Below are 57,671 nucleotides of genomic sequence, written 5' to 3'. Positions count from 1 at the left end.
CGCGCAAAGCGAGGCCGGTCGAGGGAAGCATGATAGTATTCAAGGTCGCCGGTCATGCCAAAATGCATGTGCACCGTTACGTTGGGATCATCGGTTTGTACAAAAAGATTCTTGCCTACCCGCCGGGTTTGAGTAAACGACCGCCCCGTTAGCCTGGTCACCAGTGTTGGATAATCGGTGGTCAGCAGTTTCTTATCTTCAACCTCAATATGAGTGATCGGCTGATACAGCGACGACGTCTCCAGATACTGTCGCCGAATTTCAACTTCAGGTAATTCAGGCATTATTTATCTAATTTTTTATTGACAAAATACCGTACATCAATCTTTCATCTGAAACCGTCCAAAACCGTATTTACGGCCTTTAATTGCGTAATTACCGTCTTCGCTTTTATCTATTAAGTGGTACCTAAACCGATTGTGCAGTCGCTATCTTGCAGCAGTTCAGACCATTGGCGGAAAACTTTTTTTGAAGGCAATCAGTTGTTGACAACAATACCCTGGTATAAGTCAACGTTTCGTCTTTATGTTTCATCCGTAAACGAACCATTCTGTAGCAAAACTTTACTTTTCTAAGCCATTACTACACGGAAAATGCAGCAACCTCTACACAACCGCAAGTGCGGCCTTTTTATGAATGTGCATGTTCAACTGTTAAACTGAAGATTGCTATGGAGAACAATCCCCAAAAACCCAGAACGAATGGTGCCCTATTAGCAGCCCTGATTATTATGACAGGTCTGGCTGGGGTGTCAAGCTATTTGTATTTCGACCAGAAGAAAGTATCGGAGAACCAGGAAGTAACGATTTCGGAACGCGTTGAAGAATTATCGACAACCCGCGTCAAACTGGATTCGATTTCATCGGCTCTTGATGCGAAGATTGCTGAAGTACAAAAACTGGGTGGTGATATTACCGAACTTGAAAAAGTACGGGCTCAACTGGAACAGGATAAAGCGGCATTACGTCGTGGAAACCGCATTTCGGCTGTTTCGCTCGCCAAATACGAAGGCAAAATCAAGCAGTATGAAGCGTTCCTGGTCGAAAAAGATTCGCTGATTTCTAACCTACAGCGCGAAAATGTTACGTTGGCAACGAACGTTAAAGTCCTCGATGAAGAAAACACGGGGCTGAAGACCGAGCGTCAGAAGCTTACCGATTCGGTCACAACCGTTATCGCTCAAAACCAGGAGTTGAGTACCAAAGTGACCCGAGCGGCCGCCCTGAAGGCACAAAACGTGAAGGTATTTGCGGTTAACGCGAAAGGTAAAGTAAAAGAGGACGACGCCTACAAAGCGAAACGGTTAGACAAGATTAAACTGGTTTATACGCTGCTCGACAATCCGCTGACCAAGGAGGAGCCGAAAGACGTGTATGTTCGGGTGCTTGATCCAACCGGTGCAGTCGTGTCAGACATGGCCAATGGCTCTGGAACGTTTACGGTTGATGGTAACGAGACGATCTATACCACCAAACAGACCATTAATTACACCAACAACGGTCAGAACGTAGAACTGCTCTATACACGGGGCATTCCGTATAAGCCCGGCAAATACACCGTAGAACTGTACGCCGAAGGTTTCCGGATCGGAGCTGGCGAGTTTGCAGTCCGGTAGTTGACTGCCATTCCAGATACCAAAAGCGCGGCACCCAACGGTGTCGCGCTTTTTTATGTAGTTTATGTCTGATCAGTTACTGTTTCACTCCGGCAAAGTTGAACAAGGTATCAGGTTCTTTAACGATTGATAACCGAAGCAATTGGCCCTGTTTTTCCATACCGCTGTTTGTGAAAATCCGCTCGGTCTGTAACGTACCGATGCTTGCGTCCGCCGTCTTTAGCAGGATAGCGTCGGCCTGACGGCTTAAGCCAATCTGCGGGATCTTCGTACGATCATTTGCGGAGGCCGACCGGGTATAAACCAGTGTTACGGTACTGTCTGATTCAGGGGTCAACTCAACGCATGGCAACTGCCCAGCAGGCATAGCCACCCGCGATGGATCCAGAAATACATTCGTCTTGTAAGTACCCGCCACATGGCCAACCAACGACGCGTTTGGCTGTATATCGTGATCCTGCTGACAGGACATTAGGCAAGCGGCTAAGGCGCAGACAAGTAACTGTGTTTTCATGGGCGGATGTGTTTACTGAAGAGACCCATCTGAGCCAGCAAGCGTTGCCGTCTCAGGTGTTTTTTTTCCAAAATGGTTAGCTGATACGTCTTCGGTAGATCCGTCTTCGGCTTCTGTTTCGGCTTTACGTACCCAGACCCGCATGTCGTTGAGCGTCATCGACCCAAATTGTGTGGTGAACGCTACGTCAGCGGCATCACGGCCGTAGGCGACCGTAATTCGATTACCCCGTGGTTCTTTCTGAGTAGCATCGAAGGTATACCACCGATCGTCTACGAAAGCTTCAAACCAGGCATGAAGGTCCATCGGATCGAGTTCGTATAAGTAGCCGACAACCATACGGGCTGGAATGTTCAAAGCCCGGCAGAGCGCCATGCCCAGGTGCGTAAAGTCACGGCAGACCCCCACACGGTTGGCAGCGGTATCTACCGCCGAGGTGCTGGCATCGCTGGTCCCGTACTGATACGTTACGTGTTCGTGAATCCATTTCCGGATCGCTTCAACCTGATCATAGCCCGGTTCGGCACCCTCGGTAATCTGAGTGGCCAGATCGCCCAGTTGATCAGATTGACAGTATCGGCTCGGTAGTGTATAGTGCAATACGCTATCGGGCAATTCTTCGACCGGGGTATAAGGCGCTCCGGGCGTTACGTCGATGACATCGGCGGTTTGGACAGTAGCCGCGAAATGAATGGAAAACGGCCCCTCAGGAGCAACCAGACGCTGGCATAGATTACCGTAGATATCGGTGAACTCCGTTACGTTAACGGAAGGTGTAATCTGGTATTCTTCGCGAACAATCCATTGCCCCGCGCCCGATCGGGGACGTAACATGAGCACTAAAGGAGTTGGGCCGTGCGCTTCAAACTGAAGTTCGCAACCAGCGTTGAGTAACATGCCGTATCTGATGAATGGTTTGTTAAGTAATGCGTAGCTGTTCGGTTTTGTTCAAAGTAAAGCGGCTTTGATTAACTTCCAATCTAAACCGTCTAAGGGCACCGACACAGAGTTTGTCAGTATGACTACTCCTGTCTTGTTGGTGGGATTAAACCCTACAAAGCTTCGAAAGCCGCCGGTTCCTCCGTTGTGCCACAGCCAGCCGGTTCGATTAACAATATGCCAGCCTAAGCCTATTGTCTGAACGGGGTTCTCATCACTAAATGTTTGCTGGTGGGTTAGCTCAAAATCCTGAACGAGTGCAGACGAGGCTTTGCCCATATTAGCCTGCAGGTAACGTAACAGATCAGCCGTCGTTGACCGAATGGCACCTGCACCAGTCAGCGCCTGAAATGTCCACTTCGGTGTTATCAGTCCACTTTCATCATAGCCAGCCGCCATATTCGTGCTATCGCCCGTATTCATCGTAATTTTTGTCTGCTGCAATCCGAGCGGTTCACTAACTACCTGCTTTAGTAGCTGCTCATACGACTGACCAGCCTGACGTGCCAAAATAGTACCTAATAGACCAGTTGCCAGGTTCGAGTATTCATAGGTTGTGCCGGGACTATGCTGGAATTTAGGCTTCTTTAAGTAAGAGAACAAAAGCGGCTCGTCATAAACAGCATACGGGTTCTGGATTGTAAATCCTATCCCAGTATTCCAGTTACTGGCCATTCTCGGCAGACCTGACGTATGATTAGCCAGCATTTTTAACGTCACCACAACGCCTTTATAGGTCAAGACCGGAATCGAGTCGGGTAAGTACTTACTAACCGGGTCGTCGAGGTTCACCAGGCCGCGTCGAACAGCATCAGCTAATAAGGTAGCGGTAAAGGTCTTACTGATCGATCCAATTTCAAATACAGTTGCTTTGTCTGGAACACGTCCTGTTCCTTTTACCGTTTCCCCATACCCATAGGTAAACAAGCTGTCGTTACGTAGAATGCCTACGCTGATACCCACAGTCTGCGCATTGGTGGTGTAATCACGTAAGGCGGCATCAACTTGTCGGTCAAGGGGTGTACGGAGCGGATTGTTCGTTATTACCTTCGCCGACCGGGTTACGGCGGTTTCGCGCAAGGGTTGAAGTGCAAACAGGGCTATTTTCTTCTGAGGGTCCAGATTCAGCAGAAAGTCCATAGTTGCCTTCTCAAAAAAGGCTTTGAAGTGAAACGTGCTGCCGATTAGCAAGGGCTTCTCCGACGATTTCCACTTGCCTAAACCGGCAGCCGCCCCCGTAATGAATGCGTGAAACTGGCTTTCTGAAACTTGCTGCTGAAACAAGCCATTGGTCATTGCATACAGTTTTTCGGGCTGGTCAGCGTTATATGCGTTTCGCACCAGCACCTCAGTCGAATCCAGTGACTGATCCAGGGAAGACTGCTGCGCTGTGGCAGCAGATGAGCTTAAACAGCTAAGGACGATAAGCAAACGTAACATCGGCAGGTAGAACTATTCCAGCGGCTTAAACAGAAACGTTTCAATCTTGCCGTCCTTATTCTGACTGACGTAGAAATCGAGAGCTGCCAGCGCGAACGTAGCTTTATAACGGGCAATTCCATCTTTCACTCCTCTGGATTCGAGCGATACCCATTTACCGAGCTGGTTCGTTAGCTGCGCCATAACCGCCTTCGTCTTCTCCAACGAAATTTGCTGTTTGAAGCCCGGCCCCATGAGGGCATACAGCGAATCGGGTTGATTAGCATTCATGAACAGCTGCGAGAGCTTAGCAAGTGAATCGAGCTTAACGGCTTCGGCAGACTGAGTTTGAGCCGAAGCAGAAATAAACAGCAGAGTGAGAACTACCCCGAATGCAATACGTATCATCAGTAAAGGGCTTTAGTTTTAGTCAAAGGTATGCGGTTTACTACGGTTTATAGCGGCCGCTCATAAGAGGAATTTGAGTTTTACCTCAATGGCAATGTTGCTGGATAAACGGTTTAGAACATAATTTAAGTAAGAAGAGAATCTACCTATGTATATGAAAGTTTACTAAATCAGATTGTTATATAATATTCTGTCATGTTGTATATTTACAATATAAAGTAACTACCGCTTGTACGAACTAATGAATACTAATCCTGAATTGATTGCTGGCATTTACAACTACTGCGACACCTGGTGTGAGCGTTGCCTGTTCACCAGCCGTTGCCGCAGTTTTCAAATCCAATCGGAGACGGGCCTGGCGAAGCCGTTGGAGAGCGGACCCGATCTGGTACAGCAACTAACCGAAGCCCTGGCCTTAACCAAGCAGTATATCGACAACTTAACGCAGAAGTCAGCCCAGGAAAGTCCAGCATCTCCAGCCGAACATCAGGTGCAGGCTTTGGAGGAAAAAGCCATCGAACGTACTGACTCCGTAGGGCAGTCAATCCGTCACCATACCGCTGTTTTGTTAGCTAATGAGTACATGCGGTTGAGTGGTTTATGGGCTAAAGAAGAAAAGAACTTACTGGAGCAGGCTGGTCAGCGGCAGCTTCACGACGTTGAGCTTGGTTTGCGGACACAGGAAGAAGCGATGCCAACGCTGCATGCCCTCAAGGATGCCTGGGATATGCTACGCTGGTATCGAACCTTAATTCCGGTTAAAACGCAATCTGCCCTACGTGCCCTGGCCGAACCAAGCAATAACGCCCTCTTACAGAATTATCATTTAGGCAAAGCGAAACTGGTGCTGGTCAGCATTGATCGGTCGCTGATGGCCTGGGAAACCATGATTCTGCATTATCCTGAAAAAACGGACGACGTGCTCGATATGCTGTCGCTGCTGAGCCGGTTACGCCGGGAGTTGGAAGGAATCTTTCCGGACGCCCGGACCTTCAAACGCCCAGGGCTGGATTAAACCACCTTGCGCTCATAACAAAGCCTGAAATTACGTCGATCGCTGGCGTAATTTCAGGCTTTGTTGATAGTATGTGCCCTATTTTTTCACAATAACGAACTCCACGCGCCGGTTCTGCTGACGGCCTTCATCCGTGTCGTTGGTAGAGATGGGCTTTGTTTCGCCGAAACCTTTACTGGCAACGCGATCAGGCTCAATACCCTTGCTAATAAAGTATTCCCGAACAGCGTCGGCCCGATCCTGCGACAATTTTGCGTTAATCTCATTCGAGCCAGTATTATCGGTATGACCACGTACCTCGATAACCATCTTGGGCGCTTCGTTCAACGTGGTTACCAGCCGATCAAGCTCGGGTCCTGACTCGGGCCGAAGCTCCGACTTTCCAGTATCGAAGAAGATGTTGTTCAAGCGCACGGTGACGCCTTCTTTGATCGGTACCAGCTTTAACTCTTTGCCTTTTATTTCCTGGAATCCCTTCGTCTGCGTCAGATCGACGTTATCCCCTTCGGCAATAAAATCTTTAGCGATGGCGCGCATGGTGTATTTCTGGCCATACGGCAGTACGATCTTATACTCGCCCGTTACCGGATCAGACGTAGCCTCACCCGCTTCGGCTCCATCGGGCAGGGTTTGGTAAATAATCCGGGCTTCTATGGGTTTGCCCGTTGTTTGGTCGATTACCTTACCACTCACGAGCGCCACCGGATCAGGACGAGTACTGGGAGCCGCTGCTACGTCGCTGCCACCACCAACTTTGCCCGGCTGATTCGTAGGCCGATCGTCGGTGAGCTTTACCCGCACAATATCGCCTTTACCCAGCGTATTCTTGAACGTAGTCAAATACGCGTAATCACTCGATGCAGCCAGGGTATAATACGCGTCGTAGCCATCAGTATTTACCGATGGGCCGAGGTTAACGGGCTTCGACCAATGTTTCCAGGTCTTGTCAACACGTTTGCTAACGTAGATGTCGTTGCTACCTAAGCCACCCTCGCGGTCACTTGAAAAGTAGAGCGTGGCACCATCGGGTGCTAAAAACGGCGTTGTTTCCGTGAATTTGGTGTTTACTTCAGGACCCAGCTCCATCGGCTTCGACCAAGATCCGTCTTTTTGACGGAAACTGACGTAAATGTCGTCCTCCTTACTGTTTTTCTTCTCGCTGAACGCCATGAGCAGCACCTTACCGTCAGCCGACAGGAAGCCGCAGTCAAACTGCCCTTTGCTCATGTTCACATAACCGGGAATGTTTAACTTCTGCGGGGGTGCCCACCCGTTTGCGGTACGTTTACTCATCGAAAACCCGCGCGTTTCGTAATTTCCGTTCGTATACTGACCTTTAATGAGCATCGTGTTGCCATCCGGCGTAATGCTGTAGGCGCAGTTGTACTCGTCTTTGTTCAGCGGAAAACCCATCCGACGCGCCGGTCCCCACTTACCGCTGGCCGCATCGAGTTCAGAAAACCAAATGTCCTGACTGCCCTTAGCCCCGTGCGTGTTATTAGGATGGCTGATCCGAGCAAAGTATAACGTTCGGCCATCGGGTGCGATCATCGGATTGATTTCGTTATACTCCGAATTGACCTGATTGCCCAGGTTTTCGACCTTGGGACCAGCCGCTACGGTTGAGTCTTTTGGGGCCTGGCCAAACGTATACAGCGATACAAGTGTAAAAAATAAGCTGGCGGTAAGGGTACCGTTAGCAGTCATAGTATTGCGGAAAAAGTAATAGTGGGGATACTATGTGAATTAGAACGACCAATGAAACAAGTTTTGTATACTACCAGAGTACCCGAACTTGAATCTCGGTCTTATAGAATTACCCGCAATTTGGCAAAACTTAGTAACAACACTTTCTCCCCAGCTTTTTCGAACAGAATCGTCGCTTTACGTTCGGTACCATTCACATCCACGCTTTTAACTGTACCAAACCCGAATTTAGCGTGCTCAACGCGCTGCCCGGCTGCCAGATCGGCTGTACTGGTTGGCGCAAAATCAGCAGACGGCGTATGCGTTACGGTTGGTTGAGGAGCCTGGCGCTGCGCCGTTTTCTGCGCTAACGATCGTACAAAGGCCATTGAACCGGTCGACGTACTTTCACTACGATCCCGCTCGGGTCTGTCGAAATCGAGTCGGCTCGGGGCCGAACGTAGCTTCGACATTTTCATATAGCGCTGATCGATCTCCATCAGGAATCGGCTTGGCTCACACATTTTCAGGCGGCCGTAATGATAGCGCGTTTCGGCGTAGGATACCGTCAGCCGTTTTTCGGCGCGGGTAATGGCAACGTAGAACAGCCGACGTTCCTCTTCCAGATCGTTCCGGCTTTCCAGCATCATCTGGCTTGGGAACAGGTCTTCCTCTAATCCAACGATATGAACGTTCTTAAATTCCAACCCTTTTGCAGCGTGGATGGTCATCAACGTCACTTTGTCGTTATCGCCATCGTCTTCTTTTTCGTCAGCGGTGGTTAGCAGCGAAACAGATTGCAGGAACGCGCTTAAGCTTTTATCGTCGTTATCTGGATTGTCGACAAACTCTTTGATGGCGTTCAGTAATTCCTGTACGTTCTCATAGCGGGCCAGCCCTTCAACCGTTTTATCGTCGTACAGTTCTTTTAGCAGACCCGACGCTTTAGCGATATGAGAGGCTACTTCAAAGGCATCTTTCTGGTCGAGCAGCAGCTTGAAGCTCTTGATCAGATCGGCAAACCCTTCAATAGCGATAGCCGATCGTCCGGCTACGTGCTTGGTAATCTCCGAGACAATCTCCCAGATTGAATCTTCTTTCTCGGCGGCAATAACGCTGATTTTAGCAACGGTTGTGTCACCTATCCCGCGTTTAGGCAGGTTAATGATCCGTTTGAACGCTTCTTCGTCCTGTTGGTTTACCGTAAAACGCAGGTAAGCAATCAAATCCTTGATCTCTTTTCGCTGATAGAAGGACAGCCCACCGATGATGCGGTATTTGATGCTCATCTTACGTAGCGCTTCCTCAAAAGCCCGCGACTGAGCATTGGTACGGTACAAAATGGCGAAGTCGTTGTTGGTCAGCGACTCGTTCATTTTGGTCTCGAAAATAGCCGATGCAACCAGGCGCCCTTCTTCGTTATCCGAAGATGCTTTGATAACATCAATCAGCGGACCGTCTTCATTATCGGTAAAGACACTCTTTTCGAGTTGATTCTTGTTCCGGGCAATAATCGAGTTAGCGGCCTGTACAATTGTCTTAGTCGAACGGTAGTTCTGCTCCAGCTTAACGATTTTGACATTCTCCTTGCCGTAGTCGCGCTGAAAGTTCAGGATATTCTCGATGTTGGCCCCGCGGAACGCATAGATACTTTGTGCATCGTCGCCCACTACGCAGATATTCTGGTGAACAGCGGCCAACTTCCTGGTGATCAGGTACTGCGATACGTTCGTATCTTGAAACTCATCGACCATTACGTGCTGAAACTTGTGCTGGTATTTATGCAGAATGTCCAGGTGGTCGCGGAACAATACGTTGGTATTGAACAACAGATCGTCAAAGTCCATGGCATTGGCCGCAAAGCAACGCGTGGCGTACTGCTTGTAAATCCGGCCGATGTGTGGCATCCGGGCCGCTTCGTCGTCGGCCTGAATTACGGAGTTATTGATATAATCATCTGGACCAATAAGCCGGTTCTTCGCACCGGAAATGCGCCCGAAAACATTGTTGGCCCGATACACTTTATCGTCCAGACCCATCTCTTTGATGATGCTCCGGAGCAGCGACTTCGAGTCGTCGGTGTCGTAGATAGAAAAATTGCTGGTATAGCCAATCGCCTTGGCTTCAATACGCAGGATTTTGGCGAATACCGAGTGAAACGTACCCATCCAGATGTTGCGGGCTTCGGTGCCGACAACTTTCTCGATTCGGTGCCGCATTTCACCAGCGGCTTTGTTGGTAAACGTAAGCGAAAGAATACGGAACGGATCAACGCCGTTTTCAATTAGGTAGGCGATGCGATACGTTAAGACGCGCGTTTTGCCAGAACCCGCACCCGCTATAATCATCAGCGGTCCATCGCCGTGCATAACGGCCTCCCGCTGTGGGTCATTCAAACTCGATAAGTAATCAATCATCAACGTTGCTTCTATCCCTCTATAACAACCAAAACTACGAAAAAATTTGGTTAGGCTAGGCCGAAAGACGAGGATAAACCAACGCTGGTCAGGTAGAATATATTTACAAAAAAGCGCCCAATTCAACGCCCATTACTTCCGAAAAAGACGATGTAGTAGCGACTCCTCCATCGCCTTTCCGATAGCGTAACCACTCCCGTGTTTTATAATTGTAAATAAAGCCTTCTAATATACCGTAGTCATCGTCTTCGATCAGACGTATCACTTTGCGCACATCACTGTTGAAGCTTCGATTGCCCGAAACCTCTATGATAACACGGGTCTGCTCCGCTCCTTTATCGAACAATAACACATCAGGTACGGGGTAGCCGGGGCCATCTCCTAGTGGCGTCTCTGGCAACGGTATAAGTGGTATCAGGCCTTTGTGGTAGTACAGTACACCCAGCTCAACAGTCAGTTTACTAATCACTAACTGATGTTCGAAAGGGGAATTCGTGCCATCTTCGTGCACCGTAAATGGAGCGTTATAATCAGATTTATACATGATTTAAAATTGATATATTACATTTAAATATAAGCGACAAACCACTGAGAACGAATTTCTTTGTAAGACCGATACATGATCGATGGTACTATTTTAAATTTTTTTACTTGTCAGTGCAACCTTTACAGTTTACCCCCTGTCTTTTCCCTGATTGCAACCTAAACCACCTGGACCGCTGAACCTGTTGGAACCGAATCGAACCGTCGGACCGCCGTACCCAGACCGCCATGCTGAACTGGTCAAACGCTGCCAACAGGGTGAGCGACGGGCGCAGTATGAGCTGTATCAACAGTACGTAAAGGCGATGTACAATGTATGTCTGCGCATTCTGAACCATGAGGCTGAAGCTGAAGACGTATTGCAGGAAGCGTTTATGGACGCGTTTAACCACATTAACTCCTTCCGTGGACAAAGCACGTTTGGAGCCTGGTTAAAGCAAATTGTGGTGAACCGATCCATCAATCATCTTCGAAGCCGTCGGTTAGAATTAGTCGACATAGATGCCCACCGCTTTGGCGAAGACGACGGGCCCGACTACGCCGATCCTGAGCCTTACGACGAAGACGGCGTTCAGCTGGAGGTCGAGCGCGTCAAACAGGCAATGCAACAGTTACCAGAGGGATACCGGATTGTTTTGTCGTTATACTTGTTTGAAGGGTATGATCATGAAGAAATTGGTAATGTTTTGAATATAAGCGAAACGACATCACGAACGCAGTATCTGAGGGGAAAGAAACGATTGCTGGAGTTACTGAAATAAACAACAAGACCAATGAAGAAAGATAATTTAGAACGCTTCGTCCGCGACAACCGCGAAGCTTTTGACGACAAAGAGCCACCGGGCAACTTGTGGCGAAATATAGAGGCCGAGCTTACGAAACAGCAATCCGGTTCAGCGGGGCTGGACAAGGCATCGCCATTTCAGCAGGTTCACCGAAATCACCAGCAATTGGGCCGACGCCAGATTGGCTGGCCGAGCCTCGACTGGCGGGTGGCCGCTTCTGTAGCCGTCTTGCTGCTGGCAGGGAGCTTCTTTTACATGAATTACCAGTACGGGGTAACTCAACAACCGACTATTGTGGCCGCTAGCCCAATCTACGCCAAAGAAGTGGTGCAATACACCCGCCTGATCGATACGAAACGGGCCGAATTAAAGCAGATGACCGAAGACAACCCGCAGTTGTATAAGGAGTTCGCGACGGACTTAAACCGGCTGGAGCGATCGTATCAATCGCTGAAAGCCGACTTACCGAAGAACCCGAATCAGGAAATGCTGATTCAGGCGATGATCCAGAACTTACAGATTCAGATTGACCTGCTCAATGAACAGTTGCGCGTTATCCAGCGCATTAAACGACAAACCAATGAAAATCCTGTGTAGTCTAGTTTTGTGCCTACTGCCTATGCTTGCGTGGGCCGGGGAACCGACGGAAGTCGGTATGCTTGAGCGAAAGAAAACGATTATCAAAATGTTCGACGTAGACGCTAATGATAATCTGTCGGTTGATAATCAGTTTGGCCAGGTTTCGGTAGGCCTGTGGGATAAGAATGAGATACGTGTTCAGATTACGATTACGGCCAACTCTGACTCCGACGAACGTGTACAGCGGTATCTTGATGCTGTATCCATTGAAGAAAAACGGGTGAACAATCAAATCATTCTTCGCACCCATTTCAGCCAGAATTCAGTAACGAACTGGAGCGTAAATAATTGGAAGAATGACGGTGAACGTAACTTCGTCAAGATAAACTACGACATCATGATGCCCAAGCAGAATGCGCTGTCGGTACGTAACAAATTTGGTAATACCAGCATCCCGGCGTTTCACGCTCCGCTGACTGTGTACAATCGGTACGGGAATTTCAATGCCGAAGAACTTACGAATCGTCAGAACGACATCGACGTCGCTTACGGCAAAGCCTATATCCGGAACCTCGATCAGGGGAAACTGGACATTGCTTACGCCACCCTCGACTTAACGAAAGCTAATGTGCTGACATTAAGCAATAAGTTTGGGAAGATGAACATCGGCGACGTAGGAAAGCTGAACGCAGACATCAATTATTCGGGGGCTAAAATCGGAACATTACGCGAATCCGCACGGGTAAACCTTGATTTTTCGGGCGGATTCCGCATCGAACAGTTCACCAAGACCACTGACGCGATCGATATTGTTGCATCCTATTCGTCCGTAGCGTTACCAGTTGCTGAAACATCCGACTGCGATTTCAACGTAACGGTTAGCTATGGCGGCTTTAATTACCCAAATACAAACGCCATTCGGTTCACTTCGCAGCCAGATCGCGAAGGAGAGCGTTATGGGCCACGCACGAAAAAGCAGTACTCCGGAAAGATTGGCTCGGGGAATGGACCTAAAATTCGGGTCGTATCGTCGTTTGGCAGCGTGAACTTTAAGTAAAGTGATTAATGAGTCGACAAACAAAAGGCGATCGAAATTTCGATCGCCTTTTGTTTATGCTGTAAGCAGTTCGATAATAGCCTGATGCTGCGGGTACTGCCTCAACAGCTCATTACGGTCAGCCATCTCGAAATCAGCGAAGTCAAAGCCAGGCGCGACCGTACAGCCAACTAACGAGAACCCAGCGCTTCGCGCTGTTCCAGACCCGGCCGGTTTGGCACCAAACCAACAACCCGCCGGAACAACGGCCTGAAACACTTCGCCCTGTGCCAGATCGGGACCAAGCTTAATTACTGACAACTCCCCTTCTAAATCAATAACGTAGACATGAAGCGGGCTACCGGCGTAAAAATGCCAGATTTCGTCGGCCTGTATTCGGTGCAGCGTGGATACGTGATGGCTCTCCAGCAGAAAATAAATCGCCGTCCCGAACGAGCGGCTGCCCGTGAACCGGCCAGGTAAGGCGTCTTGTGCGATAACTTCACTGGAACGATACGTTTCGGCAAAGTACCCTCCTTCCGGATGAGGCTGCATGCCGAGCGCCTGAACGTATTGAGTTGCTGTCACGAATGATGTATTACGTATCGTTGATTATACGTTGGCTTTTATTACGTTAGTGAACTCCCGCGACTTAAGCGAGGCTCCACCAATCAAGCCACCATCGACATCGGGTTGCGAGAACAGTTCAACGGCATTCTTCTCGTTAGCGCTACCCCCGTATAAAATCGTGGTGTCCTGCGCTACGGTATCGCCGTACTGGCTGGCAATGTGCTGACGTAGTTCAAAGTGCATGTCCTGCGCCTGACCCGACGTAGCGGTTAGCCCCGTTCCAATGGCCCAGATTGGCTCATAAGCAATGACAACGTTCGCAAACTGTTCAGCCGACAAATGAAACAGGCTCTCCGTAAGCTGGTCTTTTACGAAACCAACGTAATTGCCATTCTCCCGCAGATCGCGTGATTCACCGCAGCAGAAGATTGGCTTCAGACCCGTTTCCAGTACGATATTAACTTTCTCCGCCAGTTGCGAATTGGTTTCGCCGAAATACTGCCGACGTTCGCTATGCCCCAGTATGACGTAATCAACGCCGATCGACTGGAGCATGGGAGCCGAAATTTCGCCAGTATAGGCACCGGATGCTTTTTCATGGCAGTTCTGAGCCCCGAGCGAAACCTTACCACCGGATGTTACGTACTGACGCGACATCGTCAGGTACAAGGCGGGTGGACAAAGCACGACCTCGACATCTCCCGTAACTTCATCTTTTACCATGTTGACAACCTCCGAAAGCAGCGCCTGTGCTTCTTCAAAGGTCTTGTTCATTTTCCAGTTACCAGCAACAATTTTCTTACGCATGACAGATTAATAAAGTGGTCATAATCAGATTCTCAATCAAACAAGCGAACTCCTTGTTTATCAATTGCGGGCGAAATTAGAGCTTTTCGGCGGAAGCACCTGATCGTGTTTCCGCTAATTTTTCCGCTACGCTGGTACCCATAAACGACCACTCAAAAAGACTATAAACCGAAGAAGGTTTTTTTGTGTTATTTTTATAAAATATTACGTACTTTCAATGTAATAATACTTTACATGAAAACGCTGGTTTTGGCTCTTGGGCTATTATGTACTTGTCTGGTAACGCGGGGTGATAACCACCGGCGTACGCCAGACCGGGAACGTTATGGCTTTTTTCTGGCTGGTAACCGGTCGTGGACACGCATTCCCTTCCAGCTCCACTCAAATTTGATTATTGTTCCCGTTCGGGTGAATGATTCCGATACCCTTCAGTTCATTCTGGATACGGGCGTCAGCAACACGATTATCACTGATCCTAAAGCTTTCAAAAAAAGCCCCGTTACGTTAGGGCGTAAAGTTAAATTGGCCGGGGCTGGTGAAGGCGGTAGCTTAACGGCTTCGGTATCGGTCGATAATTACCTGAGCACGGGTGGCCTGCGGGCCGCTCACCATAACCTAGTTATTCTGGACGAAGACATTCTAAAGCTATCTGAGTACGTCGGTACGCCTGTACACGGTATATTCGGATACGACATCTTCGCGAATTTCGTCGTCAATATTGACTTTCAGCGTCGGGAGATTCTGCTGATGCACCCTAAAAAATACCACTATCGCAAGCGAAAAGGGGATCGGTACCCGATCACGATTCAGGACACGAAAGCCTATACCGACGCTTTGTCTGTTTTTGACGGCGAGAAAACGCTTCCCCTTCGGGTGGTCCTCGATACGGGTGCCGGTCATGCACTATTGCTGGACCGGTCGCGGAGTACGGCCGCCATGCCATTACCTGAAAAAAGCATCCGGGCGCAGCTCGGGCGTGGGCTGAACGGCATTATTCACGGCAGCATGGGGCGCATCCAGAAGATTCGCTTTGGTAAGTACGAGTTGGACAACATCCTGGCCTCTTTTCCGGATAGCATGGCGTTTGGGATGAAACTCGTCGACATGCCCGAGCGGCAAGGCAACGTAGGCTGTGAGCTGTTACGTCGGTTTCACGTTACGTTCAATTATCCGGAAAAGTACGTAGTGCTGAAACCCGTTAAACGGTTGATGCGCGAAAGCTTCGAACACGACATGAGCGGACTCGAACTGCGGGCGAAAGGTGAACGGTTCCGAAACTATTACGTCGACAAAATTATCGAGAACTCCCCCGCGGATCTGGCGGGTTTGCAGGAAGGCGATGAAGTGTTGTTTGTAAACAATAGCTCTACCAGCGACCTCACCATCAGCGACATTTACAAAATTCTGCAAAAAGGAGAGGGCCGCGAGGTTACGTTACTCGTCCGACGAAGCGGTCAGGTGATTGTCACTACGTTCGTGCTCAAGCGATTGATTTAGGGCGATTGGCCAGTAGACTGACCGGCAGTAATCTGTTTATTCCAGTTTGTCCAGCTTAAACCGAAAGGTTGTTCCTTTCTCGAGTTTGCTCATGACGGTTATTTTCGTCCGGTGCGCATTCAGAATATGCTTCACAATGGCCAGTCCGAGGCCCGTACCACCCCGATCTTTAGAGCGGCTCTTCTCGACCCGGTAAAAGCGCTCGAAGATCCGGCTCAAGTGCTCGGGCGGAATACCGGGGCCATCGTCGCGGACGGAAACCAGCACATGCTTTTTGTCTTCTTCAAGACTAACCACGACCCGACCGTTCTCATTTCCGTATTTAATCCCGTTCTCCACCAGATTGGTCATAACCTGCGCGATTCGCTGCGGATCGGCCTTAACCCAAAATGGACCGGGCCGATCGACACGCATTTTCAAAGATGTGTCTTTAACGTGGGCTATTTTTTCGAGCTGGTCGAATATCTCCTGCGTTACGTGAATCAGATCAACTCGCTCAAAGCTCATCTTCACCTCACCTGTTTCAAGCTGAGACAAAGCCACCAGATCCTTCACCAGCGCATCCAGCCCATCGAGGCTTTTGGCCGCTTTCGAGAGAAACTTGTCGCGGACCTGCTCATCGTCAACAGCACCGTCGATAAGCGTGTGAATAAACCCTTGTGCGGCAAAAATGGGGGTTTTCAGTTCGTGCGATACATCGGCCAGGAATTCCCGCCGAAACTGCTCCAGCCGCTTTAGCTCATCAATTTCCTTCTGCTTTTTGGCGACGTACACGAAGATTTCGTCATTCAGCTTTTTGAACGGATTGTTGTTTTTGATGATCGATTTGCGGGAGATATTAAAATCGCGAATCTTGAGCTTGTGAATGGTTTTATACATTTTGTTAACCTCCCGAAACACGAGCAGTTCAATGGCGTATAAAACCAGAAAAAAGGAGATGACAAACGACGAGATTCCTACTACGAACAACATGTTGTTCGTAACCCCGTCAACAAACGTCAGGAAAGCAAGCGTCAGCGCCGAAATCAGGCAAGCCAGCAACAGCGCAATAATACGGGGACTAAGGGACATAAAACAAAGATAGAAAAGCGAATGAGTGAAAGTGTCACCAATTGGCTAGCTTTCACTCATTCGCTCCGCTTCGGCGGTATGATTCACGCACTATTCTGGCTGGTCCGTGAACATATATCCTACGCCTTTAAGCGTGCGAATGTGGGTATCGCCGATTTTTTCGCGGAGCTTACGGATGTGCACGTCTACGGTACGTTCGAGTACGTAAATGTCGGCACCCCATATCTTCTGGAGCAGCTCTTCGCGGCTAAATACTTTGTTGGGGTACTGGGCGAGGAAAAATAAGAGTTCGAATTCTTTTTTCGGAAGAATGACCGACTTATCGCCCTGCGTAACGGAGTAGTTTTTGCGGTTGATAACGAGGTCATCCACGGTAATCTGTTCACCGGGGTCGGATTTCTGAGCCTCGCGTCGGAATAACGCATTAATGCGGCTCATCAGCGCCCTCGGCTTAATGGGCTTGGTAATATAATCGTCAGCACCAACGTCGAACGCAGCCACTTCAGAATATTCCTCCGAGCGGGCGGTTAGGTAAAGGATATACGTCTGACGTAATTCGGGAATGTCGCGTAGCTGCCGACCGGCTTCGATGCCGTCCAGATGCGGCATCATGATATCCAATACGACCAGTTCGGGCAGATACGTCCGGGCCACGTCAATGGCTTTACGGCCATCGGTTGCGGTTCGAACATCATACCCTTCTTTTGTCAGGTTGTATTCGAGCATTTCGACAATGTCGGCGTCGTCGTCTACGACTAAAATGCGGTGCAAAGGTTGAGCAGCTTTAGCAGCACTCATACGAAGCGGAGTTGGTGAGAACATTCTGCTTTTTTCGGCAGGTTGCCCGAAGTTACGTGGCTTATCCAGAACGTTACGCTTACATACTGCATACTTAACAAAAATTTAACAGCGCATAACGCCAACCTGAACGTTTACCAAGCCCTGATAACGAACAATTTATGGACCAAATTTATTGGACTCATTAGCACGGTCGGCCTGACCCGATACTGGCTGGTATTTTGCTAAACCTGTTGAGAAAATAACGATAAAGGCATTAACGGTGTTTATCCGACATTATGGACACTCGCTCACCGGAGATTCAACTCCCCCCCTACGCTAAACTAGTTTGTATTCTGCTTTCATTAGTCATTATCATCTATGGTTTACACGCCCTCCAGGGGTTGTTGATTCCGCTGGTATTTGCCATTTTGTTTGCGGTGCTGCTGTTTCCACTAGCCCGGCGGCTTGAGAACTGGCGTCTGCCCCGTGTCCTGGCAATTATTATATGCCTGATTCTGACACTGACCGTCATTGTTGGTATTCTGTACGCCGTTTCTATGCAGATCAGCAGTTTTTCGGAAGTGCTGCCTCAACTCATCGAACGGGGTAACAATTACTTAAATCAAATTCAGACGTATGCCGATGAGCACCTAAATATTGACCGAAAGAGACAGGTAACCGAAGTTCGAAAATACCTGAACCAAGCCATTTCGGAAGGCGGAGCAATTCTTACCTCAACCTTATTGGCCACTACCAGTACGCTGACGGACGTATTTCTGGTGTTGCTGTTTATCTTCTTTTTTCTGCTATACCGCGACTTTTTCCGGTCGTTTTTCTATAAATCATTTGCGAACACCCGCCGATCGAAAATAGATGCGGTCCTGCAGGGCATCTACATGGTGGTCAAAGATTATATGGCGGGTTTGTTTGTGGTGATTCTGATCATCGGTACGTTGATGACGGTAGGACTGCTTATTTTAGGCATTGACTACGCCGTATTCTTTGGCTTCTTCGGAGCCTGCCTGGTGCTTATCCCTTATTTTGGTATTTCGCTTGGCTCACTCTTACCGGCTGCTTACGCCCTTGTAACCGACGACAATCCCTTAAAAGCGCTGGGCGTCATTGGCGTATTTCTGTTCGTACAGACGCTGGAAGGCAACTTCATTACGCCTTACATTATAGGCTCTAAAGTCAGCATCAATCCCCTTGCTGCCATTATTGTTCTGATTTTGTGGGAGAACGTATGGGGGTTACCCGGTCTGGTTCTAGCCTTACCGATGACAGCCATATTAAAGGTAATCTTCGACTCGGTCGAGTCCATGAAACCTTATGGCTTTTTATTGGGAGAAGCAGAAAAACCACGCCCTCCCATTAAAAACCTACAGGAACTCGCCGAGCAACTACCCCGACGCGCCAAAAAGATTGGCGACGTTGACGAGAAAGGCTGATCTTAAAGAGGAAATAAGTGAAAGATAGGCTGTACTAATGCCAGTTAATGATCACTCTTTCACCGAACCGGCGGCCCGGTCATTCACTCTTTCACCCTTTAAAAGTTCAGCGGGTCGAGGTTTTTGAAATGGCCGTTCATGCGGATTCGCTGCTTCGTGCGCTCCATGTCCGATACCACAGGCAATACGTTGTTGAGGTGCTGAATCAGGAAGAGTTGCCGTTCTGCTTCAGTTTCGAGCGTCAGGAGTTCGTATTCCTGCTCCATAGACAAGCCAACTTTGTGAGCGACACGGTAAGAAAAGTCTTTCACGCTCGGTTCGTAGTCGGTTTCAATCTGCAACAGCTTGTATAAGCGTTCCAGCCGCTCGGTCAGGGCCGCTACGTGCGCGCTGTAGCTATCGCCGGGTTCAACCAGCTCAACTTCACCACCGGCATATAGCTTGCCCGAAACTGGATTTTCGAAGTTTACCAGCCGAAAAACAGTAATCCCTTTCGTTTTTATGTCCATCCGGCCATCCTCGTAGCGTTTATGCAGAGTTGTTACGTGCATTTCGGTACCGTATCCAGGCAGCTTGTTGTTGATAAATGCTGGAATTCCGAACGTGCGCTCTTCTTCCAGACATTCGGTGATGAGTTGTCGGTAACGCGGCTCGAATATATGCAGGTTCAGATCCTCGCCAGGATAGACTATCAGGTTTAGCGGAAATAGGGGTAGCGTCTTTTCCATACGGCCAAAAAGGTACGGCTTTTTAGTGGAACATTGCCTTCGACTCCACGAAACGCACGTGTCTGGCCCGCGCTTCGGCATAAATCGGATCAGCCAGATGACCCAGGCCCGTTACGTCGGACGTGCAATCCGTAACAACAACGACCTTTGGAACGAGTTGGGGCGCAAAGTCCAGAATCTGCTTTAAACTGTTGGCTACACAGTGCGATTTTGCTTCGCCCATCAGGTACACGGCATCAAATCGCTCCAGATCCGCAATCAACGGCTCATTCAATTGAGTCTCGGGTACGTTTGGATCAGGCACCTGCGCCCTGAAAATACCAAAGTGCTCCGATAGCGGGTGCAGGCCTTTCGGAACCGCTACGTAATCAAGCTCGCGCTGCCGTGACCAGTCTTTGAGTGCCGCCAGCAACGTATCGTGCAGAGCCGCCCCCCGCGAGCCGATTAGACAGTGCTCTGGCCAGATAAAGTGCTGAAACTGTCCATCGGCTTCCAGATCCCGAACGTACTGCCGTGCTTTTTCGACCGCAAAGCGGGGTAGCCAACGACCCTGATTTACCTCTTCGGCTGTGATCTGCGTAAAGGGAGCCGGGTGTTCCCCATTGGCGTCCTGCCAGAACAAGGGGTGAGCAATGTCCAGCATATGGTGCGTATCGAGCGTCACTACAATGTGGTCAATATGATCGGTATGCTGACGGATGAGGTTGGCCATGCGATCGACGTCTTGGTCAGCACCGGGCACAAACAGGGCACCATCGGGGTGGCAAAAATCATATTGAGTATCAATAATCAGAAACGCGTTTTTCACGGGCTGTTCGTTTTAACGAAGTTGACAGCTTTTAACTGTCCATTGTAGAAACAAATGTAAGGCACAAGGGCTTTCTGTTGTCCAGCCACAGTACTATACAGATGGAATCGCGACAGGCAATAAATGTTCTTTGGTTTAAACGGGACCTGCGTCTTCGGGACCATGCGCCTTTGCAAGCCGCCATTCAGGCCGGTATGCCATTATTGTTCGTGTATTGCTTTGAACCGTCGGTTATAGCCGATCCAAACTACGACCTGCGCCACTGGCGGTTTGTAACGGAATGTCTGGCCGATCTGAATCAACAGTTATCTACGTTCAAAGAACAAACAAGAGAGACTTCGCCAGCCCCTTTGATTCATGAGTGGCTTCCGTTCGATTTTGACGATGAACCTACACAGTCTGCCTCAAATGGGCAACCAACGGTTTGGGTATTTCACCGGGAAGTCACGGACGTATTCAAGGCCTTACAAGAGCATTTTTCTATTGATACTATTTTCTCGTATGAAGAAACGGGCTTACGCGTTACGTATGGTCGTGATAAAGCAGTAGCTGATTTCTGCCAGGAAAATCACATCAGGTGGCAGGAGTTTCAGTCAAATGGGGTTATCCGTCGGTTGAAGAACCGCGACACCTGGGCTGATGAGTGGCAGCGTACCATGCGGGCTCCACAGCAGCACCCTGACTTAACGCGCTGGCATCCCGCATCGCTCGATACTGACTGGTATGAGCAGTCTCGAGGTACCGACTTACCCCCCGAGTGGTCTAAACCGCATTCTTTGTTTCAGCCGGGCGGAGAACACAATGCCTATCGGTACATGCACAGTTTCTTGAGCGAGCGCATTGCTCTTTACGCTAAGTCAATCTCTAAGCCCCTGGAAAGCAGACGCGGGTGCAGCCGCCTATCGCCATATATAGCCTGGGGGTGTCTGAGCATTCGTCAGGTGTATCAGGCACAGATGCAGGCAGCCAAACATCCACCCGCACCTGGTCTTGGTCGGCAGTTCAGCGCGTTTGCGTCGCGACTGCGCTGGCACTGTCATTTCATTCAGAAGTTCGAGAATGAAGACCGCATGGAATTCGAGAACGTAAACCGCGCCTTCAATGAGCTACAGAAGAATAATGACGAAACCAAATACGTAGCCTGGCGCGATGGCAATACCGGCTATCCGATGGTGGATGCCTGCATGCGCTGCCTAACGGCTACGGGCTACATCAATTTTCGAATGCGGGCCATGCTCATGTCTTTTCTGAGTCACCATCTGCTTCAGCATTGGAAAGAGGGAGCCTTACACATGGCTCGTATTTACATCGACTTTGAACCGGGTATTCATTACGCCCAGATTCAGATGCAATCCGGCATGACCGGGACAAATACGGTACGTATCTACAACCCCGTCAAGCAATCGCAGGACCACGACCCGGAAGGTATTTTCATTAAACAGTGGGTGCCGGAATTAACCAATTGCCCAACCGCTTATATTCATGAACCCTGGACAATGCCGCCGTTGGAGCAGGACATGTACAATTTCCATGTCGGCCTCGATTACCCCGCTCCCATCATCGACATCGCAGTGACAGGGCGAGTGGCTCGCGTTAAGCTGCACCAGCCTCGCAAAACAGAAACTGGCAAGAAAGAGCAGGAACGCATTTTAAAGCAACACGCCATTCCACACAGTGTATCTAGCACTAAGAAGCGGCTAAAGATTGTCATCTCTAACGAGGAACTGACTACGAAAGAAAGCGAGTCCAAAGTTGAAATAGCGTTACCAGCCAAACCCAATTAACGCATTTACCTGGAAGGTTACACTTCGTTTAGGTCGTGAAACCGGTGCATAAACAGCCGATAGGTCTTGTGCGTAACGTAACTCTGGCCCTGCGTTCACATCAAAATAACCGAACCGGCCCAATCGTCTTTGGATACCGTAAGCCACCAGGATGCGAGGCATCTCTATATCAAACGTATTCTCGGTACGACGAATACGTAGCTCCTGTTGATTTGTCCGGTCGTAAAACCGACTGTTTACATATTCTCGTGTGGGTAAGGATACTTGAGCAGTAACATAATTACCTGAGAAATTATTTGCTGATTTGCCTTTACGAATACGGTTCGCCATACCATGATAATACCGTGTTCCGGCCTTCCAGTTGATATAAAAATTACTGGTTTTTATGGCGGAATAACGGGTTGAAGGATCTGATGTTGGAGTTTGGAAATAATCGTAAGTGATGAAACGTAATGAACCGTCTGCGCCTGCAAACACGGAGAAAGAAGGTGTGATCTTTCGTTCAATGGCTACTTCAGCGGTGAACCCAACTCTAAATTTCTGATTGGTGAACTGTAAATTTTGGTCTGAAGCAGGCCATATCCCTACTTTGATTAAGGTCTTCTCTTCTACATCAGCCCGAGTAATGTACCGGATAAAGCGTTTAATTTCAGAGGACGAGATTTTCTCATCTTCTGTTTTATACTCCGTCTTGACAGAGTCTGTTTGGGCTTGAGCATTAGCCAGGCCAAGGCATAGCCAGCTGAGTAGCACGTAAAATTGAACTGATTTCATGTGAGTAAGGAAAGTTAAGGTCTAACGAAAAGCCCATCCCAGGGTCGCCTGGAATGAATGGAAACCGCCATAAGGTGTCGTTGAAATCTGAACCAGATCACGCTGGTAGCGTATATCCACTGCAAGTTTGCTTGTGAGGGCATAACTGGCACCCAGCATCAATCCGCTATTGGTATGCGGCTTAAGCACGCTAGTTGGCTGACCTTCAATTTCTGTATGCCCATTCAAAAAGAACGCCAGATACGGCCCACCATACAAATACCACCGATATGCCACCTCATGACGAAATAGTAAGGGAGTCTCCAAGTAGTTGAGGTTTCCCGACCCAGGCAGATAGCGCGTATTCCCTATCTTGACTTCTTCACTGCGGAAGCCCCGCTGGGCATAATTCAACTCGCCCCGAATATCCCAGGTTAGCGATAGGGGCATTTCAGCCCATAAACCTCCAACAAAACGGGTTCGGTAACGGCCACCCGGTCCACCGCCATTCTGCCCCACTACATGTACACCTGCTCGAACCCCTACCTGTAAATTTTCCCAAGGAATGGGCTTCATACCAAGCGAGTCAGCAGATAGGTTAAACCGGTACGTTCCGCGCATGCCTAATATAGTTATCGGTTTAGACTCACCCATGAAATACCCTGTGGCGTTGACACCCACGGCTAACCGAGACGATAGCCTGAAATCGTAACCTATGCCTGCCATAGGAATAACACGGCGTGTATCGGTATATCGCATAACGGCTTCGGTATAACCTGGAGCCGTTTCAAAGCTACTATCGATCCGAATCTCCCGGCTTCGAAAAGCAGATAAACCCACCTGTACTTTTACTTGATGGCGCCGACTCAGAACTGGCAAAGCGACGATCGATAAATCGATCGTTCGTTGATTGCGTAGGTAGAAGTCAACTAAGCGACTACGATCCGCAATTTTATATGGATCTTTTCCAGCATTCAGTGGATCGGTGTTCGCTGATCCGCCCCAACCTACTCCCAGAGCAATGCCCAGCCTAGGACTTATATAGCCTGTTAATTGCTGCCGTACTGTCCAGCCATTATTATAAGGTGCTGGAAGACGAAGTGTGTACATCCCTGTTTCGGCTTCAAACCGTCGGAATTCCTGGCTCTGAGCCTGTGAAGCAATCGAACAGGCGGCAACAAGTATGGCCGTATAGAAGCGTTTATTTTTCATGGTGTGAGGTGCTTAAAAACGATACCCAAACTGTAAACCTGCTTGTCCAAACGATCTGTAAGCTGAATTATCCGCGAGCCGGAACCATACACCAACTGGCAGTCTATCCGTAATGGCGAAGGTGTAATCAAGCATGACTTGCCAACCTGCTCCTGATTTTTGCATGTAGCTTCTCGGGCTAACGTTAACGGTAGTACCACTTGATCCGTTAACTCGTCCACTAGTAGCTCGAAAGCCGCTGAAAGCGATGAAGTTTACACCAGGTGATACGCTAATGGTGTGATATCGGCTGTACAAAGCAACTGCACGTAGTGAAGCTGATCCCATCAATACAGTTTCGGCACCAGGCAACCGTTGGTCAGTCTCTGCAAACGAACGCATCATGCTAACCCCTGTCGTTATACCAAATCGTCGGTTGAGATAACGTGTATACCGGTTTTCATACACAAAAGCACTACCAATGTCTTCGGCAAGCATGCCGCCTGCCAATTGCACTTCATTGCGATAGAAGGGGATATCACGCCGTAGACGCTCATAGGCCCGATTGCTTCTGCGAGGGGCCAGCAGGTATCTCTTTATAGGGAACAGTCTGTAGCCAAGATTCAATGTTGCATAGCTGTAGTCTTGTCGGAAAGGACTCGTTACACCATTAAATCGAATTCCATTTATGTTTGGGGATAAATTTTGAGAGAACACCAGATCAGCGGTGAACCCACCAATATCAACTCCCACTCCTAACTGGCCTTCGAGGTTGTACGGCTTATACGACTGAATGGCAGCCTGACTAACCTGGTTAAACAGCAACTCCTGCTCGTATTGGTTTTTAAAAGACGGGTTTTGCTCAGTAGCAATCTGTTCTTTTAAAGCCGTTGTAGTCCGCTCATAGTAATCTGTAGGCAAGGCTTCATTCGATACGCCCACAACACCGCCGTGCAATCGTAGCCAAGGCAAGGGTTTATAGCCACCAATCAAGCGAAGGTCATATCGACGTCTGTCAATAAAAAGGCTACTACCCCGGCCTGGTGTACTGACGTAAATACCACCCAAGTAATATTTACCACGGGAAGCCTCTATCTGACCATACCAGCGAGGACGATCATAACGAGCGAATACACCCAGCCCTCCGCCACTGGCATCGCCCATTGAAGAGCTATACACATTAACAGTATTGATACTGGCTTCGGCCTGCGTTCGGTGAGCGTTTAACCCCATATAGACTTTCGGCCCGAATGACCAATCCTGAGCCCAGCTATTGCTACTTACCCATACGGTAAGCACTGCAAATAGGCTAATCTTGCGAAGGTACTTTCTCATAAGTTCATTGCGTTTATCGGCCAACCAGTGGTTTTTCGCCTTGAATGATTACGGTGCTGTAGCTGTTTTGAATGGCTATTTCGGGCTTGCGGCCACCAGGCGGCTCGTAGGAGAAGGTTTGTTTACCGCCGTATTTTCCTAATAAGCTGGCGACCGACTCTGGCACCCGAATGTCCGCGAAAGACGTAATAACATCGAAGCTGAAGTCAGAGAGTCGCTTGGTGGCTACTACTATTTCCGTCCGTGCGGCTTCGACTTTCAGAGAGCCCAGGGAGGGTATAGGTAGCAGTGTTAGTTTACCATACCGGCTTTGCAGGTTAACCTTACCACTCAACTCACGGAGCGTGATATCTGCTTTCTCGGCTTTACAGGACAGCGTAGCACTTAGATTGCGTCCTTCGATGTCGCCATAATCGGAGGTGATGGATAGCTTACCGCTGATGTCATCAAGGGTAAGCTTACCAAACTCAAGCTTAATCGTCACATCCCCGGTCAGATCACTCAGATTTATATCACCGAAAGAATTGCTTAGACTAATAAGCGCTTTATTAGGCACGCTGACTTCATACACCGCTTTAAGCTGGCTCTGGAGTTTTCCAGCCCGCTGCGGAATCACGAATCGGTTTGATAGCTCAACCTCCGCTCCACCCGACTGGAGCGTGTATTGGTGGTATGCCAGTTCCCGTTCTGCAACCGCCCGATCCGTGTGCCTGGCCACGAGTCGTAACGTAACGGCGATAGTAGACCGGTTCGAACCTTTGAGAGCTACGTCTGCCTTCTGGGCACTCAGCCGTATGCGTTGCCCGTCGGTATACGACAATTCCTTTTCGACGACCTTTGTGATAACCTGTACGGGCGTTTGCGATCGCCCCAGTATGGGCAACCAAAGAAGAATACTTATCAGTATATATTTCATGAGCGTAGGAGCGTAATGAGTTCTTTGGTTATTTCAACTCGTTGATTTTCGATCTTAACCTGCGCGCGGATTAAAGCCGGGTCGTCGCCAAACGTTTCGCGTTCCTGCTCAATACGTTGTTGTTCAGCTGTTAGCTCAGTGAGCTGATTGCGGAGTTCATGAACTTCAGGCCGTTGACAAACCAGTTGCTGTTCCACGCATTGACGGGCAATAAACTCCTCGGCACGCTTGTCAGACAGCGATGGTAGCGCCGACAAGGTAGGTTCCGGCACATTCGCTTCAACAGCGTACTCCAGACGAACCTGCTCGGTAGAGGAAACCTGGATCATTACCCCGATCCCTACCAGCACTATCATAGCCGCAGCAGCCACGCTAGCCCACAATGGCCGAATGCCTATAAACAGCGGCCGATCAAGGTCATTATTTCCTGTGCGTTCTAGGTCTACCTGGACCGAAGACGCTTCGGCAAGACGATCTTCAATCCGCTCCCACAAGTCTCTTTTTGGCTCATGTTGAGGTAGTTCATCAAGCGCTAACTTCAAGTGTTTATCGGTGTCCAGATCAGCCTCGATCCGGTTCCATAAGTCGGGGTGAGGGTCGTATTCTGGTAGTTGAGAAAATAGATCGTTCATGAGAGTCGTTGTCTGAGGAGTTTTTTGGCGTAGCTAACCTGCGACTTCGATGTTCCTTCCGAAATGCCAAGCATCTCCGCCACTTCTTTGTGCATGTATCCTTCTACTTCTACCAGCAAAAAGATAGTCCGTGCACCGTCGGGTAAGGTGCGGATAGCCGCATCTAACTCAATACCAGTAATCGTGTCTCGTAGAGGTACCGGTTGGTCATGCAGTATTTCGTCAAGAGTAGAAAATCGCCCTTCGAGCCGTTGTTTACGAACGGCCTGACGCACAACGATCGTCTTGATCCAGGCACCCAGCGTTGAACGAAATGCGAACTGATCGAGATTACGAAACACTTCTACGAAAGCCTCCTGTAATGCGTCGTTGGCGTTGTCGTAATCATTGAGAATGCGAAACGCCGTAGAGAACATAGCTCGTTTATAACGCTCGTACAACAGTCGCTGCGACTGCCGCCGAAACATCGGTTGATCGTTCTGCTGGCAGCGCTCGACCAGGTCGCGTTCAGATATGTCGGGTGGTGTTGCCAAGCGGAACATGCGGTTTATTGATGCTTCGGACTAAAGGGTAGTTAGCACGGAGAAAGGTTGGAAAGACGCTCAAATTATTTTAAGAATCATTTATTCCCTGGCAGGCGATTTAAATCGCCTGCCAGGGAATAACCTTTTTCGTTACTTTGAGGTATGAACTACATTGAATTGCAACTGCGCCTGTCGCCCGATTACACTGACATTCTTACCGCCGAACTGGCCGAGCTTGGGTATGAATCCTTCGTGGAAACCGACGAAGGCCTGAACGCTTATATTGTCGACGCCGATTTCAATCAGGACAGTCTCAACGAATTAGTCGCTAAATACGCGGATCAAACTGCAATAGCCTACGAAGTCAGTTCGTTAGAGAAACGAAACTGGAATGCTGAGTGGGAGCGCGAATATGAGCCGATTGAAGTGGCGAACCAGGTCCGGGTCCGGGCGTCCTTTCATCCATTGGACGCCCGGTTTCGTTATGACATCGTCATCAACCCGAAGATGTCGTTTGGTACGGGCCACCACGAGACAACGGCCATGATGCTCGAACAGCAGCTTAGTCTCGACGTGCAGGATAAAACCGTTTTAGACGTCGGCAGCGGGACGGGTATTCTGGCCATTCTGGCCGTTAAAATGGGAGCCCAATTAGCGCTGGCGTTTGATATTGAAGAATGGGCCGTGGAAAATGCCCGTGAGAATGCAGACCTAAACGGCTGTCCCGAGGTTGACGTTTTCCAGGGTACGATTGCCGACGTTGACCCGAGCAGCCGGTTCGACGTAATACTGGCGAACATAAATCGGAACGTATTGCTTGCGGAGATACCGACGTACGTTACGCTGTTGAACGCCAACGGCTATCTGTTAGTAAGCGGTTTTTACGAGCAGGACGCGGCTGATATTCAACGAAAAGCGGTTGAAGCCGGTCTTACTCCGGTACGAACCTTGATGAGGAATGACTGGACATCGATTCTGTTTACGAACTCAACTGAGTAGCCATTGACCGCCTTGTCCCGTCTGCCTAATCGATTAACAACAAAGAACATGCAACGAGTATACATATCCTATTGGCCGCTGTATAATTGGCTGACGCGAAGGTGGAGGTTAAGAATGTCGCTTATGGCCTTGACAACGGCATTGATGGTGTCAGCTTCATTTGGTCAAGCCGTTAAACTTTCTGACAAGCCGGATCAGTTTATCAGCGACATACAGAAACTGATGGTAACCGGTGGACCTGCGGCCGTGCGAGCGGGTACCAATCTTCAGTCGTTATGGTCCGAAAATCGCCTGTCGGCTCCGCAGCAGGAGCGCGTGATGGCCTTGAGCCGCAAGATGAACCAGAAACGGCTTCAGGCGGCTACGCATTTTGCGCCGTTCTATGAGTCCTTGTTTCATGCGATCAGTACACAGCAGTCGACCGACATCGACGGATTGCTGACGGTAGCCGAAAAGCTTTTTGAAACATCCGACACCAAAACTTACGCCCGTACGCTGGAAACACTCCGGCGATTTCTGGAACGACGCGAGTTTTATGCTAGCAATTACAACAAGCTCTATGCGCACGGCGGCTCGTTCCAGTTTCGTTACGTTGATGGAGCCAATACACAATCTGTCGGCTCTCCGGCCTCACAAACCCTTTCTACCGCCGACTCGCTAGCCGCCGTTAAAGCCGCGAATGAACGTTCGCGCTTCGATGGATGGGATGATCCTGCTCCCGGCGACTCGGGCAAGGCACGTCCACTCGGGGTTCAGTTTGTTCCGCAGCGTCGTCCTATCCCATCGGTGGCGGGCGCAGTCATTACGGTAAAGGACGTTTCGTTGGCGATGGTCGCCAATGGCGATTCAGCCGTGCTGTCGAACACGAGTGGCGATCTGATGATCAAAGATGGCGTGTTCGTAGGGAAAGGCGGTAAGTTTACCTGGGAGCTGGCGGGCCGACCCGATATTTTCGTAACCCTGAGTGAATATGCGTTCACGACGATGACTCCGCGCCTGTCTGCCGACGACGTAACGTTGACCTACGAAGGGTCAGGAGCGCCGTCGAAACCCATCAAGGGCGTATTTGAGTACGTTAGCAAAAAGAAAAGTGGCCCAACCTCCTATCCGCGTTTTATGTCCTGGCAGAACGACGTAAAGATGCCGGGCTTAGGCGCAGATGTTGAGTATCAGGGTGGCCTGGCGCTCTCTGGCGTGCAGATGGTGGGCTCATCGGCCAGTGGACAACCGGCGCTCTTACTGGTGAAGCAAAATGGTAAACCTGTTTTTAAAGCATCCAGCCGCCGGTTCGACTTCCGCGATTCAACCATTTCGGCACCATCGGCCTCGTTCGTAGGATATGTCGATACCGATTCGATCACGCACCCGGCCGTTCAGTTCCGATTCGACAAAGCGCAACGGGTGGCTTGGCTCAACCGCTTCGACCGCACGGAATATGCCCGGGTTCCGTATGCCGACTCTTATCACAAGTTTTATATTCTGCCCGAAGTAATGCGGTGGGATCTGCCCCGTCGGAAGGTTGATTTTTACCAGGTTGGTGCGAAACGCGAAGTGCCCGTGCGCTTTGAATCCTTTGATTACTTTCACCCCCAGCGTTACGCGGATCTGACGGTCGATTACGGCTTCCATCCGCTGCAGATCGTCGCTAATTACATCACCACGAAAAAGCAGCAGACGTTTACTGAAGACGACATTACGCAATCGGTAAAGGTGAATGCATCGGCGTTACGTGGTTCACTGAACCGGATGGTCCTGGAAGGCTACCTCGACCGCGACCCGAAAACGGGAATGATGCGGCTCAGTCGTAAAGGCGCGCTGTATGTCCTGGCTTACGCGCAAAAACGCGACTACGACAACTTTCAGGTGCAGTCGATATTTGGCTCTAACGACAGCACCAAAAACGCTACCATTAACCTCGACGACAAAATTCTGACCATTCGCGGTGTTGATCAGTTTGTTCTTTCTGATTCGCTAAAGGTGTTTGGTATTCCATCCGATAAAACGTTACGTGTAGGGAAGGGACGCGCCTTTACGCTGAACGGTCAGCTTAAAGCGGGCACGTTACGGTACGCTGGCCGCGACCTGAAGTTCGACTACGACAAGTTCGCCATGAGTCTGAACCGAATCGACTCGATTACGTTCTCGTCGCAAAAGCTGGCGGCTCAGGGTAAAGAAGGCGAAGTAGGGGGCGACATCAAATATGAGAATCCCGGAACGGTTTTCTTAGGTAGCGCCGACAACAAATCGGGACGTATTGCCGGTAAAAAAACGACGCAACGGCTGGTCATGCCGCAGGGTATGACGGTTTACTTCAACCAGCCTGTGCGAGGTGATAAGACGTACAATCAGAAGGTATATTTCAAGATTCCGGCGATTGACAACGACAGCTTAGGCAAGGGTGACATTTCCTTCATGGGTACGTTCTATTCCGATGGCATCTTTCCGCCTTTCAAGGCTGAGTTGAAAACCATGCCCGACAACACACTGGGCTTTGTGCATAAGGCTCCGCCCACGGGCTATCCTGTTTACGGCAGTAAATCAAACGTAAAATTTACGGGTGATCTGGTCATGGACAAAAACGGGCTGCGGGCCGAAGGTGTTCTGAACCACCTGACGGCAAGTCTCAACACGCAGGGGATGCTGTTTATGACCGATTCGCTGGTGGCCTCGGGCGAAAAAGGTGAAATCAAGGAAGGTCTGGTTGGTAAAGCCTATTTCCCGCAGGTACAACTCAACAATTTCAGCATGAAGTGGTGGCCCAAAGCCGACAGCATGGTCATCACCACCCTAAAAAACAATTTCAATTTTTATAACGCCACGACGAACCTCGAAGGCGGTTTAGTGATGCGTTCGTCGGGGCTGTTCGGCAACGGTACGTTACGTCGGAAGGATTCCGAAGCAATCTCGAAAAGCATCAAGTTCAATAAAGAAGGGTTTGTTGCCGACAACGCTCAGTTCAAGATCGTTTCGGATAAAGAAGCAGGAAAGCCTATTCTGGTCGGTAACGATATTGACGTCGACTTCAACCAGACAAAAGGCATCGTTGGTCTGGCGATTAACAAAACTCAGAGCATTGACGACACGCTTGGCTCAACGATGGAGTTCCCGTTTGCGGCTTACAAAACCAGCATCAACCGGGCCCAGTGGAACGTAAACGCCAAAACGATCGCCATGAAAGGTGATGTCAAGACGTCTACCTTCACCGCCACAGCGGAGGAGCAGGAAGGTCTTACGTTCAACGGTTCGGCCGCCATTTACGACGTAGAGAAAATGGCCCTTAACATTAGTGGAGTCCCTTACGTTACGTCCGCCGATGCGCGAATTTATCCGGATAAAGGCGTCGTGACCATCAAACGTAATGGTGAAATGCTCGCGCTTAAGAATGCCCGGCTGGAGCTGGATACCATCAGCCTCTTTCACAAACTCAAGAACGGCAACATTCAGGTTGTGTCGAGAACACGCTTTGCGGGCGACGCTACGTACCTGTTCCCGACCGCGAAAGGTGATACGGCCAGCATCAAGATGGGTAGCTTTGAACTAAAAGAAGCGCCAGCCTCCGCCCCTGCAACCCTGACGGCTGACACGAAGAAACCGGCTCGCAGCAAACGGAATGCTGCTCAGAAAGCAGCAACAACGTACTTCACGGTAGCGCGGGCCGAAGTCGATGAAGATGACAACCTCCAGTTAGCCCCCAAAATGCAGTACAAAGGCGGTATTGTAATGCAGGCTCCCGACAAAGACCTGGCCTTGGATGGATTCATCCGACCCGCGTTGAAAAAACGGCGCGATCTGGTAAGTGGCTGGATCCCCTTCAAAGAGAAAGTGGCGGAACGGCTGAAAGTGAAAGTGGATAAGAACTTAAAGAACGAAGGTGGCCAGCCACTCGTAGCCGGTATTCACTTCCGCCTGGGTAATGCAGGTTTGTATCCAACGTTCCTGTCGCCCAAAGAAGACCCCAAAGACGATGATCTGTTCATGGCAACGGGCGTGATGCGCTACGACGAAAAAGGCAAGGTGTATCGCATCACCTCGGGTGCCAATGAGCCTGTAGCAGCCGAAGCCGACAGCGCTGCTCAGGCCGACAGCGGAGCCATTGAAGTAGAAAACGCGTTTACGTTCAACGATGCACGTGGCTTGATGACCTATAAAGGCCAGTTCAATCTGCTGAATGCCGCACCGAATCAGTTCCTGTTGGCCGCCGGATCCGCTCGAATCAATATTGATAGCAGCTTGTACCGGATGAATACGTTGCTGGCGTTCACGTTCCCCACGCCGGAGGCTATCAATACGTCAATCGCTAGCAAACTGATCACCACCAACCAGGATGAAAAGAATGACGAAGCGGCCGACGACGATCTGAACCGGCTGTCCGACAAGCTATTGCCGTTGATCGGGCAGCAGGCCGTCGACGCCTATCGGGTTAAGGCCCAGAATCAGCACGTACCGCTCAATCAAGCCTCACCAAAGTTGAACGCTATGCTCGTGCTGGCCAACGCCAATCTGCGCTGGTCTGACAAGTTCAACGCTTTCTACAGCATTGGCCGGCTTGGCGTTTCCAACATCATGTCTGCCGATATCAACGCGCAAATGGATGGATTTGTCGAAATCCGGAAGTCAGCGAATGGCGATGAAGCGAGCATCTATCTGGAAGCATCACCCGATGTATGGGTGTTTTACGATTACAAACCGGGTAATGGGCCGGGCGCACTAGGTGAGTTAGCCATCATTACGTCGGAGCAGGACATCAACGACCGCTTGCTGGCCGGGTCCAAGAACAGTGGTAAAGCAACGGTGCAGGTTGTAGCCGCTACGGCCGATGAGAAAGAGCAGTTTGTGGATCGGTATCTGGATCAGTATAAGACAAGACCGAAGTCAGCTCCGCGGCCAAAGGCTCAACCAAAACCAACCGTGGCGACTACTACGGAACCTAAAACGGACCCGAACGACGAAACGGTTGAGCCAGTTGACAGTCCGGAAGAGCCAGCCGCAGCTACGGTTACTGACGCAGCTAAACCGGATGCGAAGGCCAAAGGAGGCAAGAAGACAAAGGCAGGTGCAGTGCCTGCCGCAGCTAAACCAGCCGCACCGAAAGTAGCTAAAGAAACGCCAAAACCCGTTGAAAAGAAGAAAGACAAGGAAGAGGAACGCGAGGGTTTCTAAGCCTTTGGTTAGTTTTCGATACGTTTACTAGAAGTACACACAAGGGTCTTCGCAACTAAGCGAAGACCCTCTTATTTTTACCAGACTAATCTCAGAAACCACCATTCTTCCGTGAAAGCCCTATGGCATGACTTGCGCGACCATCTTCGCACCGACTTCCGGCCTGATCTTTACGCAGCTGTCACCTTATGGATAATCCTGCTTCTATCCGTCAATTATTATCTTGACTTAGAGGATTCATACATCGATATCTTTCAGGGTGACCCACGTTGGCCACTACTTTATTTTCTGCTGTATGCCACGGTCTATTATGTAAGTGTCTGGCTCTGGACGCACTTTCATAATCGACCTGACATCTGGCGAAACCGCGAGTTTTGGCTACGTAGTGGGGTCGCGCTGATTTGTTACTCAATCTATGCCGGATTCTATGCGCACAATGAATTGAGTCGTCAGTTGTTCGACGGGCAGATTTATGTATTTGCTTACTACTGCCTGCACAATCTGCAATCAATCTTGACCATTGTATTACCCCTGTATGTCTTCTATAAGTTGGTCGACAAATATCCAAGTAACTTCTACGGCATGGCTCCAAAGCGAAAAGGACTGGTTTTATACGTAGTGTTGCTGGGACTCATGATTCCGCTTATCACAATCGCGTCATTCCAACCTGATTTTCTAGCCTCTTACCCTACGTACCATGATACGAACGCCAACGAATTCTTCGGCGTACCCGAATGGGTAACGGCGCTGGTGTATGAAATCTGTTACGGTTGGGATTTTGTGCCGACCGAATTACTGTTTCGGGGATTTCTGGTTATTGGTATGAGCCGCGTACTAGGACGGGGAGCTGTGCTGCCCATGATTGTTTGGTACTGTGCGATTCACTTCGGCCGACCGCTTGGCGAAGCTGTTTCTTCGCTGTTTGGCGGGTACTTACTGGGCGTGCTAGCCCTCAGTACTCGTAGCATCTGGGGTGGCTTGTTAATTCATATCGGCATCGCCTGGGGCATGGAAATTGCGGCTTTTCTACAAAAAGCTGGCCATTAATCGCTTATATACTCTCAAGCCAAGCCAGAGCCCTAACAGCATAGTTAGTATACAGCCGTTATCTAATTTATACATTGGCTACATTGGCGCGCTGTACTCGCAACAATTGCCCTCTAACCAGTTCAGTCTGATCCTTTAGACAAGAATCTATTCGGTAAGCAAGAGCAACAAAATCAGGGTCAACTATACAAATAACTATTCCATCGTAATCGGGTTGCTGGGCATGTAACTTGATAAAATCCTTGCGGTTCAGCGTGAGCAGACACCTATCCAACGATGTTGTTAGCTGCAATAAACTATCGTCCGGAATAGCTAAACCCGCCTGTCCTGTGTCCAATAGCGTTTCTACATCATGGCCGAGCCGACGTAGTACATCCACAGCAGGCATTGGAAAATTCTCATCGGAAAACAGCAGCGCCATTAATCAGCTTCGTTTTCGGCAATAGCCTGATTAATCTCCTCTGGGATGGCATGTACATAAGCCCAGGCATTAGCCAAGTCGGCTGCTCGGAGCGATGGATAAGCGCGGAGTAGGTTTGCTTCAGTCGTGCCTAAGCGACGGGCCTGTTCCAGGAGCCAAACCGGAATCCGGGTACGAACGATACAGGCTACACTAACAGCCACGCCAGCAGTACGCTCAATGCCCGGAAACGTATCGCCCAGCTCCTGAACAATCCACTGTAAAACTTGCGCCTTTTCGGCTCGCGACAAGCGGCTCAATAATTTCTCTGTTTCCAAAATAGCCGTGCTCATACGTTAAAGATACAAGTTTACCCCAATGACACCAACTCCTTCAACTCCTCATCGTTGAGGTCGCCCAGCCAGGTTTCACCGGTCTTGACGCTGAGGTCGGCCAGTTCTTTTTTGCTACGTATCATCGCATCGATTTTCTCTTCCAGCGTTCCCTGGTTCATCAGGCGGTACACCAGTACATTCTTCGTCTGACCAATCCGGAACGCGCGATCAGTGGCTTGTGCTTCAACAGCGGGATTCCACCAGAGGTCGTAGTGAATGACGTGATTTGCCTGCGTCAGGTTCAGGCCCGTGCCACCGGCTTTCAACGACAGAATGAAGGTATGATCAGACCGGTTTTTCTGGAACTGCTCAACCATCCGGTCGCGGTCGGGACGAGACGTGCCGCCGTGCAGGAATAAGGGCTCCTGGCCAAACTGCTGCTGAATGAACTGTTGCAGCAAGACACCCATTTCGTGGTACTGCGTGAAGATCAGAACTTTCTCGTGGTTCGCATAGATGGTTTCCAGCAGGTTTAGCAGCAAAGTAGCCTTGCCCGACAGCGCGGGGTTTGCGTTGCCTTCCTTCAGGTACTGATGGGGGTGATTGCCAATCTGCTTCAGCGCAGTCATTAGTTTCAAGACCAACCCACGCCGGGCAATGCCATCTTTGTCTTCAATAGCCCGAATACTTTCCTGCACTACACTTTCATACAATGCGGTTTGTTCAGGTGTCAGCGAACAGAACTGGTTATTCTCAATTTTGTCGGGCAGATCACTGATGATCGTTTTATCAGTCTTGACGCGTCGGAGCAGGAACGGGCTGGTTACGCGCCGGAACTGGTCGAGCCGCTGGCGGTCGCGCTCCTGCTGAATGGGCTTACCGAACTCTTCGTTGAACTTGATCAATCCGCCCAGGTAACCCTTGTTCACGAAGTCCATGATGCTCCAGAACTCTGACAGCCGGTTCTCCACGGGCGTACCGCTAAGCGCAATCCGAATAGGTGATTTTAGGGCTTTGACGGCCTTGGTCTGCTCGGTATCGGCATTTTTAATATTCTGCGCTTCGTCGATAATGACCGTGGCCCAGGTGGTTTTCTTCAACTTTTCCAGATCGGAACGTACTACGCCATACGTAGTGAGCAACAGGTCGTAACTATCGGCTTTTTTTCCCTTAGCCGAATCCACATCCGGTAGTTTTCGGCCAGGTCCGTGGTAAATATGAGGACGTAGATCGGGCGCAAACTTGGCGATTTCCTTTTGCCAGTTCGTCAGCAGCGTGGTCGGCAGCACCACCAAACCTTTCTGTTTCTCGAAGCGGCCCTCCTGTTTAAACTTGAGCAGTAAGGCAATCACCTGCAACGTTTTACCAAGGCCCATATCATCTGCCAGCAGGCTCCCCATGCCGAGCGCGGTGTTTTTAACCAGCCAGTCGTAACCCCGGTGCTGATACGGCCGCAGGCTAGCGTTTAAGGCGTCGGGAAGGGGATGGACGTCGGCATCCGTAAACTGCTGGATCACTTCGCGCACATCTTCCGACAAGCCCAGCCGTCCGCCTTTGTATTCCTCCGACAGAGCCGCCCGTAGCATCTCAGCACCAGTGAGCTCCGGCGGGGTTTCCAGTTGCTTGTATAATTTGGTTAGTTCATTAGGGTCTACTAGTACGTACTGATCTTTAATCTTGACCAGGCCCGTTGAGTTATTGACCAGCTTCTGAAATTCCTTCACGCTCACCATTTCCTCACCCAGCGCTACCTGCCAGTCGAAGGTCAGCATATCGTCCAGTCGCATAAAGGCGTTATTCGCCGTAACCTTGGCCTTGGTACGCAGTCGCCCACCCGCTGAAGGACGCACCCAATGCCGGAGCGATTTGGGCAGCAGCAGCGAAATACCCAGCAACTGCATCTGCGGCAACGTATCGAGCAGCACCTTAACAAAATCGTCGGGTTTATAAACCAGATACTCCGGTCGGGAAGCCCCATCACTTTTAGTGAGCTGCGCCAGATCAGGAAAGTGCCGTGACAAGACCAGTAAATCCTGCAATACGGCCATGCGGATGCTGGCGTGCTGGCGTTCGGTCAATATCTCACGTAACGGAATCGGCGGGGCTACCGAAGACGCAGGAGTCGATTTCTTGGCCGTTCGAGTAGTTTTTTTCGGAACCTCCGCAGCGGGAGCAGAAGTTGAGGTAGGCTGGGCTTCGTTATCGCGGATGAGCAGACTAACCCGAAACTCGTCGCCTAACTCACTGTCTTCAACGGCAAGAATCGGCACAAAGCGTTTGTGCGTCAGAAAGAAGTCGTTGAGCCAGAGTTGCATGGCCAGCGGCATCTCCCGCTTTCCATAGCCCTCAAATCGAACCGTTTCAACGCCGAAGAAAAGTCGATCGGCATCTTCGAGCGGCCAGCGTTCCCAAAGTTCAACTGTGGTCTTATGGATAGTGGGCCGCATCAGTAGCGAACACAGCATAAGCGCCTGCTCCCGCCCCGGAAACGCCAGCCATTCCTTCTGCCAGCGCAGGGTCAACAGCAATGGGGGGAGTTGAGCGGCCAGCAGATCGGTTTGCTGACGTACCGCTTCGTTAAGCGTAGCGGGTAGCCAACGTACCCGATACTGATCTTCTTTTGCCCCCACCAATAACAATTGAGGGACTACGGCTCCCCGACGTAACAAAGCGGCAGAAAACTGATGCGCCAGGTACAGCCCACGTACCGAATCGCTCATTTCGGCAAAATCCGACTCGGTCAACGTATCAAGCCACTCCACCAATTCGGGAAGGTCATAGTCTGGAAAAGGCCGTTGTTCGCCATGCTCCGTGAACACGCCGACCTTTTTGATTTCCATCAGTTCGTCTAACTGCAGCTCTATACTGTCGCTCAGATCGGGATGCTGAATGTCATCAGTCGACTTGGCCTGACGTCCGTTCACGTGAACCATCCGCTTCACCGTTTTTTCGTCGACGGGCTTGCCGAACAGGCCGTAGGCCCTAATCAGTGATTTTAAGAAGTCGCTCTTGGTAAACGTTGTTTCAGGCTGAAGCAGATTAAGGAGTTGCTCGGCCAAAGGGGGGATGGTAGCGAAATCGAGCTGGGCACGAGCCGCTTCATCGGGTATCCAATCTTCATCATCGGGCAGGTCTTCCGTGCCGAGATCCTGTAGGGGCAACACCGTTTCCATACCGCCACTCAAGAGGTCGGCTTGCTGGCTTTTCAGCTCCTCCAGAATGTCTAGCCCTTTGAGCAGGAACACCAGAAACGGATTGCGGTCAATTTCGTTGGCAATTACGTACACAACGGCCGCTAAATGTTTGCAGGGGATGGCGTAATCGGGACAAGAGCAACCCATGCCGAGGTCTTCAAACGACCGGGGAAACAGCCGGATCCCACGCTCCTGCGCGAACTCGACCAACTCTTCCGGCAACTGACGATTCAGCAGCCGGGCCAGTACCGCCGGGTTCTCGCTGATTTCGGTCAGAAGCCAGTTACGTTCCTGTTCTGTAAACGAAGGTACCGTTAGCTTGACTTTATATGGTCGAGGCTTGGTACCCTTAACCGACGCGCTGATTTGGTTGTTATCTATTTTTAAAGCTTGTACAGCGCCTTTGTTAGCGTAGGTTTTTCCACGCGGCAGGCGGTTATCTTCATCAATATTGGTTAATGCCTGAAGCCACTGCTGTCCCCACCACGTTTTGCCATAGCTAATGCGTTCTGCCATGAATACTCCGGTTAAGTTTTTTCAAAAGTAATGTGTTCTAAACGCTTTATCAGTAATTGAGCCAGGAGCCCTATTGTTTAAAACGTTCAGCTTCCCGATATCGGTAAGGAGAAGCATGAGTAGGTTGTTCTTTTTTATATACTTTTATAAATACTCCTCTTTCTAACCATGTCTACTGTCAGCCTTACTTTAGACGCGCCCGCCGATACACCACTTGGCCGGGGCATCAAGCATATTGGTATTGGTAAATATGGTAGTAAACCATTACCGCCCGCCTTACTGGCCGAATGCCGGGATGCTTTACTCGATCCCGCTACGCATCCGCTTCAACGAGGGGCTTTCCTGGGCGCCTTGATTGCCAAAGGGCCTACGCCGGAGGAGAAAACGCTCGAAGAGGTTATCGGAAAAGGCGCATTCGGTCACGCTACGTTCTTTATCAATAAAGTTTGCCCCGATTTGCCAGTTCGCCTGCACCCTATTGCTACGAAACTGGTACGTGGACATAATTTACAGATTAGCGAAGCGCACCAGCTTGGGGATTACCTGTTCGGGCAGGGCGACTGCGAAACCTTCCGGGGGCTGGCGGCCAGCATCATGCGGGTTCGCCACGAAACGAACGAAGAGTATCATGGCCTTATGCGAGCCGCCGAAGCTACCTTTTCGCCCGGCTTTGGCCCCATCAGCTGCGCCGACCGTCCGTTGGTTCAGATCGCTGAGCCATTCGATGGTGTCGAGAACAGCTACCTCATCACCCCACTACTGGCGCAATTCTTTCAGAAACGAGGCTACGGGGCGGTGTCGGTCGTTGGGCGGTCGGGCGGACCAAAGTTTACCTTAAACGCGTTGGACTTATACATGCACCTGGGGTGTCAGTTCCTGCAAAGCAACCACGAACTGGATACACCGCTGGAAAATTACGGCTGGGTACTTGATCAGAAAGCGCTCTCTCCCCCACTGAACCAATGGGTAGATCGTCGGCGAATTTTGTTGAAACGCCCGTTCCTGGCCACGCTGGAAAAAGTATTGAATCCCTGCCATGCCCGTATTCTCGTTACGTCGGTGTTCCACATTACGTATCAGATGAAGATGGCCGAGCTGGCGATGCTGGCTGGATTCGACGCCGTAATCGTTCTCAAACGGGGTTTGGAAGGAAGCCTAACTCCGTCAACGAGCCGGGCCACCGGTATTCTCTGTGCCGTTCGCACGCCCAGAGGGCATCTGTTCCATCAGCACTTTGAAGGAGATATGCCCGCCTTTGCTTCGTTCCGCACCGAGAGCGAAGTCCATTACGAACATCCGTCAGCGACCGAAAATGCCCGTCTTGTGCGTCAGTATATGACTCAGGGTTATACAGCTGACCCTGATTTCGATAACCGCGTCGGCTTTGCCAATGCCTTGTATGGACGGGGCCTGGAATGGATCGAAGACCAACTTCAGTAAACCGCTCGTGTTCCAAATCATCCACTCATCCAAATCCGCCGTTTTTCGGGCAAATTCACGGTCTTTAGGCTAACAAGTAAACAACAAGTACTGCTATACAGAGTTATTCTAGCACAAGACCTGATACGTTTTGCGGCAGACAGCTAAAGGAGAGAGCGCAGCGATGATTCGTTGCGCTCGTTTTTGTTTATGAACGCCGGTTCCGGCGTACCTTTGTAAAGTAGATTGTACTTAAAGATACATCAGCAGGTTTGAGGATCCACGACTGAGTGCGGTCCGATAGGTAATAGCCATGACAGACGTAGTAATTATCGGCGGGGGCATTGTTGGCTTAGCCACTGCTTTGCAGCTCAAACAGCAACGGCCGCAGCTTAACATCATTCTTATTGAGAAAGAGCCTGCTGTTGCTCGCCACCAGACTGGCCATAACAGTGGAGTGATCCACTCTGGTTTGTACTATAAACCCGGTAGCCTCAAAGCCACCAACTGCATTCGGGGCTATCGCATGCTGCTCGATTTCTGCGATGCGGAAGGCATTCCGTATGATCTGTGCGGTAAAATTGTGGTAGCCACCAAGCAGGAGGAGCTTCCGCAGCTAGATACACTCTACGAACGGGGACACCAGAACGGGCTTACCGGCCTGAAAAAACTGTCGCTGGCGGAGATGCGCGAGATCGAACCGTACGTAAACGGCGTTGCCGGGATGTTTGTACCGCAGACTGGCATCATCGACTACAAGCAGGTTTCCGAAAAATACGCCGAGAAGTTTCAGTTACTGGGTGGCGAAATTCGACTGGCGGAACGGGTTGAGCAGGTAACGCCCGGCACCAGCCTGAGCATTGTCGTCACGAACAAAGGACGCTATGAGACTAAACTGGTTGTTAACTGCGCAGGGCTGTATTCGGACAAGATCGCTCAGCTTACCCAGCGCGAGACAGTCGATGTTCGTATCGTCCCCTTCCGGGGTGAGTATTTTAAGATTCGGCCCGAAAAACAGTATTTGGTTAAGAATTTGATCTACCCCGTTCCTGACCCAAACTTCCCTTTTTTGGGCGTTCACTTTACCCGTATGATTCACGGCGGGGTCGAAGCCGGTCCTAACGCAGTACTTGCCTTTCAACGCGAGGGCTACACAAAGTCCGATGTTAACCTGAAAGAGTTGTTCGAGACGTTATCCTGGCCCGGATTTCAGAAAGTAGCGGCTAAATACTGGCAGACGGGCTTGGGTGAAATGTATCGTTCGTTCTCAAAATCTGCCTTTACCAAAGCGCTGCAGGAATTGATTCCTGATGTGCAGGAGGCTGACCTCGAAGACGGCGGTGCGGGAGTCCGGGCGCAAGCCTGCGATCGGACCGGCGGACTGCTGGATGACTTTGCCATTCTCGAAACGGATAAGGCAATCAACGTAGTGAACGCTCCTTCGCCAGCCGCCACATCGTCTTTGTCTATCGGGCAGACGGTATCCGAGAAGGTGCTGGCGCGGTTCTAGCAAACAATATACGGTTGGTGGTGTTCTTTCAAGGACAAATTCGATCATTAAATTGTAAACCCATGAACGTAACTAAGCCTATTGAAGCCCTGGATACTCCCTCCGATTTAGAAGAAAAAGGACGGGAGAAGGTAACCGAAGCCTTAAACGCTCTGGTTGCCGATGCGTTTGCTTTATACATCAAAACAAAAAACTATCACTGGCACGTATCCGGTCGGCATTTTCGGGATTACCATTTATTACTCGATGAGCAGGCAGCTCAGATTTTTGCCACCATTGATCCGTTGGCAGAACGCGTCCGTAAAATTGGCGGAACTACCATTCGGTCAGTAGCGCATGTCGCTCAGTTGCAGCGCGTGAAGGATAACGACGAGGATTTTGTTGAACCAAAAGCTATGCTTCTCGATCTGGTGGCCGAAAACAAGCGAATGGCTAAAAACATGCGCAATGCGCACCAGATCGCCGATGACGCTCAGGACGTAGCAACGGCCAGCCTTCTGGAAAACTTCATTGACGAAACCGAGCAGCGTACTTGGTTCCTGTTCGAAACCACACGGGATCTGAACTAGCCGCCATCTTCGGCAAAGCTCATCCGGTTTATTCAAAAGCCGTCTTCTTTCCCGAAGATGGCTTTTTATATATTGCTCTTATGAAAGTTCGCCCTTCTGCTCTTATCTGGCGCCAGCACGCCAACCAAACCGAGATTTTATTGATGCGTTACGTATATGGCGGTCAGGATGTATTTGCCTTACCCGGCGGGAATCCGGACCGCGGGGAAACGTTACCCGAAACCGTAAGTCGAGAAATCCAGGAAGAACTTGGCGTTCAGGTAGACGTTGGCGAAATGATCTTGGCGGGGGAAATGCTGCTAACCGAACGTAATGACGATGTTCTGCACGTGGTGTTCGCCACACGTAACGTGCAGGGTGAACCGGTGCTCAATCCGGCTGAGACAACCGCGCTCGAACTCGTGTGGAAACCTGCTTCTGAACTGGACCAGCTAAATATGTACCCAAACATCGGAGCCCGGATTCAGCCGTGGTTTACGAGCGCTACGTATCTAGGCTACGTTGGTCGGATTGCCCAACAATACTTTGGTTAAGCTTCGGCAGAAACCGCAGGTTGTGGGCTGGTTCGGCTTAAAAGACTGCCGGCAATCATGGCAAGGGTGCTGGCGAGCAGCCCATACATCATCGGCGAGTATTCGGTATTAGCCCAGATGCAGCCCAACCACACGACTAAACCTATCCCCATTGACCATAGGCAACCCAGTAGATTCGACCGCTTCCAGTAAATACCCGCCGTCAGCGGAACGAACAGCGACACCAGGCTAAAGGCTGACGATTCACCGACGAGGTCAAAAATGTTCATGTCGCGGGCGGTACTCATCCAGACGCAGATAACCGTAATGACGACGACCGCCCAGCGAATGGTACGTAGCAGTTCCTTGTCGCTCAGGTTGGGTCGAAAAAATTTAACGATATTCTCGCCAAACACGGTCGCCGGGGCCAGAATCGCCCCGCTCGACACGCTGAGAATAGCTGACGTAACGGCCCCAAAAAACAAGACCTGAAGTGGCAAACTCCCATGCCGCATTACCATGTTCGGAATTATGAGCTGGTTGTCTTTCGGCAAATCCGGATGAAGTAATTTCGCACTTAGGGCAATGAACAACGGCAGCATCGCTACGGTAAGGTAAAGCCCCGAGGCCAGGTACGAAGCCCGCACGGACGTATTCTCGGTTTTAGCCGCCATTACCCGCTGAAAAATATCCTGCTGCGGAATAGAGCCCAAGCCTATGGTGAACCAGGCAGCTATGTATTCGACCCAGTCTTTAAATGTCGGGTTCGGGAAAAAGCGAAAAAAACCCGTTGGCGTTCGTCGCTGGATGGTTTCCCAACCGCCCACCTGATTCCAGAGCAGCACCGCCAGCACCGCCAGCGCCAGCACGATAATCAGATTGTGAAAGAAATCGGTGACTGAAATAGACCACATGCCGCCCAATAAGGTGTAAGCCATGACGACGGTGGCGCTGAATAGAATACAGTACTCTCGCGGAATATCCGTCACGACGCTCAAGACAATGCCGATTGCCACTAACTGAGCCGCAATCCAGCTAAAGTACGAGGGAATGATCATCACGGCCGACAGCAACTCCGCCGAGCGTCCAAACCGGATTCGAAAGTAGTCGCAGAACGTAGTGATATTAAGCCGGTACAATGGTCTGGCAAAAAAGGCGCCTACCAGAAACAGGCACAGCGCCGAGCCAAAAGGCTCTTCAATAACCGCCGGAATACCCCCCTCGATGAACATGGCAGGCGCGCCCATGATTGTTTCTGAGCCGAACCAGGTAGCGAAAGTTACCGATGCCGCCAGTACCAGCGGCAACCGTCGGCCAGCCAGGACGAAATCCTGTGACGTGGTTACCCGGCGGGCCGCCCAGGCTCCGACCGCTACGTTCGATAGTAAATAGAGGGCAATGAAGAAAAGAAGCATTATGACCGGGAAGGGATGGCGACGGTCAAACCTATAATTATCTAACAAGCCAGCGTAGTTAACGACTACGCTGGCTTGTTACGTTCGGCTTACAAACGGATGGTTGCCGGTAAGTATTTAGCGATCAAATCTTCATAATACGGCTTCAATTCGCTCACAACGGGCGGTTTCGGGCTTTTCGAATACAAATCGTATGGGTTGAATTTACGTACCCAGTTGAACATTTCCCGATCGTGATCGTCCATCAGGTGATCGTAGGCCTCTTCCCGGTGCTGCGAATAGAACGAGTGGTACCGGATCATGTACAGAGCAGGCTCCGGCAGGTAGTTTTTCGTAATGTGGTAGAGGTACTCGTCATGCCCCCAGGACATGTGTACGTTACGTAGTCCGCAGTTTGGCTCGTACACGCCGTATTTCGTGTTGTACCGCTCATCGTGCGCATCAGGATTGTTGACAAAGTATTCCGGGTAAACAATCTTATCCGAGTGTTTACAGCCTACCGGGAACGTATCGCCCACTACGGCCCACTGCGGCTCGCCAAACAAACACAGCACTTTGCCCATATCGTGCAAAAAGCCGGTCAGCACGAACCAATCCGGATGTCCGTCGGCCCGAATGGCTTCGGCGGTTTGCAGCAGGTGCTGAAGCTGGTCGAGATCAGTATCCGGATCAGAATCGTCAACGAGCGTATTCAGGAATTCCATTGCGCCCCAAACCGGCAGCTCTTTCTTGTCGAACGTAAGAAACTCTTTTTCTTTGTTCAGCACGAAATCGTACGTCTGGTACGTATGGTTGAGCCGGTAGAATTCGCGCACGGTGTCGCGCTCCGGATTGTCGTAATTCCGGTACTCCTCTTTTGCCTTATGCTCAGGCTCCGGATAACGGATTAAGAGGTCATCTTCCCATTGTTCGAGGCTAGCGAGTGGGTTTTGCTGGGTTTCGTTGAAAACAGTCATGACACGAGCGTTCCTTTTAAAGCGTAAACGTAGCTAAAATTTTAACAGCCAACGGATTGAAGGCAGAATTTGTTTTTAAACGTAACAGAATCTGGCGAAATCCTGAACAGCAGGCTCACCAAAAAATTGAATATAATACGGCTAATATGCCAAAAATTACGGCTGATCCCGTAACGAACGAAGGGGACACTCTAAACATCCGGGTATCGATGATGAGTCCTTTCACTTTGATGGAATCGGTCAGCGATACGACCACCATGAGTGCAACGTCAATGCAAAATACCCACGTAGTGCGGTGCAAAAACGGAATTGAATCAGCCGAACCACCGAACATACTGACAACATCGGGCCAAAATTTTAGTAACGTCGATAGTGGAATGGTCAGAATAGCCACCGTTAAAGCGGCCCGGTTGGTGGCCCGCTTCCAGAAGAAACCCAGCAAAAAAATGGCGAATACACCAGGGGTGATAAAATTGGTATACTCCTGAATGTACTGATACACCTGATCGAACGATTGAAGCATCGGAGCCAGCACAATCGCAATGGCAAATGAAACCAGAACGGCCCAGCGACCAACGTTGACCAATTTCTGCTCCGACGCATTTTTATTTACGTACTTCTTATAAATGTCGAGCGTAAAAATGGTAGAGATCGAATTGCACTTGCCCGCCAGCGATGCCACAACGGCCGCGGTTAAGGCAGCAAAGGCTAAGCCCTTCATACCTTTCGGCAGTAGGTTCATCAGTACCGGATACGCGTGGTCGGGCTTCACCATACCCGATGCATCCGTCATCGCTTCACGGAACGGCCCGCTTTGGTACAGCACAAAAGCAGCAATACCCGGGATCACGACAATCAACGGAATCATTAACTTCAGAAAAGCGGCAAATAAGATTCCACTGCGGGCTGTCTTTAGATCAGCACCCAAAGCGCGCTGTACAATATACTGATTGCACCCCCAGTACGACAAATTATTGATCCACATGCCACCCAGTACCAGCGACATACCAGGTAGGGCATCGTAATGAGGATGTCCTTTCTCTAAAAACATGTGGAAGTGGCTGTCAGCCTGATTTCGTAGAGCCACCATGCCATTCCAGACACCGGCGGTACCCGTTTGCTCAGCAACTAACTGCAGCGCCAAATACGTAACGACCAGGCCACCGATCACCAGAACAATCACCTGAATTACGTCGGTATAGCCAATCACTTTCATTCCGCCCAACGTAATGAAAATGGCAAAAACGGCTAACCCAATGGTGCAGGTCGTAAATGAAATACCCGCCAGCGACTGAATGGCAATGGCTCCGAGATAAAGAATGGAGGTCAGGTTTACCAGCACGTACACAACCAGCCAGAATACCGCTAAAATGGTACTGACAGTATCGCTATAGCGTTGCGCCAGAAACTGCGGCATCGTATAAATGTGGTTCCTGAGATAGATCGGAATGAAAAACACCGCTACAATAACGAGCGTAGCCGCGGCAATCCATTCGTAGGAAGAAATAGCCAGCCCCATGGCAAAGCCGGAACCAGCCATACCGATAAAATGCTCGGCCGAAATATTCGATGCAATCAGTGAGGCACCGATGGCCCACCAGGTCAGCGACCCCTCGGCCAGGAAGAATTCCGTCGTGTTAACCTGCCCCGACCGCCTTCGCTGATACACCCAATACCCATAGCCTACAACGATGATTAGATACAATAAAAAAACAACATAGTCTGCGGTGTCAAGGTGGTTCATGCGAAGGTTTAGTAACAGTAGTGTACGGTAGCCAAAGTAAAGCAACCGTTTTTTTTACCAATCCCCTGCAAACTGACTTGCTTCGGTCATAAAAAAGCCCGCCATCCGTGTCGATACAGATGGCGGGCTTTTTTGTCTGTTACGTGTATTACAACGTAGAGAAGTCGAACGTTTCCAGAAAAGCCGTTGTGAATTGTCCCGATTTAAACTTAGGATCATCCATCAGCTTAATGTGGAAGGGAATGGTTGTCTTAATTCCTTCAATCACGAACTCCTGCAAGGCCCGCTTCATCCGCGTGATCACCTCTTCGCGCGACTGACCCGACACAATCAGCTTGGCAATCATGGAATCGTAGTTCGGTGGAATAGTGTAGCCCGCGTATACGTGGCTGTCTATCCGAACGCCGTGTCCACCGGGCAGATGCAATACCGTAATCTTCCCGGGCGACGGCCGGAACCCATTGGCGGGGTCTTCGGCGTTAATCCGGCACTCCATCGCATATAACTTCGGCGTGTAGTTACGTCCCGATATTTCGGCTCCGGCGGCAACTTTGATTTGTTCTTTAATCAGGTCGAAGTCGGTCACTTCTTCGGTAATCGGGTGCTCAACCTGAATCCGGGTGTTCATCTCCATAAAGTAGAATTTCCCGTGCTTGTCGACCAAGAACTCAATCGTACCCGCGCCTTCGTAACCAATCGCCTGCGCTCCTTTAATGGCCGCTTCACCCATCTGTTCGCGCAGTTCCGGGGATACGATTGGAGACGGCGTTTCCTCTACCAGTTTCTGGTGCCGACGCTGAATGGAGCAGTCCCGTTCCGACAAATGACACACGCGCCCATATTGATCACCAACGATCTGGATTTCGATATGGCGCGGCTCTTCAACAAACTTCTCCAGATACAAGCCGTCGTTGCCGAAGGCAGCACCAGCTTCGGTTCGGGCATCGTTCCAGGCTTTCTCGAACTCACTTTCCGAGCGGATAATGCGCATCCCACGACCTCCTCCCCCGGCGGTCGCTTTAACGATGACCGGATAGCCCATTTCGGCAGAAAGCTTTTTGCCTTGCTCAACTGATTCCAGCAAGCCATCCGATCCAGGAATGACCGGTACGCCCGCGGCCCGCATGGTTGCTTTGGCCGTGGCTTTATCACCCATGCCATTAATTTGCTCAGCCGTGGCCCCGATGAACTTGATGCCGTAATCCGCGCAAATCTGAGAAAACTCGGCGTTCTCGGACAAGAATCCGTATCCTGGGTGAATAGCGTCAGCCCCTGTCACTTCAGCGGCCGAGATAATGCTTGGAATACTTAAGTATGACTGTTTGCTGACCGGAGGCCCTATACAGACGGCTTCATCAGCAAAACGCACGTGCAGACTATCCCGATCGGCGGTTGAGTAAACAGCTACCGTTTTAATGCCCATCTCCCGACACGTTCGGATGATACGTAACGCAATCTCACCCCGGTTGGCAATAAGGATTTTCTTAAACATAGCACTTGAATGAGCGATTGAGTGAATGAGCGATTGAGTGAATAGTTGGTTTAGTAACTATTCACTCAATCGCTCATTCACTCAATCACAAATTAGATAGGTTCTACTAAAAACAGCGGCTGGTCGTACTCTACAGGCGTAGCATTCTCGACGAGCACTTTAACGATACGTCCCGACACTTCGGACTCAATCTCGTTAAACAACTTCATAGCTTCAATGATGCAGACCACTTTACCTTCGGTCACGCTGTCCCCTACTTCCACGAACGATGGTGTATCGGGGTTAGACGACCGGTAGAACGTACCGATCATCGGCGACTTGATGGTAATATAGTTCGACGTATCGGCTTTAGGTGCCGAAGGGGCCGGAGTCGTTGCTGCGGGTTGAGCCGGCGCTGCCTGAGCGGGTGCTGAAGCAATTGGCGCAGGAGCAGCAGCTACCGGAACTGGAGCAGCAGGTGCGCCCGAACCGTACCGCTTGACGCTGATCTTGAGATCGTTGGTCTCGATGTTTACCTCATCTAGACCCGACTGCGAGATGAAGTCAATGAGTTGTTGTATGTCTTTCGTATCCATGGATTGGGAGCGAGCCACGAGAAGAATTGAACCGCGATGAATTCATACTTCTCACTTCTCAGTTTATTTCACTCGTTCAACGTACTCACGTGTGCGGGTATCTACCCGAATTTTTTCGCCCGAGTCAATGAAGAGCGGCACCATGATCTTAGCACCCGATTCTACTTCAACCCGTTTTTTTGGACTGTTGGCTGTATCGCCTTTGATGCCTGGCTCAGCATACGTCACCTCCAGTTCAACGAAGGGCGGCAACTCGCACGACAGGGGAACTTCACTTTCGGCATTGATCAGAATTTCAACCTCCTGCCCCTCTTTCATCAGGTCAGCACCGTCAACGAGCTTTTCATCGATGTTAATTTGATCAAACGACTCCTGGTCCATAAAGTTATAACCAGCCTCGTCTTTATAAAGATATTGGAATTTTCGACGCTCAACCCGAACCGGATAAATCGTTACGCCGGAGTTGAACGTATTGTCGATTACCCGGCCGGTGGTCAGGCTTTTCAATTTCGTGCGCACGAAAGCGGCACCTTTGCCGGGTTTAACGTGCTGAAAATCTGTGATCTGAAAAAGGTCGTTGTTGAAGTTGATGACTAGTCCGTTTCGGATGTCTGCTGTCGTTGCCATGCGTTATGGTAAATTGTTTGTCATTGCTTGTCATCTATAGTCATTGCTTGTTTTGATCGCTTTTACAAGAGGACCATCAAGGACAGCTAATAACTATGAATGACTACGTATTAATACGCCCACTTAACATAGGCAGCTCCCCAGGTGAACCCGCCACCAAAAGCCGCCAGCACTAAGTTATCGCCTTTTTTCAACTGCGGCTCGTAATCAAACAAGCACAGAGGAATTGTAGCCGCGGTTGTATTTCCGTATTTATGAATATTCATCATCACTTTATCAGAATTGATACCCATACGGTTTGCGGTAGCGTCGATGATCCGTTTATTGGCCTGGTGCGGCACCAGCCAGGCAACATCCGCGCCGGAGAGGTGATTCCGCTCCATGATCTCAGCCGATACGTCGGCCATATTTTTTACGGCAAACTTAAACACCGAGGGACCATCCTGATACACGTAGTGCCACCGTTTTTCAACGGTTTCGTGCGTAGGTGGGTAACGGCTTCCTCCTGCTTTTTGAAACAAGTGATTCTGGCCCACTCCGTCCGAGCGAATAATCGAATCCAGTATTCCTACTCCTTCTGTATTTGGTTCGAGCAGTACCGCACCGGCCCCATCGCCAAACAGCACACAGGTTGTTCGGTCGGTATAGTCGACAATAGCCGACATTTTATCAGCCCCAACAACAATAACTTTCTTGTACTTTCCTGTTTCAATAAATTGGGACCCGACGGTTAAAGCATACAAGAACCCCGAGCAGGCAGCCTGGATGTCGAAACTGCCTACATTCCGGATGCCAACCATATCGCAGATCAGGTTAGCCGTACACGGGAATACGTAGTCCGGGGTTGTGGTTGCGCAGATGAGGAGATCAATCTCTTCGGGCTTGGTGTTTGTTTTATCAAGTAAGCCAGCCACCGCTTTAGCGCCCATGTGCGACGACCCCATCCCCTCACCTTTTAGAATGTGCCGTTCCTTTATGCCCGTTCGGGTGGTTATCCATTCGTCGTTCGTATCGACCATGCGCTCTAACTCAGCATTAGTCAGCACGTAGTCAGGCACGTAGCCATGAATTCCAGTAATGGCAGCTTTACTCATAAATCGGTGGTGTAGGTGCTTAACAGCACACTGTCAGTTAAACACGGGAACCCTCGCTTAAGCCAGGGCCTGTGCAATCTTGATATAAGCATCCGACTCAACTTGTCGAATCGCCAGATTAATCATGTTTTTTATCGCAATCGGCGACGATATACCGTGGGCGATGATTACGTTACCATTGACACCTAGTATCGGACTACCGCCCACCGACTCGTAATTCGTTTTATCCAAGAACTCGTCGGTTATACCCCGCTCGGTAGCTACGGCATAGAACGATTCTCCTAGTTTAAACATGGTGTTCCCCGTAAAACCGTCCGTAACGATTACGTCGGTTTTACCCGCAAAGAAATCGCCACCTTCGATATTACCGATAAAATTAATGCGCCGGTTATCCTTCAGCAGCTGATGAGCTGCCTGCGCAACCAGCGATCCCTTCTGCTCTTCAGAACCAATGTTCATCAGGGCAACGCGGGGCCGTTCGATCCCAAAAATGTATTGAGCGTAGATCGAGCCGACCTCACCGAATTGGGCTAACATTTCGGGCTTACAGTCGGCATTAGCGCCAATATCGAGCATTACGGCATGGCCACCAGTAATCTGAGGCACAAACCCGGCGATACAAGGACGTATTACGCCCTCAATGGCTTTGATACTGAAAAGAGCACCTACGTGCATGGCACCCGTGTTACCAGCACTGCAAAACGCATTCACCTGCCCATCCTTCAAAAGTTTAAACCCAACTCCGATGCTGGAATTGGGCTTCTGAGAGAGAGCTTTGGTTGGGTGCTCACTCATGTCAATAACATCCTCAGCGTTAACCAATTCAATATTGGCTATCGCTTCGGTAGCGTATTGGCTAACTAATTCCTGCACAACGGACTGCCTGCCAATCAATACGATAGTTATGCCTTGCGGCAATTCAGCAGCGGCCATTACAACCCCCTTCACAATTGCGTCGGGAGCAAAATCGCCCCCCATTGCGTCCACTGCAATCTTCATTGACTCTAGTTGTTCAACACCTCCCCGCTTAGCCGGGTTACTAAAAAATACGCGTAAAAATAGAGAGGTAGTGGGCAATAAAAAAGTATTTCACGTTCATCTTCTGCAAGACGTCGGTGAAATACTTTTTATAAATCAATGATAATTAGGCCGTTTTGGCGTAATTCTCGACAATCATTTGTCCTTTATAGAACAGATTCCCTTCAAAAACGTGGGCATGGTGACGCTCGTGAACTTCACCGGTTTGGGCGTCGGTTGAAAGCGTTACAGCGGATGCCTTGTAGTGCGTTCTGCGCTTATCGCGCCGGGTGCTCGAGTGGCGCCGTTTGGGATGTGCCATAGCTAAATATATCGTTTTCGGTTTACAGTTGTCAGTTTTTGATGATTCTGGTCACTCACATACCGTCTCAGAATCTATAGAATCATCTGAAGCTAAGCCGGCTCTCTATTAATTATCACTCAATTTGCGCAAAGCGGCCCAGCGTGGATCGATGTCTGGCTGGTCGTTACTTTCGTCGTCTGGTTCAGAGTCTGAACGGTAGATTAACTTACCGTTCACGTCATCGTCTCCATCTTCTTCGTCCCGAAAGCGGGGGTGAAGACGCTTCATCGGCAACGATAAACTCAGGAACTCGAATATGTACCGGGCAACGTTGACGGTTGCGGTTCCTCGTTCGATGAGCTCAATTTCGTCGCTCAACTCTTCGTTATGATCACCAAACTTCAACAGCATACGCTGCTGAGTATCGACGGGTTCATCATAACAATCGAGGCTGCGATCACAAGTTTGTTCGACCGTACCGGTGATGTGAAAATCCAGCCGGATCATGGTTTCAGACTTATCGAGAACCAAGTGCGTATGCACATTGCCCTTTTCAATCAGATCCTGCTCCAGAGCCGCAAAAAACGCATCGTTCGACGTAAAGTCGTATTCGTAGCGCTTGTTTTCCAAGCCCACAATATTAATGTCGTATGCGCGTAATACGTTCACCTCGTATCTCCTTCCAAAATAAGACCGCAAAGGTACGAAACGTTTGTCAATCAGGAAAGTGCTCGCCGTAAATTTCTAGATAGCTGCCAATTATGCACGGAGTATCCGCGCTTTATCTGCCCAATACCAGGCTTCTTCAACAAAGCGTTTTTATATAGAACCATTTGCTACGTAATAGAGAGCAGAAGGAGTGCAGTTACGAGAGACGACTAGTATATGTTTATTGAATCCTTCGGTCGTCGGCCTCTTTATAATCTGTTTGAGACTTATTAAAAGAGATAAAACGTGGCGCTTTTGCCATTTCAGGGATGGCAAATAAGATTTGAAGTTGCTATCCTAATTACGTACCCGAATAACCATATCGCCCGGAACTGGGTTATTAAGACCTAACTATTTTATCGCTATGGCCCAGTATCAACTTGTCGAGAAACACGCTATCGAGCACCACAACGAATATTATGAAGTACGTATTACGCAGGAAGGCGACCATCCGGAGAGCCTTTTCTTTACCACAAACGAGGAAAACCTGGAGGATGTAGCGGCTGATGTTATTGCAGATCACAAGCCCGGCGTTCAGCACTGGACAATAATTCCCCATCGGAAAGATGAATAATCTGTGTGCTACGCACTATAAATCTGTATTTAACAAGAAATATACTATTAAATTTTGTTTGTTAGGACCAAGGCTGCGTACGAAAACAGCACTGAAAACGAGTGAGTTATTTAGTTATGACCAATAAGAGGCCTTAACCTGCAAACAAAATTTAATAGGGTTTTAAACAATTCCTATTGATAATAGTTGCGCCAAATCTTATCTTCACAGAACAAACAGAGTCCCACTTGCCAAAGTGGGTGAACACCGTGACGTTGAATGATGAAGATTGGCCGAATTCTTTTGTGTTCGGGTTTGCTGATCGGACTATGTAGCCTGATCGCTCCCGCTCAACCCCTTACTCCTGAACAAGCTCGTACTGACTTAAGCTATCTCAAACGCAAGCTCGACTTGCTGCATCCCGGCATGGGTTACTACACCCCACAGCCGCGCATGGAGCAGCTTTACGACTCGCTATACAACTGTCTGACGGCTCCAGTCGACTATTTATCGTTCTTTCGTCACGTTAGTCCTCTCATCACCGCCATAAAAGACGGGCATACGAATCTGAATCACCGGAAGAACTTTATTAACAAACAAACCCGATATATACCGTTTTACATCCGACCCGTCGGAGATCAATATTACATCAGTCACAATGTATCGGCCGATACGAGTCTGTACCGGGGAACGGAACTGCTGACCATTAACGGACGTAGCGTTGGCGACATGCACGACGAGTTGATGAAGTCAGACCACTCGGGTTCTGATGGCGATAACGTAACGGGCCGTCGCCAATGGAGCCTTGTCCAATTTGCTGACTATTATGCGGCCTGGTACGGATCGGCGGATTCGGTTCGCATCACCTACCGGCTCCCTGGCGATACAACCGTTCGCCAGACTCGTCTGGCTTGCCCTAATCTGGCGGGTTTCCGCTCGATGATGCACCGGCGCTACCAGTCCGAAATTGACCATCGCCCTAACGTATCGGTGCGGATCGTTGATTCGCTGACGCACACGGCCGTGTTACGGGTTGCCTCGTTCATGGGCCCAAAAAAGACGGATCCTTTTCAGTTGGCGTTTAACCGGAGGTTGAAAAAGGCGTTTAAGCAACTACGTAACGAGAACGTACAAAACCTGGTGATTGACATGCAGGGGAACGGCGGTGGCGTTGTACTGAATTCGGCCCGGCTGTTACGTTACTGGATGCCCAAACCGTTTACCATTATGGAGCATGAGGAGATGAAACGGGCCGCCCGCGCCGAACTGGTTACGCGCTGGAACCCAATATCAGCCATCAACTTCAGTCTCCAGTATAAATCCACTAACGCGGGTGGTTTCGCGAGTCGTTCGGCGCGTCGTCGTTATCGACCCAAGCACAACAATGCATTTAAGGGCAATATCTATTTCCTGGTGAATGGCGCGTCGTTCTCGGCAACGACATCGGTTCTGGCCAAGACGCTGGATGCCGGTATGGGTACGTTCGTTGGCGAGGCCAGTGGTAGTGCGTATTGGGGTGATTTCGCGGGCCATTTTAAAACTGTGACCTTACCCAACTCACGAATTCAGGTTCGTATCCCGCTTAAAAAGCTGACCCATGCCGTTACGGCCGATCGGGCAAACGGGTTTACAGTCGAGCCTGATTTTACGGTTACCCGCAGCTATGAGGACCTGCTCTGTAATCGCGATTATGTACTGGATTATACGCTTGGACTTATTCGGCAAGGGGTTGTAGCCCGACCCAGCCGCGATGTGCAACCGATCAAAGCCCGCCCTTTACAAGCTTCTCTCCAGTAAACAGGTAGAGCGATAAACGCATCCGCTTTTGTCATAAAATAAGGTAGAGCCGAACTCATTGCTTAGCCACGCCTGTTTATTGACTACAGATAACCTTGCTTTTGTGTATTGTATAGTTGACGTTGAAACTACAGGAGGTGTAAAGGGAGCAACGCGCCTGACAGAAATTGCCATATTTCGCCACGACGGCCAGCAGGTTGTCGATTCATTCCACTCCTTGTTAAATCCGGGCTGTCCGATTCCGCCATTTATTCGTCAACTGACCGGGATTACGGACGAGATGGTAGCCGACGCGCCTACCTTTGCCGACGTAGCGGCTCAGGTAGTGAACATAACCCAGGATGCGATTTTCGTAGCGCACAACGTCAGCTTCGATTTTAACTTTGTTCAGAAAGAACTAAACTGGCTGGGGCACGACTTCCTGCGTCGAACACTTTGTACCGTTCGCATGAGCCGTAAATTAATACCCGGCCACCCTTCCTATAGCCTAGGCAAGCTTTGCCGCTCGCTTGAGATACCGCTCAACGGCCGCCACCGCGCCCAGGGAGATGCGGCCGCAACGGTCCTGCTGTTCGAGATGCTCTTACGGAACGACTCGCAGGGGCTGATTCCACGCGTTGGTCCTCGTCAGGAACTGCTCATCTGAGTTTCCGTTGGCCCTTTATCGGCTGACTAGAGAATCTCTATTGAACTTCCCCTTTCTACGTACTAAAGCATTAGCTTAGTAAACGAATTGCGTTTAAACTCTTCTTCAACGCTTATAATCATGCATTTTTCTAACTCTATCCGACTGCTCCTTATGTTGAGTTCGTCTGTGGCAATGGCCCAAACTGAAGGTCCGTTCAACTATCCCAAAGCGCGTAAAACCGATCATGTCGATACGTATCACGGCACTCAGGTCGCTGATCCTTATCGCTGGCTCGAAGATGACCGTTCAGCCGAAACCGCTGAATGGGTCAAAGCCGAGAACAAGGTTACGTTTGACTACCTGGCGCAGATTCCGTTCCGTAAGCAACTACAAACCCGGCTTGAACAGGTCTATAATTACCCAAAGTATTCAGCGCCCAGCCGGAAAGGCGACTGGTTCTATTTCTCCAAAAACGATGGCTTGCAGAATCAAGCTGTTCTGTACCGCCAGAAAGGTCTGGATGGCAAGCCGGAACTGGTTATCGACCCGAACAAATTATCGACTGATGGTACGACCCGGCTTGGTGCGTTCTCATTGTCCAAAGACGGAAAATACGCCGTAGTTGGACTCTCGAAAGGCGGATCAGACTGGCAGGAATACCAGATAATGGACCTCGCCACAAAGCAGTATCTGCCTGAAAAAATCGAGTGGGTAAAAGTATCGGGTGCCGCCTGGCAGGGCGATGGGTTTTATTACAGCCGGTACCCTAAGCCCGAAGGCAGTGCGCTAGCCGCTAAAAATGAGAATCATCAGGTATTTTACCACAAGCTAAACACACCCCAGTCGGCAGACCGGCTTGTGTATGAAGATGGGAAACATCCACAGCGCTTCCATATCGTAAGCACGACCGACGACGAACGCTTTGCGTTACTGTCGGTTAGCGACCGGGGCCAGGGAAAAGATGGGAATGCCTTGTTTTTCATGGATGCGCAGGGCGGCCAAAAAACGTTCACACCCGTGGTGGCCGACGTAACCGATTTCAGCTACGGCGTTATCGACAATGATGGTGACCGGCTTCTGATTTTAACCAACGAAAAAGCGCCAAACAGCAAAGTTGTAGCCTTCGACACGAAGAAGAAAGCTTTCACTACGTTGATTGCCGAACGGCCTGAGCCCATTACCGAGGGTGGCGTCAGTGCGGCTGGCAAGAAACTCTTCGTTGAATACTCGAAAGACGTAGCGTCACAGGTGCAGGTGTACGATTACGCCGGAAAGCTGGAGAATGCAATTCAGTTGCCTG

The 57,671-nt window shown here is 50.0% G+C and carries 52 protein-coding genes (2 of these 52 cut by a window edge); 19 read left to right on the top strand and 33 right to left on the bottom strand.

The genetic code is table 11. The annotated features are described in order from the left end of the window. Positions 1-284: the start of an Fpg/Nei family DNA glycosylase gene (locus ACYVIY_RS13100; protein WP_460976802.1), read on the bottom strand. The gene continues 535 nt to the left of window position 1, outside the view; only the first 284 of its 819 coding nucleotides appear in the window; the start codon lies at positions 282-284; the stop codon falls past the left edge of the window. 386 nt (positions 285-670) lie between these two features. Between ACYVIY_RS13100 and ACYVIY_RS13095 the strand changes: the two genes are divergently transcribed. Continuing rightward, positions 671-1,615: a hypothetical protein gene (locus ACYVIY_RS13095; RefSeq protein ID WP_460976801.1), complete on the top strand. Its 945-nt coding sequence runs from the start codon at positions 671-673 to the stop codon at positions 1,613-1,615. 76 nt (positions 1,616-1,691) lie between these two features. Here the strand turns inward: ACYVIY_RS13095 and ACYVIY_RS13090 are convergent, their stop codons facing one another. The 4 genes from ACYVIY_RS13090 to ACYVIY_RS13075 are packed head-to-tail and all read right to left on the bottom strand — an operon-like array spanning position 1,692 to position 4,895. Then, positions 1,692-2,129 (bottom strand): hypothetical protein, encoded by a 438-nt coding sequence (locus tag ACYVIY_RS13090; protein ID WP_460976800.1) that lies wholly within the window; start codon positions 2,127-2,129, stop codon positions 1,692-1,694. A gap of 12 nt (positions 2,130-2,141) precedes the next feature. Then, positions 2,142-3,026, bottom strand: coding sequence for a transglutaminase domain-containing protein (locus ACYVIY_RS13085; protein WP_460976799.1), 885 nt, complete (start codon positions 3,024-3,026; stop codon positions 2,142-2,144). Between the two features lie 51 nt (positions 3,027-3,077). Continuing rightward, positions 3,078-4,508 (bottom strand): serine hydrolase, encoded by a 1,431-nt coding sequence (locus ACYVIY_RS13080; protein ID WP_460976798.1) that lies wholly within the window; start codon positions 4,506-4,508, stop codon positions 3,078-3,080. A gap of 12 nt (positions 4,509-4,520) precedes the next feature. Continuing rightward, complete coding sequence (locus ACYVIY_RS13075; RefSeq protein WP_460976797.1) at positions 4,521-4,895, bottom strand: DUF3887 domain-containing protein; 375 nt, start codon at positions 4,893-4,895, stop codon at positions 4,521-4,523. Between the two features lie 241 nt (positions 4,896-5,136). On the opposite strand from ACYVIY_RS13075, the gene ACYVIY_RS13070 reads away from it, so the two are divergent. Continuing rightward, positions 5,137-5,910 carry a hypothetical protein gene (locus tag ACYVIY_RS13070; protein ID WP_460976796.1) on the top strand — a complete coding sequence of 258 codons (774 nt, stop codon included), beginning with the start codon at positions 5,137-5,139 and terminating at the stop codon, positions 5,908-5,910. Positions 5,911-5,988: 78 nt separating this feature from the next. Here the strand turns inward: ACYVIY_RS13070 and ACYVIY_RS13065 are convergent, their stop codons facing one another. From ACYVIY_RS13065 to ACYVIY_RS13055, 3 genes are all read right to left on the bottom strand, one after another. After that, complete coding sequence (locus tag ACYVIY_RS13065) at positions 5,989-7,617, bottom strand: OmpA family protein (protein ID WP_460976795.1); 1,629 nt, start codon at positions 7,615-7,617, stop codon at positions 5,989-5,991. 101 nt (positions 7,618-7,718) lie between these two features. Next, positions 7,719-10,013, bottom strand: coding sequence for an ATP-dependent helicase (locus tag ACYVIY_RS13060; protein WP_460976794.1), 2,295 nt, complete (start codon positions 10,011-10,013; stop codon positions 7,719-7,721). A 103-nt stretch (positions 10,014-10,116) separates the two neighbouring features. Then, positions 10,117-10,557 carry a hypothetical protein gene (locus ACYVIY_RS13055; RefSeq protein ID WP_460976793.1) on the bottom strand — a complete coding sequence of 147 codons (441 nt, stop codon included), beginning with the start codon at positions 10,555-10,557 and terminating at the stop codon, positions 10,117-10,119. A gap of 184 nt (positions 10,558-10,741) precedes the next feature. Here ACYVIY_RS13055 and ACYVIY_RS13050 point away from each other — a divergent pair, with 184 nt between their 5' ends. Genes ACYVIY_RS13050 through ACYVIY_RS13040 form a run of 3 tightly spaced genes read left to right on the top strand, consistent with a single transcriptional unit; the run spans position 10,742 to position 12,977 of the window. Then, complete coding sequence (locus ACYVIY_RS13050; RefSeq protein ID WP_460976990.1) at positions 10,742-11,317, top strand: RNA polymerase sigma factor; 576 nt, start codon at positions 10,742-10,744, stop codon at positions 11,315-11,317. Positions 11,318-11,329: 12 nt separating this feature from the next. After that, positions 11,330-11,938: a hypothetical protein gene (locus tag ACYVIY_RS13045; protein ID WP_460976792.1), complete on the top strand. Its 609-nt coding sequence runs from the start codon at positions 11,330-11,332 to the stop codon at positions 11,936-11,938. Further along, positions 11,922-12,977 (top strand): hypothetical protein, encoded by a 1,056-nt coding sequence (locus ACYVIY_RS13040; RefSeq protein ID WP_460976791.1) that lies wholly within the window; start codon positions 11,922-11,924, stop codon positions 12,975-12,977. The genes ACYVIY_RS13045 and ACYVIY_RS13040 overlap by 17 nt, the downstream gene beginning before the upstream one ends. 54 nt (positions 12,978-13,031) lie before the next feature. On the opposite strand, the gene ACYVIY_RS13035 is transcribed toward ACYVIY_RS13040, so the two are convergent. Together ACYVIY_RS13035 and tpiA are read right to left on the bottom strand one after the other, a co-directional pair. Beyond that, positions 13,032-13,544: a cupin domain-containing protein gene (locus ACYVIY_RS13035; RefSeq protein ID WP_460976790.1), complete on the bottom strand. Its 513-nt coding sequence runs from the start codon at positions 13,542-13,544 to the stop codon at positions 13,032-13,034. Positions 13,545-13,568: 24 nt separating this feature from the next. Continuing rightward, entirely contained in the window at positions 13,569-14,333 is a 765-nt protein-coding gene (gene tpiA / locus ACYVIY_RS13030; RefSeq protein WP_460976789.1) for a triose-phosphate isomerase, read from the bottom strand. A 234-nt stretch (positions 14,334-14,567) separates the two neighbouring features. Here tpiA and ACYVIY_RS13025 point away from each other — a divergent pair, with 234 nt between their 5' ends. Continuing rightward, positions 14,568-15,830 carry a retropepsin-like aspartic protease gene (locus ACYVIY_RS13025; RefSeq protein ID WP_460976788.1) on the top strand — a complete coding sequence of 421 codons (1,263 nt, stop codon included), beginning with the start codon at positions 14,568-14,570 and terminating at the stop codon, positions 15,828-15,830. A gap of 36 nt (positions 15,831-15,866) precedes the next feature. Here the strand turns inward: ACYVIY_RS13025 and ACYVIY_RS13020 are convergent, their stop codons facing one another. Together ACYVIY_RS13020 and ACYVIY_RS13015 are read right to left on the bottom strand one after the other, a co-directional pair. After that, positions 15,867-16,901, bottom strand: coding sequence for a sensor histidine kinase (locus ACYVIY_RS13020; RefSeq protein ID WP_460976787.1), 1,035 nt, complete (start codon positions 16,899-16,901; stop codon positions 15,867-15,869). Between the two features lie 90 nt (positions 16,902-16,991). Continuing rightward, a complete protein-coding gene (locus tag ACYVIY_RS13015; protein ID WP_460976786.1) occupies positions 16,992-17,699 on the bottom strand; it encodes a response regulator in 708 nt (235 codons plus the stop codon). A 278-nt stretch (positions 17,700-17,977) separates the two neighbouring features. Between ACYVIY_RS13015 and ACYVIY_RS13010 the strand changes: the two genes are divergently transcribed. Continuing rightward, the gene (locus tag ACYVIY_RS13010; protein ID WP_460976785.1) at positions 17,978-19,129 is read left to right on the top strand and encodes an AI-2E family transporter; all 1,152 of its coding nucleotides are present in this window, start codon (positions 17,978-17,980) and stop codon (positions 19,127-19,129) included. A gap of 98 nt (positions 19,130-19,227) precedes the next feature. On the opposite strand, the gene ACYVIY_RS13005 is transcribed toward ACYVIY_RS13010, so the two are convergent. Beyond that, on the bottom strand, positions 19,228-19,857 hold the full coding sequence (locus ACYVIY_RS13005) for an LON peptidase substrate-binding domain-containing protein (RefSeq protein ID WP_460976784.1): 630 nt from the start codon (positions 19,855-19,857) through the stop codon (positions 19,228-19,230). 22 nt (positions 19,858-19,879) lie between these two features. Beyond that, the gene (locus tag ACYVIY_RS13000; protein WP_460976783.1) at positions 19,880-20,665 is read right to left on the bottom strand and encodes a cysteine hydrolase family protein; all 786 of its coding nucleotides are present in this window, start codon (positions 20,663-20,665) and stop codon (positions 19,880-19,882) included. Between the two features lie 101 nt (positions 20,666-20,766). Here ACYVIY_RS13000 and ACYVIY_RS12995 point away from each other — a divergent pair, with 101 nt between their 5' ends. Next, on the top strand, positions 20,767-22,449 hold the full coding sequence (locus tag ACYVIY_RS12995; protein WP_460976782.1) for a cryptochrome/deoxyribodipyrimidine photo-lyase family protein: 1,683 nt from the start codon (positions 20,767-20,769) through the stop codon (positions 22,447-22,449). On the opposite strand, the gene ACYVIY_RS12990 is transcribed toward ACYVIY_RS12995, so the two are convergent. Genes ACYVIY_RS12990 through ACYVIY_RS12965 form a run of 6 tightly spaced genes read right to left on the bottom strand, consistent with a single transcriptional unit; the run spans position 22,429 to position 27,818 of the window. After that, positions 22,429-23,223 (bottom strand): hypothetical protein, encoded by a 795-nt coding sequence (locus ACYVIY_RS12990; protein WP_460976781.1) that lies wholly within the window; start codon positions 23,221-23,223, stop codon positions 22,429-22,431. The genes ACYVIY_RS12995 and ACYVIY_RS12990 overlap by 21 nt on opposite strands. Positions 23,224-23,244: 21 nt before the next feature. Beyond that, positions 23,245-24,414: a porin family protein gene (locus ACYVIY_RS12985; protein WP_460976780.1), complete on the bottom strand. Its 1,170-nt coding sequence runs from the start codon at positions 24,412-24,414 to the stop codon at positions 23,245-23,247. Between the two features lie 12 nt (positions 24,415-24,426). After that, positions 24,427-25,728, bottom strand: a complete 1,302-nt coding sequence (locus tag ACYVIY_RS12980) for a hypothetical protein (RefSeq protein WP_460976779.1) — start codon at positions 25,726-25,728, stop codon at positions 24,427-24,429. A gap of 13 nt (positions 25,729-25,741) precedes the next feature. Further along, positions 25,742-26,644: a DUF4097 family beta strand repeat-containing protein gene (locus ACYVIY_RS12975; protein ID WP_460976778.1), complete on the bottom strand. Its 903-nt coding sequence runs from the start codon at positions 26,642-26,644 to the stop codon at positions 25,742-25,744. Further along, positions 26,641-27,276, bottom strand: coding sequence for a hypothetical protein (locus tag ACYVIY_RS12970; protein WP_460976777.1), 636 nt, complete (start codon positions 27,274-27,276; stop codon positions 26,641-26,643). The genes ACYVIY_RS12975 and ACYVIY_RS12970 overlap by 4 nt, the downstream gene beginning before the upstream one ends. Next, entirely contained in the window at positions 27,273-27,818 is a 546-nt protein-coding gene (locus ACYVIY_RS12965) for an RNA polymerase sigma factor (RefSeq protein ID WP_460976776.1), read from the bottom strand. The genes ACYVIY_RS12970 and ACYVIY_RS12965 overlap by 4 nt, the downstream gene beginning before the upstream one ends. A gap of 144 nt (positions 27,819-27,962) precedes the next feature. Between ACYVIY_RS12965 and prmA the strand changes: the two genes are divergently transcribed. The 3 genes from prmA to ACYVIY_RS12950 all read left to right on the top strand — a co-directional run bounded on the left by prmA (position 27,963) and on the right by ACYVIY_RS12950 (position 35,006). Beyond that, complete coding sequence (prmA, locus tag ACYVIY_RS12960) at positions 27,963-28,799, top strand: 50S ribosomal protein L11 methyltransferase (RefSeq protein WP_460976775.1); 837 nt, start codon at positions 27,963-27,965, stop codon at positions 28,797-28,799. A 123-nt stretch (positions 28,800-28,922) separates the two neighbouring features. Continuing rightward, entirely contained in the window at positions 28,923-33,959 is a 5,037-nt protein-coding gene (locus tag ACYVIY_RS12955) for a hypothetical protein (RefSeq protein WP_460976774.1), read from the top strand. A 111-nt stretch (positions 33,960-34,070) separates the two neighbouring features. Beyond that, positions 34,071-35,006 carry a CPBP family intramembrane glutamic endopeptidase gene (locus ACYVIY_RS12950; protein ID WP_460976773.1) on the top strand — a complete coding sequence of 312 codons (936 nt, stop codon included), beginning with the start codon at positions 34,071-34,073 and terminating at the stop codon, positions 35,004-35,006. A gap of 67 nt (positions 35,007-35,073) precedes the next feature. Here the strand turns inward: ACYVIY_RS12950 and ACYVIY_RS12945 are convergent, their stop codons facing one another. Genes ACYVIY_RS12945 through ACYVIY_RS12935 form a run of 3 tightly spaced genes read right to left on the bottom strand, consistent with a single transcriptional unit; the run spans position 35,074 to position 39,451 of the window. Continuing rightward, positions 35,074-35,427, bottom strand: a complete 354-nt coding sequence (locus ACYVIY_RS12945) for a DUF5615 family PIN-like protein (RefSeq protein WP_460976772.1) — start codon at positions 35,425-35,427, stop codon at positions 35,074-35,076. After that, the gene (locus ACYVIY_RS12940) at positions 35,427-35,759 is read right to left on the bottom strand and encodes a DUF433 domain-containing protein (protein WP_460976771.1); all 333 of its coding nucleotides are present in this window, start codon (positions 35,757-35,759) and stop codon (positions 35,427-35,429) included. Before ACYVIY_RS12940 ends, ACYVIY_RS12945 begins: the two co-directional genes overlap by 1 nt. Before the next feature lie 17 nt (positions 35,760-35,776). Beyond that, positions 35,777-39,451 carry an SNF2-related protein gene (locus ACYVIY_RS12935; protein ID WP_460976770.1) on the bottom strand — a complete coding sequence of 1,225 codons (3,675 nt, stop codon included), beginning with the start codon at positions 39,449-39,451 and terminating at the stop codon, positions 35,777-35,779. Between the two features lie 168 nt (positions 39,452-39,619). On the opposite strand from ACYVIY_RS12935, the gene ACYVIY_RS12930 reads away from it, so the two are divergent. The 4 genes from ACYVIY_RS12930 (at position 39,620) to ACYVIY_RS12915 (ending at position 43,482) form a co-directional block, all read left to right on the top strand. After that, positions 39,620-40,891, top strand: coding sequence for an anthranilate phosphoribosyltransferase (locus tag ACYVIY_RS12930; RefSeq protein ID WP_460976769.1), 1,272 nt, complete (start codon positions 39,620-39,622; stop codon positions 40,889-40,891). 292 nt (positions 40,892-41,183) lie between these two features. Next, the gene (lhgO, locus tag ACYVIY_RS12925) at positions 41,184-42,380 is read left to right on the top strand and encodes an L-2-hydroxyglutarate oxidase (RefSeq protein ID WP_460976768.1); all 1,197 of its coding nucleotides are present in this window, start codon (positions 41,184-41,186) and stop codon (positions 42,378-42,380) included. Positions 42,381-42,442: 62 nt separating this feature from the next. Beyond that, a complete protein-coding gene (locus ACYVIY_RS12920) occupies positions 42,443-42,949 on the top strand; it encodes a Dps family protein (protein WP_460976767.1) in 507 nt (168 codons plus the stop codon). Further along, on the top strand, positions 42,913-43,482 hold the full coding sequence (locus ACYVIY_RS12915) for an NUDIX domain-containing protein (RefSeq protein ID WP_460976766.1): 570 nt from the start codon (positions 42,913-42,915) through the stop codon (positions 43,480-43,482). The genes ACYVIY_RS12920 and ACYVIY_RS12915 overlap by 37 nt, the downstream gene beginning before the upstream one ends. Here ACYVIY_RS12915 and ACYVIY_RS12910 read toward each other — a convergent pair. From ACYVIY_RS12910 to ACYVIY_RS12865, 10 genes are all read right to left on the bottom strand, one after another. Beyond that, positions 43,479-44,876 (bottom strand): high affinity choline transporter 1, encoded by a 1,398-nt coding sequence (locus tag ACYVIY_RS12910; RefSeq protein ID WP_460976765.1) that lies wholly within the window; start codon positions 44,874-44,876, stop codon positions 43,479-43,481. The two genes, ACYVIY_RS12915 and ACYVIY_RS12910, sit on opposite strands and share 4 nt — an antisense overlap. Positions 44,877-44,965: 89 nt before the next feature. After that, positions 44,966-45,832 (bottom strand): inositol oxygenase family protein, encoded by an 867-nt coding sequence (locus ACYVIY_RS12905; RefSeq protein ID WP_460976764.1) that lies wholly within the window; start codon positions 45,830-45,832, stop codon positions 44,966-44,968. Between the two features lie 115 nt (positions 45,833-45,947). Further along, positions 45,948-47,576: a sodium/sugar symporter gene (locus ACYVIY_RS12900; RefSeq protein WP_460976763.1), complete on the bottom strand. Its 1,629-nt coding sequence runs from the start codon at positions 47,574-47,576 to the stop codon at positions 45,948-45,950. Positions 47,577-47,724: 148 nt separating this feature from the next. Continuing rightward, positions 47,725-49,068 carry an acetyl-CoA carboxylase biotin carboxylase subunit gene (gene accC, locus ACYVIY_RS12895; protein WP_460976762.1) on the bottom strand — a complete coding sequence of 448 codons (1,344 nt, stop codon included), beginning with the start codon at positions 49,066-49,068 and terminating at the stop codon, positions 47,725-47,727. 92 nt (positions 49,069-49,160) lie between these two features. Continuing rightward, positions 49,161-49,643 (bottom strand): acetyl-CoA carboxylase biotin carboxyl carrier protein, encoded by a 483-nt coding sequence (accB, locus tag ACYVIY_RS12890; RefSeq protein WP_460976761.1) that lies wholly within the window; start codon positions 49,641-49,643, stop codon positions 49,161-49,163. Between the two features lie 63 nt (positions 49,644-49,706). Next, a complete protein-coding gene (gene efp, locus ACYVIY_RS12885) occupies positions 49,707-50,270 on the bottom strand; it encodes an elongation factor P (protein ID WP_460976760.1) in 564 nt (187 codons plus the stop codon). Positions 50,271-50,380: 110 nt separating this feature from the next. Next, positions 50,381-51,364: a beta-ketoacyl-ACP synthase III gene (locus ACYVIY_RS12880; RefSeq protein ID WP_460976759.1), complete on the bottom strand. Its 984-nt coding sequence runs from the start codon at positions 51,362-51,364 to the stop codon at positions 50,381-50,383. Between the two features lie 57 nt (positions 51,365-51,421). Beyond that, a complete protein-coding gene (gene plsX, locus ACYVIY_RS12875; RefSeq protein WP_460976758.1) occupies positions 51,422-52,363 on the bottom strand; it encodes a phosphate acyltransferase PlsX in 942 nt (313 codons plus the stop codon). A 145-nt stretch (positions 52,364-52,508) separates the two neighbouring features. Next, positions 52,509-52,703, bottom strand: coding sequence for a 50S ribosomal protein L32 (gene rpmF / locus ACYVIY_RS12870; RefSeq protein ID WP_460976757.1), 195 nt, complete (start codon positions 52,701-52,703; stop codon positions 52,509-52,511). Positions 52,704-52,811: 108 nt separating this feature from the next. Then, positions 52,812-53,354 (bottom strand): YceD family protein, encoded by a 543-nt coding sequence (locus tag ACYVIY_RS12865; RefSeq protein ID WP_460976756.1) that lies wholly within the window; start codon positions 53,352-53,354, stop codon positions 52,812-52,814. 403 nt (positions 53,355-53,757) lie between these two features. Here ACYVIY_RS12865 and ACYVIY_RS12860 point away from each other — a divergent pair, with 403 nt between their 5' ends. The 4 genes from ACYVIY_RS12860 to ACYVIY_RS12845 form a co-directional block, all read left to right on the top strand. Next, positions 53,758-53,967 carry a hypothetical protein gene (locus ACYVIY_RS12860; protein WP_460976755.1) on the top strand — a complete coding sequence of 70 codons (210 nt, stop codon included), beginning with the start codon at positions 53,758-53,760 and terminating at the stop codon, positions 53,965-53,967. 261 nt (positions 53,968-54,228) lie between these two features. Next, complete coding sequence (locus ACYVIY_RS12855; RefSeq protein WP_460976989.1) at positions 54,229-55,743, top strand: S41 family peptidase; 1,515 nt, start codon at positions 54,229-54,231, stop codon at positions 55,741-55,743. Between the two features lie 103 nt (positions 55,744-55,846). Then, entirely contained in the window at positions 55,847-56,389 is a 543-nt protein-coding gene (locus ACYVIY_RS12850; RefSeq protein ID WP_460976754.1) for a 3'-5' exonuclease, read from the top strand. A gap of 153 nt (positions 56,390-56,542) precedes the next feature. After that, a protein-coding gene (locus ACYVIY_RS12845; protein WP_460976988.1) for a prolyl oligopeptidase family serine peptidase crosses the window boundary here: on the top strand, positions 56,543-57,671 show its 5' portion. Its footprint extends 977 nt past the window's final position; the window shows 1,129 of its 2,106 coding nt (coding positions 1-1,129); its start codon is at positions 56,543-56,545; its stop codon lies beyond the right edge, outside the window.

The sequence above is a fragment of the Spirosoma knui genome, assembly GCF_054780635.1.
This window is presented reverse-complemented; position numbering and strand designations above follow the sequence as displayed.

Excerpts from the sequence above, each read along its gene's own strand:
- ACYVIY_RS13095 (WP_460976801.1), top strand. The coding sequence starts at position 671 with ATGGAGAACAATCCCCAAAAACCCAGAACGAATGGTGCCCTATTAGCA.
- ACYVIY_RS13090 (WP_460976800.1), bottom strand. The coding sequence starts at position 2,129 with ATGAAAACACAGTTACTTGTCTGCGCCTTAGCCGCTTGCCTAATGTCC.
- ACYVIY_RS13085 (WP_460976799.1), bottom strand. The coding sequence starts at position 3,026 with ATGTTACTCAACGCTGGTTGCGAACTTCAGTTTGAAGCGCACGGCCCA.
- ACYVIY_RS13080 (WP_460976798.1), bottom strand. The coding sequence starts at position 4,508 with ATGTTACGTTTGCTTATCGTCCTTAGCTGTTTAAGCTCATCTGCTGCC.
- ACYVIY_RS13075 (WP_460976797.1), bottom strand. The coding sequence starts at position 4,895 with ATGATACGTATTGCATTCGGGGTAGTTCTCACTCTGCTGTTTATTTCT.
- ACYVIY_RS13070 (WP_460976796.1), top strand. The coding sequence starts at position 5,137 with ATGAATACTAATCCTGAATTGATTGCTGGCATTTACAACTACTGCGAC.
- ACYVIY_RS13065 (WP_460976795.1), bottom strand. The coding sequence starts at position 7,617 with ATGACTGCTAACGGTACCCTTACCGCCAGCTTATTTTTTACACTTGTA.
- ACYVIY_RS13060 (WP_460976794.1), bottom strand. The coding sequence starts at position 10,013 with ATGATTGATTACTTATCGAGTTTGAATGACCCACAGCGGGAGGCCGTT.
- ACYVIY_RS13055 (WP_460976793.1), bottom strand. The coding sequence starts at position 10,557 with ATGTATAAATCTGATTATAACGCTCCATTTACGGTGCACGAAGATGGC.
- ACYVIY_RS13045 (WP_460976792.1), top strand. The coding sequence starts at position 11,330 with ATGAAGAAAGATAATTTAGAACGCTTCGTCCGCGACAACCGCGAAGCT.
- ACYVIY_RS13040 (WP_460976791.1), top strand. The coding sequence starts at position 11,922 with ATGAAAATCCTGTGTAGTCTAGTTTTGTGCCTACTGCCTATGCTTGCG.
- tpiA (WP_460976789.1), bottom strand. The coding sequence starts at position 14,333 with ATGCGTAAGAAAATTGTTGCTGGTAACTGGAAAATGAACAAGACCTTT.
- ACYVIY_RS13025 (WP_460976788.1), top strand. The coding sequence starts at position 14,568 with ATGAAAACGCTGGTTTTGGCTCTTGGGCTATTATGTACTTGTCTGGTA.
- ACYVIY_RS13020 (WP_460976787.1), bottom strand. The coding sequence starts at position 16,901 with ATGTCCCTTAGTCCCCGTATTATTGCGCTGTTGCTGGCTTGCCTGATT.
- ACYVIY_RS13015 (WP_460976786.1), bottom strand. The coding sequence starts at position 17,699 with ATGAGTGCTGCTAAAGCTGCTCAACCTTTGCACCGCATTTTAGTCGTA.
- ACYVIY_RS13010 (WP_460976785.1), top strand. The coding sequence starts at position 17,978 with ATGGACACTCGCTCACCGGAGATTCAACTCCCCCCCTACGCTAAACTA.
- ACYVIY_RS13005 (WP_460976784.1), bottom strand. The coding sequence starts at position 19,857 with ATGGAAAAGACGCTACCCCTATTTCCGCTAAACCTGATAGTCTATCCT.
- ACYVIY_RS12995 (WP_460976782.1), top strand. The coding sequence starts at position 20,767 with ATGGAATCGCGACAGGCAATAAATGTTCTTTGGTTTAAACGGGACCTG.
- ACYVIY_RS12990 (WP_460976781.1), bottom strand. The coding sequence starts at position 23,223 with ATGAAATCAGTTCAATTTTACGTGCTACTCAGCTGGCTATGCCTTGGC.
- ACYVIY_RS12985 (WP_460976780.1), bottom strand. The coding sequence starts at position 24,414 with ATGAAAAATAAACGCTTCTATACGGCCATACTTGTTGCCGCCTGTTCG.
- ACYVIY_RS12980 (WP_460976779.1), bottom strand. The coding sequence starts at position 25,728 with ATGAGAAAGTACCTTCGCAAGATTAGCCTATTTGCAGTGCTTACCGTA.
- ACYVIY_RS12975 (WP_460976778.1), bottom strand. The coding sequence starts at position 26,644 with ATGAAATATATACTGATAAGTATTCTTCTTTGGTTGCCCATACTGGGG.
- ACYVIY_RS12970 (WP_460976777.1), bottom strand. The coding sequence starts at position 27,276 with ATGAACGATCTATTTTCTCAACTACCAGAATACGACCCTCACCCCGAC.
- ACYVIY_RS12965 (WP_460976776.1), bottom strand. The coding sequence starts at position 27,818 with ATGTTCCGCTTGGCAACACCACCCGACATATCTGAACGCGACCTGGTC.
- prmA (WP_460976775.1), top strand. The coding sequence starts at position 27,963 with ATGAACTACATTGAATTGCAACTGCGCCTGTCGCCCGATTACACTGAC.
- ACYVIY_RS12955 (WP_460976774.1), top strand. The coding sequence starts at position 28,923 with ATGGCCTTGACAACGGCATTGATGGTGTCAGCTTCATTTGGTCAAGCC.
- ACYVIY_RS12945 (WP_460976772.1), bottom strand. The coding sequence starts at position 35,427 with ATGGCGCTGCTGTTTTCCGATGAGAATTTTCCAATGCCTGCTGTGGAT.
- ACYVIY_RS12940 (WP_460976771.1), bottom strand. The coding sequence starts at position 35,759 with ATGAGCACGGCTATTTTGGAAACAGAGAAATTATTGAGCCGCTTGTCG.
- ACYVIY_RS12935 (WP_460976770.1), bottom strand. The coding sequence starts at position 39,451 with ATGGCAGAACGCATTAGCTATGGCAAAACGTGGTGGGGACAGCAGTGG.
- ACYVIY_RS12930 (WP_460976769.1), top strand. The coding sequence starts at position 39,620 with ATGTCTACTGTCAGCCTTACTTTAGACGCGCCCGCCGATACACCACTT.
- lhgO (WP_460976768.1), top strand. The coding sequence starts at position 41,184 with ATGACAGACGTAGTAATTATCGGCGGGGGCATTGTTGGCTTAGCCACT.
- ACYVIY_RS12920 (WP_460976767.1), top strand. The coding sequence starts at position 42,443 with ATGAACGTAACTAAGCCTATTGAAGCCCTGGATACTCCCTCCGATTTA.
- ACYVIY_RS12910 (WP_460976765.1), bottom strand. The coding sequence starts at position 44,876 with ATGCTTCTTTTCTTCATTGCCCTCTATTTACTATCGAACGTAGCGGTC.
- ACYVIY_RS12905 (WP_460976764.1), bottom strand. The coding sequence starts at position 45,832 with ATGACTGTTTTCAACGAAACCCAGCAAAACCCACTCGCTAGCCTCGAA.
- ACYVIY_RS12900 (WP_460976763.1), bottom strand. The coding sequence starts at position 47,576 with ATGAACCACCTTGACACCGCAGACTATGTTGTTTTTTTATTGTATCTA.
- accC (WP_460976762.1), bottom strand. The coding sequence starts at position 49,068 with ATGTTTAAGAAAATCCTTATTGCCAACCGGGGTGAGATTGCGTTACGT.
- accB (WP_460976761.1), bottom strand. The coding sequence starts at position 49,643 with ATGGATACGAAAGACATACAACAACTCATTGACTTCATCTCGCAGTCG.
- efp (WP_460976760.1), bottom strand. The coding sequence starts at position 50,270 with ATGGCAACGACAGCAGACATCCGAAACGGACTAGTCATCAACTTCAAC.
- ACYVIY_RS12880 (WP_460976759.1), bottom strand. The coding sequence starts at position 51,364 with ATGAGTAAAGCTGCCATTACTGGAATTCATGGCTACGTGCCTGACTAC.
- plsX (WP_460976758.1), bottom strand. The coding sequence starts at position 52,363 with ATGAAGATTGCAGTGGACGCAATGGGGGGCGATTTTGCTCCCGACGCA.
- rpmF (WP_460976757.1), bottom strand. The coding sequence starts at position 52,703 with ATGGCACATCCCAAACGGCGCCACTCGAGCACCCGGCGCGATAAGCGC.
- ACYVIY_RS12860 (WP_460976755.1), top strand. The coding sequence starts at position 53,758 with ATGGCCCAGTATCAACTTGTCGAGAAACACGCTATCGAGCACCACAAC.
- ACYVIY_RS12855 (WP_460976989.1), top strand. The coding sequence starts at position 54,229 with ATGAAGATTGGCCGAATTCTTTTGTGTTCGGGTTTGCTGATCGGACTA.